Annotated in this window: 55 protein-coding genes, 1 tRNA gene and 2 pseudogenes (1 of these 58 running past the window's edge); 25 read left to right on the forward strand and 33 right to left on the reverse strand. The window is 54.1% G+C overall.

All coding sequences use genetic code 11. The features are described from left to right. Positions 1-84 precede the first annotated feature (84 nt). From Q0932_RS12645 to Q0932_RS12670, 6 genes and pseudogenes are all read right to left on the reverse strand, one after another. Positions 85-360, reverse strand: a pseudogene (locus Q0932_RS12645) (IS6 family transposase); the annotation flags it as partial. A gap of 9 nt (positions 361-369) precedes the next feature. After that, positions 370-699, reverse strand: a complete 330-nt coding sequence (locus tag Q0932_RS12650) for a hypothetical protein (RefSeq protein WP_299353452.1) — start codon at positions 697-699, stop codon at positions 370-372. A 145-nt stretch (positions 700-844) separates the two neighbouring features. Further along, positions 845-3,187, reverse strand: coding sequence for a mechanosensitive ion channel domain-containing protein (locus Q0932_RS12655; protein ID WP_299353455.1), 2,343 nt, complete (start codon positions 3,185-3,187; stop codon positions 845-847). 368 nt (positions 3,188-3,555) lie between these two features. Continuing rightward, entirely contained in the window at positions 3,556-3,852 is a 297-nt protein-coding gene (locus Q0932_RS12660; protein ID WP_299353458.1) for a hypothetical protein, read from the reverse strand. A 113-nt stretch (positions 3,853-3,965) separates the two neighbouring features. After that, the gene (locus tag Q0932_RS12665; protein ID WP_299353460.1) at positions 3,966-4,739 is read right to left on the reverse strand and encodes a hypothetical protein; all 774 of its coding nucleotides are present in this window, start codon (positions 4,737-4,739) and stop codon (positions 3,966-3,968) included. A 231-nt stretch (positions 4,740-4,970) separates the two neighbouring features. Then, complete coding sequence (locus Q0932_RS12670; protein WP_299353463.1) at positions 4,971-5,483, reverse strand: DUF805 domain-containing protein; 513 nt, start codon at positions 5,481-5,483, stop codon at positions 4,971-4,973. A gap of 204 nt (positions 5,484-5,687) precedes the next feature. On the opposite strand from Q0932_RS12670, the gene Q0932_RS12675 reads away from it, so the two are divergent. From Q0932_RS12675 to Q0932_RS12695, 5 genes are all read left to right on the forward strand, one after another. Then, a complete protein-coding gene (locus Q0932_RS12675; protein WP_299353464.1) occupies positions 5,688-6,455 on the forward strand; it encodes a DUF1835 domain-containing protein in 768 nt (255 codons plus the stop codon). Positions 6,456-6,846: 391 nt separating this feature from the next. Beyond that, entirely contained in the window at positions 6,847-7,626 is a 780-nt protein-coding gene (locus Q0932_RS12680; protein ID WP_299353467.1) for a hypothetical protein, read from the forward strand. A gap of 42 nt (positions 7,627-7,668) precedes the next feature. Then, a complete protein-coding gene (locus tag Q0932_RS12685; protein ID WP_299353469.1) occupies positions 7,669-8,190 on the forward strand; it encodes a hypothetical protein in 522 nt (173 codons plus the stop codon). Positions 8,191-8,195: 5 nt separating this feature from the next. Next, a complete protein-coding gene (locus tag Q0932_RS12690; RefSeq protein WP_299353472.1) occupies positions 8,196-8,519 on the forward strand; it encodes a hypothetical protein in 324 nt (107 codons plus the stop codon). A gap of 118 nt (positions 8,520-8,637) precedes the next feature. Beyond that, positions 8,638-9,249, forward strand: a complete 612-nt coding sequence (locus Q0932_RS12695) for a hypothetical protein (RefSeq protein ID WP_299353475.1) — start codon at positions 8,638-8,640, stop codon at positions 9,247-9,249. A 97-nt stretch (positions 9,250-9,346) separates the two neighbouring features. Here Q0932_RS12695 and Q0932_RS12700 read toward each other — a convergent pair whose 3' ends face one another. Continuing rightward, a complete protein-coding gene (locus Q0932_RS12700; RefSeq protein WP_299353477.1) occupies positions 9,347-10,093 on the reverse strand; it encodes a hypothetical protein in 747 nt (248 codons plus the stop codon). Between the two features lie 120 nt (positions 10,094-10,213). Between Q0932_RS12700 and Q0932_RS20575 the strand changes: the two are divergent. From Q0932_RS20575 to Q0932_RS12715, 4 genes and pseudogenes are all read left to right on the forward strand, one after another. Further along, positions 10,214-10,324, forward strand: a pseudogene (locus tag Q0932_RS20575) (DUF805 domain-containing protein); the annotation flags it as partial. Between the two features lie 19 nt (positions 10,325-10,343). Continuing rightward, positions 10,344-10,721 (forward strand): DUF805 domain-containing protein, encoded by a 378-nt coding sequence (locus tag Q0932_RS12705; protein WP_299353480.1) that lies wholly within the window; start codon positions 10,344-10,346, stop codon positions 10,719-10,721. 793 nt (positions 10,722-11,514) lie between these two features. Further along, on the forward strand, positions 11,515-11,862 hold the full coding sequence (locus Q0932_RS12710; protein WP_299353483.1) for a hypothetical protein: 348 nt from the start codon (positions 11,515-11,517) through the stop codon (positions 11,860-11,862). A gap of 306 nt (positions 11,863-12,168) precedes the next feature. Beyond that, a complete protein-coding gene (locus tag Q0932_RS12715; RefSeq protein WP_299353486.1) occupies positions 12,169-12,714 on the forward strand; it encodes a hypothetical protein in 546 nt (181 codons plus the stop codon). Between the two features lie 56 nt (positions 12,715-12,770). Here the strand turns inward: Q0932_RS12715 and Q0932_RS12720 are convergent, their stop codons facing one another. After that, entirely contained in the window at positions 12,771-13,526 is a 756-nt protein-coding gene (locus Q0932_RS12720) for an SdiA-regulated domain-containing protein (RefSeq protein WP_299353489.1), read from the reverse strand. A 511-nt stretch (positions 13,527-14,037) separates the two neighbouring features. Between Q0932_RS12720 and Q0932_RS12725 the strand changes: the two genes are divergently transcribed. From Q0932_RS12725 to Q0932_RS12735, 3 genes are all read left to right on the forward strand, one after another. After that, positions 14,038-14,718, forward strand: coding sequence for a hypothetical protein (locus Q0932_RS12725; RefSeq protein ID WP_299353492.1), 681 nt, complete (start codon positions 14,038-14,040; stop codon positions 14,716-14,718). Between the two features lie 266 nt (positions 14,719-14,984). Then, positions 14,985-16,160 (forward strand): hypothetical protein, encoded by a 1,176-nt coding sequence (locus tag Q0932_RS12730; RefSeq protein ID WP_299353495.1) that lies wholly within the window; start codon positions 14,985-14,987, stop codon positions 16,158-16,160. Beyond that, complete coding sequence (locus Q0932_RS12735; RefSeq protein WP_299353498.1) at positions 16,153-17,091, forward strand: metallophosphoesterase; 939 nt, start codon at positions 16,153-16,155, stop codon at positions 17,089-17,091. Before Q0932_RS12730 ends, Q0932_RS12735 begins: the two co-directional genes overlap by 8 nt. Before the next feature lie 5 nt (positions 17,092-17,096). On the opposite strand, the gene Q0932_RS12740 is transcribed toward Q0932_RS12735, so the two are convergent. From Q0932_RS12740 to Q0932_RS12755, 4 genes are all read right to left on the reverse strand, one after another. Then, complete coding sequence (locus Q0932_RS12740; RefSeq protein WP_299353500.1) at positions 17,097-17,837, reverse strand: hypothetical protein; 741 nt, start codon at positions 17,835-17,837, stop codon at positions 17,097-17,099. A gap of 601 nt (positions 17,838-18,438) precedes the next feature. After that, positions 18,439-19,914, reverse strand: coding sequence for a phage terminase large subunit (terL, locus tag Q0932_RS12745; RefSeq protein ID WP_299353503.1), 1,476 nt, complete (start codon positions 19,912-19,914; stop codon positions 18,439-18,441). After that, positions 19,901-20,356 carry a DUF5681 domain-containing protein gene (locus tag Q0932_RS12750; RefSeq protein ID WP_299353505.1) on the reverse strand — a complete coding sequence of 152 codons (456 nt, stop codon included), beginning with the start codon at positions 20,354-20,356 and terminating at the stop codon, positions 19,901-19,903. Before Q0932_RS12750 ends, terL begins: the two co-directional genes overlap by 14 nt. After that, positions 20,349-21,743: a DNA methyltransferase gene (locus Q0932_RS12755; protein WP_299353508.1), complete on the reverse strand. Its 1,395-nt coding sequence runs from the start codon at positions 21,741-21,743 to the stop codon at positions 20,349-20,351. Before Q0932_RS12755 ends, Q0932_RS12750 begins: the two co-directional genes overlap by 8 nt. A gap of 454 nt (positions 21,744-22,197) precedes the next feature. Here Q0932_RS12755 and Q0932_RS12760 point away from each other — a divergent pair, with 454 nt between their 5' ends. Together Q0932_RS12760 and Q0932_RS12765 are read left to right on the forward strand one after the other, a co-directional pair. Further along, positions 22,198-22,620, forward strand: a complete 423-nt coding sequence (locus Q0932_RS12760; RefSeq protein WP_299353510.1) for a DUF2924 domain-containing protein — start codon at positions 22,198-22,200, stop codon at positions 22,618-22,620. Then, entirely contained in the window at positions 22,617-24,305 is a 1,689-nt protein-coding gene (locus tag Q0932_RS12765) for a recombinase family protein (RefSeq protein WP_299353513.1), read from the forward strand. Before Q0932_RS12760 ends, Q0932_RS12765 begins: the two co-directional genes overlap by 4 nt. Positions 24,306-24,662: 357 nt before the next feature. On the opposite strand, the gene Q0932_RS12770 is transcribed toward Q0932_RS12765, so the two are convergent. Further along, positions 24,663-24,752, reverse strand: a tRNA-Ser gene (locus tag Q0932_RS12770). Positions 24,753-24,951: 199 nt separating this feature from the next. Here Q0932_RS12770 and Q0932_RS12775 point away from each other — a divergent pair. The 8 genes from Q0932_RS12775 (at position 24,952) to Q0932_RS12810 (ending at position 32,049) form a co-directional block, all read left to right on the forward strand. Then, entirely contained in the window at positions 24,952-25,818 is an 867-nt protein-coding gene (locus Q0932_RS12775; protein WP_299353516.1) for an SPOR domain-containing protein, read from the forward strand. Positions 25,819-25,872: 54 nt separating this feature from the next. After that, positions 25,873-27,024: a D-alanyl-D-alanine carboxypeptidase family protein gene (locus tag Q0932_RS12780; protein ID WP_299354094.1), complete on the forward strand. Its 1,152-nt coding sequence runs from the start codon at positions 25,873-25,875 to the stop codon at positions 27,022-27,024. Further along, entirely contained in the window at positions 27,021-27,647 is a 627-nt protein-coding gene (tmk, locus tag Q0932_RS12785; RefSeq protein ID WP_299353519.1) for a dTMP kinase, read from the forward strand. Before Q0932_RS12780 ends, tmk begins: the two co-directional genes overlap by 4 nt. Then, positions 27,644-28,774 (forward strand): DNA polymerase III subunit delta', encoded by a 1,131-nt coding sequence (locus Q0932_RS12790; protein ID WP_299353522.1) that lies wholly within the window; start codon positions 27,644-27,646, stop codon positions 28,772-28,774. Before tmk ends, Q0932_RS12790 begins: the two co-directional genes overlap by 4 nt. Next, complete coding sequence (locus tag Q0932_RS12795) at positions 28,771-29,577, forward strand: TatD family hydrolase (protein ID WP_299353525.1); 807 nt, start codon at positions 28,771-28,773, stop codon at positions 29,575-29,577. The genes Q0932_RS12790 and Q0932_RS12795 overlap by 4 nt, the downstream gene beginning before the upstream one ends. Then, positions 29,574-30,374, forward strand: a complete 801-nt coding sequence (locus tag Q0932_RS12800) for an MBL fold metallo-hydrolase (RefSeq protein ID WP_299353528.1) — start codon at positions 29,574-29,576, stop codon at positions 30,372-30,374. The genes Q0932_RS12795 and Q0932_RS12800 overlap by 4 nt, the downstream gene beginning before the upstream one ends. Before the next feature lie 21 nt (positions 30,375-30,395). Then, positions 30,396-31,325 (forward strand): AEC family transporter, encoded by a 930-nt coding sequence (locus Q0932_RS12805; protein WP_299353531.1) that lies wholly within the window; start codon positions 30,396-30,398, stop codon positions 31,323-31,325. A gap of 73 nt (positions 31,326-31,398) precedes the next feature. Then, complete coding sequence (locus tag Q0932_RS12810; RefSeq protein WP_299353534.1) at positions 31,399-32,049, forward strand: DsbA family oxidoreductase; 651 nt, start codon at positions 31,399-31,401, stop codon at positions 32,047-32,049. A gap of 23 nt (positions 32,050-32,072) precedes the next feature. Here Q0932_RS12810 and Q0932_RS12815 read toward each other — a convergent pair whose 3' ends face one another. Then, positions 32,073-33,137, reverse strand: a complete 1,065-nt coding sequence (locus Q0932_RS12815; protein ID WP_299353537.1) for a phosphatase PAP2 family protein — start codon at positions 33,135-33,137, stop codon at positions 32,073-32,075. A 271-nt stretch (positions 33,138-33,408) separates the two neighbouring features. Between Q0932_RS12815 and Q0932_RS12820 the strand changes: the two genes are divergently transcribed. Next, positions 33,409-34,542 carry a site-specific integrase gene (locus Q0932_RS12820; RefSeq protein WP_299353540.1) on the forward strand — a complete coding sequence of 378 codons (1,134 nt, stop codon included), beginning with the start codon at positions 33,409-33,411 and terminating at the stop codon, positions 34,540-34,542. A 155-nt stretch (positions 34,543-34,697) separates the two neighbouring features. Here the strand turns inward: Q0932_RS12820 and Q0932_RS12825 are convergent, their stop codons facing one another. Beyond that, positions 34,698-35,738, reverse strand: a complete 1,041-nt coding sequence (locus Q0932_RS12825) for an AraC family transcriptional regulator (protein WP_299353543.1) — start codon at positions 35,736-35,738, stop codon at positions 34,698-34,700. Positions 35,739-35,907: 169 nt separating this feature from the next. On the opposite strand from Q0932_RS12825, the gene Q0932_RS12830 reads away from it, so the two are divergent. After that, a complete protein-coding gene (locus Q0932_RS12830) occupies positions 35,908-37,314 on the forward strand; it encodes an amidohydrolase family protein (protein WP_299353546.1) in 1,407 nt (468 codons plus the stop codon). Positions 37,315-37,582: 268 nt separating this feature from the next. Here Q0932_RS12830 and Q0932_RS12835 read toward each other — a convergent pair whose 3' ends face one another. The 8 genes from Q0932_RS12835 to Q0932_RS12870 form a co-directional block, all read right to left on the reverse strand. Continuing rightward, positions 37,583-38,215, reverse strand: coding sequence for a tyrosine-type recombinase/integrase (locus Q0932_RS12835; RefSeq protein WP_299354097.1), 633 nt, complete (start codon positions 38,213-38,215; stop codon positions 37,583-37,585). A gap of 593 nt (positions 38,216-38,808) precedes the next feature. Next, positions 38,809-40,125 carry a TRAP transporter large permease gene (locus Q0932_RS12840; RefSeq protein ID WP_299353548.1) on the reverse strand — a complete coding sequence of 439 codons (1,317 nt, stop codon included), beginning with the start codon at positions 40,123-40,125 and terminating at the stop codon, positions 38,809-38,811. Next, a complete protein-coding gene (locus Q0932_RS12845; protein ID WP_299353551.1) occupies positions 40,125-40,670 on the reverse strand; it encodes a TRAP transporter small permease in 546 nt (181 codons plus the stop codon). The genes Q0932_RS12840 and Q0932_RS12845 overlap by 1 nt, the downstream gene beginning before the upstream one ends. Before the next feature lie 81 nt (positions 40,671-40,751). Continuing rightward, complete coding sequence (locus Q0932_RS12850; protein ID WP_299353554.1) at positions 40,752-41,765, reverse strand: TRAP transporter substrate-binding protein; 1,014 nt, start codon at positions 41,763-41,765, stop codon at positions 40,752-40,754. Between the two features lie 132 nt (positions 41,766-41,897). Then, on the reverse strand, positions 41,898-42,689 hold the full coding sequence (locus tag Q0932_RS12855; RefSeq protein WP_299353557.1) for a DNA-binding transcriptional regulator: 792 nt from the start codon (positions 42,687-42,689) through the stop codon (positions 41,898-41,900). Between the two features lie 47 nt (positions 42,690-42,736). After that, on the reverse strand, positions 42,737-43,717 hold the full coding sequence (locus Q0932_RS12860) for a fumarylacetoacetate hydrolase family protein (RefSeq protein WP_299353559.1): 981 nt from the start codon (positions 43,715-43,717) through the stop codon (positions 42,737-42,739). Next, positions 43,714-45,228: a bifunctional 3-(3-hydroxy-phenyl)propionate/3-hydroxycinnamic acid hydroxylase gene (locus Q0932_RS12865; RefSeq protein WP_299353562.1), complete on the reverse strand. Its 1,515-nt coding sequence runs from the start codon at positions 45,226-45,228 to the stop codon at positions 43,714-43,716. Before Q0932_RS12865 ends, Q0932_RS12860 begins: the two co-directional genes overlap by 4 nt. 14 nt (positions 45,229-45,242) lie before the next feature. Beyond that, positions 45,243-46,214 carry a VOC family protein gene (locus Q0932_RS12870; protein WP_299353565.1) on the reverse strand — a complete coding sequence of 324 codons (972 nt, stop codon included), beginning with the start codon at positions 46,212-46,214 and terminating at the stop codon, positions 45,243-45,245. A gap of 110 nt (positions 46,215-46,324) precedes the next feature. On the opposite strand from Q0932_RS12870, the gene Q0932_RS12875 reads away from it, so the two are divergent. After that, a complete protein-coding gene (locus Q0932_RS12875) occupies positions 46,325-46,522 on the forward strand; it encodes a hypothetical protein (RefSeq protein WP_299353568.1) in 198 nt (65 codons plus the stop codon). A 369-nt stretch (positions 46,523-46,891) separates the two neighbouring features. Here the strand turns inward: Q0932_RS12875 and Q0932_RS12880 are convergent, their stop codons facing one another. The 10 genes from Q0932_RS12880 to Q0932_RS12925 all read right to left on the reverse strand — a co-directional run. After that, positions 46,892-48,595, reverse strand: a complete 1,704-nt coding sequence (locus tag Q0932_RS12880) for an oleate hydratase (protein ID WP_299353571.1) — start codon at positions 48,593-48,595, stop codon at positions 46,892-46,894. A 417-nt stretch (positions 48,596-49,012) separates the two neighbouring features. Continuing rightward, on the reverse strand, positions 49,013-49,564 hold the full coding sequence (locus Q0932_RS12885; RefSeq protein ID WP_299353574.1) for a recombinase family protein: 552 nt from the start codon (positions 49,562-49,564) through the stop codon (positions 49,013-49,015). A gap of 333 nt (positions 49,565-49,897) precedes the next feature. Then, on the reverse strand, positions 49,898-50,203 hold the full coding sequence (locus Q0932_RS12890; RefSeq protein WP_299353577.1) for a glycine zipper domain-containing protein: 306 nt from the start codon (positions 50,201-50,203) through the stop codon (positions 49,898-49,900). A 536-nt stretch (positions 50,204-50,739) separates the two neighbouring features. Further along, entirely contained in the window at positions 50,740-51,021 is a 282-nt protein-coding gene (locus Q0932_RS12895; protein WP_299353580.1) for a hypothetical protein, read from the reverse strand. A 76-nt stretch (positions 51,022-51,097) separates the two neighbouring features. Then, complete coding sequence (locus Q0932_RS12900; RefSeq protein ID WP_299353583.1) at positions 51,098-52,213, reverse strand: alanine/ornithine racemase family PLP-dependent enzyme; 1,116 nt, start codon at positions 52,211-52,213, stop codon at positions 51,098-51,100. Continuing rightward, on the reverse strand, positions 52,210-53,409 hold the full coding sequence (locus Q0932_RS12905; protein WP_299353586.1) for a DUF1611 domain-containing protein: 1,200 nt from the start codon (positions 53,407-53,409) through the stop codon (positions 52,210-52,212). Before Q0932_RS12905 ends, Q0932_RS12900 begins: the two co-directional genes overlap by 4 nt. An 835-nt stretch (positions 53,410-54,244) precedes the next feature. Then, positions 54,245-54,598, reverse strand: coding sequence for a hypothetical protein (locus tag Q0932_RS12910; protein WP_299353589.1), 354 nt, complete (start codon positions 54,596-54,598; stop codon positions 54,245-54,247). Next, positions 54,595-54,900, reverse strand: a complete 306-nt coding sequence (locus tag Q0932_RS12915) for a hypothetical protein (RefSeq protein ID WP_299353592.1) — start codon at positions 54,898-54,900, stop codon at positions 54,595-54,597. Before Q0932_RS12915 ends, Q0932_RS12910 begins: the two co-directional genes overlap by 4 nt. 476 nt (positions 54,901-55,376) lie before the next feature. Next, on the reverse strand, positions 55,377-55,703 hold the full coding sequence (locus Q0932_RS12920) for a DUF5681 domain-containing protein (RefSeq protein WP_299353594.1): 327 nt from the start codon (positions 55,701-55,703) through the stop codon (positions 55,377-55,379). Between the two features lie 432 nt (positions 55,704-56,135). Next, a protein-coding gene (locus Q0932_RS12925) for a primase-helicase family protein (protein ID WP_299353597.1) crosses the window boundary here: on the reverse strand, positions 56,136-56,174 show its final stretch. 1,368 nt of this gene lie beyond the right edge of the window; only the last 39 of its 1,407 coding nucleotides appear in the window; its start codon lies off the right edge, out of view — the gene reads right to left on this strand; the stop codon is at positions 56,136-56,138.

A 56,174-nucleotide genomic window follows, 5' to 3' on the forward strand; every position in this document is an offset into this window, starting at 1 on the left:
GAAACCATCATACCAATGGAACCCAGGCCGATCATGCACTAACAATCAACTTGGACCCGTCAGATAGGGCTGCTCATGTCGTTCACCGTTGATTTTCACGAAAACTTCGTCGAGATGCCAACGCCAGTTCGAGTAGCATCGCATCCGGCTGACCCGTTTTCTGCGTATTTCAGCAGCAAACATAAGACCAAACCTACTCCACCAAAACCGTACAGTTTCATGGCTCACATCAATGCCCCGTTCGTGCAGAAGGTCCTCTACGTTTCGTAATAAGAGTGGAAATCGGACGTAAAGCATCACCGCCAAACGTATGACTTCCGGACTGGTTTTGAAGTACCTAAAAGGAGAGCATTTTGTCATCCGGCAACGCTAGATCTCCACCTTGCCCTTCACAACCGAGTTTCTTCTGACATCGCCTTCAAACCTCAGTTGCCCCCCACTCGCAGAATTTGCAATCCAGTCGGAATCAAAGACCAGTCCATCATGCGATCCAATTATTGGGTTGATTAAGGCGTTCGCAGGGTTAAGTACTCCGCCTAAAATGCTTCCTTCGATAAGAGTTCGGGCGCATCCCAAACTCAACCCAGGCTCGGACACCACATCGCAATAGCTTTGTGCTGTGGCGGGCACGGTACTGGTGAGGAAAAGACCCGTAAGTGCCGAAGAGCGCAGTAGTGCTGCTTTTATTTGACGTTTCATTCTGGCTTCCTTCGGACAATAACGGCTTACAAAGATTTTGCACTTGCCGCGGAAAAGAAAGCATTTTGCGCGCGCGCTCAAACTTGCATTACTAATGTTGCATTCACACATTCTACTATGGCTATAGGGGCTACAAGGTCCATTGTTATTCTTTAACCGACCGTTCTTGATCCGGTGTATCTTGTTTGACTGTAAGATCGCGCAAATTAACATCCCGTTGAGGAAAGGGAATCTCGATACCCGCTTTTGACAGGTCTACGTATATTCGAAACAAGAGGTCAGATTGCGTCGACAGCATGGTGTCGACATCGCGCAGGTAACACCGCAGCTCGAAATCCAGAGAACTATCCCCCAACCCGCGAAACAGCACACTGGGAGCCGGATATTGCACCAAACTGCCTTCATCGGCCGCTGCCGTTTCAAGAATTTCTTTGGTTTTCTCGAGATCGCTCCCGTAGGCAACACCAACGGGGATAATCAAGCGCCCCATGCGGGAAGACAGGGTCATATTCTTGACCGCCCCCCCAATCAAGTCCTGATTGGGCACAATGACGTCGTGTTTGTCGAAAGTTGAAATCTGTGTTGATCGAACTGCAATCTTTTTGACGATACCTGAATGGCCTGATACCTCGATCCAGTCCCCTTCGGCGATAGGGCGTTCAATGAGTAGGATGATGCCTGACACGAAGTTCGACACAATTGTTTGAAGTCCGAACCCAATGCCAACCGACAACGCCCCTGCCACCACGGCTAAGTTGGACAAATTCAGCCCGGCAACGGATACGGCAATCAGCGCAGATAAAGTCATCCCGACATAGCCAAGCCCCGTAATCAACGCATTCTGCGCACCGACATCCATCTTGGTACGGGGTAGGACAGTCTCGCGAAGGCCTCGTTGCATCCAGCGAGTGAGGACGACTCCAACAAAGAAAACGAAGACCAGTGAGAAAATGACGCCTAGCGACAAGCGAATTCCGCCAACATCTGCCCCCACAGTAAGTGTTCGCCAGACTTCTAAAACGTCCGAGGGCCGCGCGCCCCATGTGATTGCCAATACTGGCAGCAAAAGCGTGGCAATCAAAAGACCCACGAAGAATGGCAACAATGGCAGCGTCGTCTCGGTCTCGGCGCTGCCTTTACTGATCAGAGCGCGGATGCTGCCTGTTAAGATCGAATACAGGAAAAGTGCGATACCCAAACTTGCGGCGGTCATGACCATGGCGTCGGATATTTGCCTTGAAAGGTAGACATAGCCCAGCAGCACGAGCGGAACCGAGATAAGCGCCGCGGCGCGTAAAACGAAAACGATAATCTTGTTAAGGCTTGAAAAATCTTCAGTAGACGGCGACGCTGCCTGGTCGCCCGGCACAGCGACACCCAGCTTACCGGCATGCAAAAGGCCCGCTAAGCGCCATAACAAAACAGCGGCGACAACGATGATTGGCGCGGCAACAACCGAGATTGTTTCGGGGCTGCGAAATGAATCCGAACCCAAAGTTTCCGAGAACCGTTCGATCCCTTCGACAAAACCCAGCGCCTGACACAACCTTAAACCCGTTAGCGCCTTTTCATCATCCATCCGAAGCAATCTCCGGCTTGGTGCGAAAGGTGAAAATAACGTGTGCCCAAGCCAATTGGAAAACACGAGTAGGAATAGAATCTGCAATACAAATTGGCCGGCGTAGTCTGCTGCCGATGCCCTAACGCCAAGCACAGGCAAGATGCCTGCAATTGCGACAATTCCGAATAGTGGAACAATAAGGCGTGAAAGGCTCGACATTAAAGCCCAAAAGAATCGCAAAGCACCAGAACTGCCTTCGAATTTTTTGTCAAAGAAACGCCCAACCAATGAGCGCATATAAAAGATCAAAAACAGACCTAAAGTCCCAAGGAACCCGGCAAGAGATAGGCGTTCCAGACGGGCGTTCTTGAATTCCTTGCGGCTCATTGCTTCGGTCAACTCGTTGCCAGCGCCAGCACCGTAGCTCTCGATCTCGCCAATGCCTCTCACAATGGTGTTGGGCCAAAGGACGCTTGGGAAACGTTGAAAAAGTCTTTTCCGGTCTTTTTCGCGTATCAACTGATCCACCTCGTGGATGAGCAGTTCTACTTGACTCAGGCGGGCTTGCGCTTCGCGGATTGGTTGGGTTGCAAGCCTGAGTTTTTGTGCAAGCGCTTTTCTCTTTTGGGCCAACCCTTCAGTTTCCGCGCTTACATCATCTGCAACCGGCCCCAGTGCTGACAACTGCACCTCGATCACTCTGGCTTCGATGTTCCCGGAATCAACAATGTCAAACATTTGTTGCCGAAGGTCGTCCAAATCTTTCCGCAGCACGCTAAGAGCTTTAGCAGATGCTCGCCCAGTCTTCAGCGCTTCTTCGGCGCGTTGGGTCAGAGTCTCCTGTGCGCTAATGGCATCTGCGTCTTGCGCCAAAGCAACCGTTGTAGAGGACACAAAAAGAAGTATGGCAAATAGCAAGCGGCGCATGGTCGTCTCCTCAACGATCTCGGGGTGCTCAAACAATCTGGGGAAGAGACCATTCCTGTTCAGTCAAATGTCTACCTGTCTTGATTGAGGTGTCAATTCGCAGTAGCTGCAAACAGCTGTTCGTGCTGCACATTACTTTGGGCATACATGGCGTTCGGTTCCTGGTGGAACACAGATGGCAATGCAAGCGAAAATCACTCTTGTTTTCTTGGCCTGTCGCCCGTTGAATTTGGAAAATGTGTCTCTATTCCAATACAAGAGACATCAATTGGAACGCAGGACGTTCACTTGCCGGAACTCTTAATCAGCAACTTGCCGATCTAATGCGAAGGACGGGTTAGGCGCATTGCCCCAAACCGTCCAGCCTTTTAAGCAGAGCCTTCGTTTGTCAAAGACATAATGGCATCCGTAGCTCCATCACTATATGCGATGCACTGCCACGGCGCTGCATCCGGACCAACGCCAACTTTGACTAAAGTCCCCGCTTCAGAGAACTCGGAAGACAAAAGACGGACTTCACTGTTGCCGGTTGCCTGAGCAACCGCCGCTAAACAAGCTTTATCCGCAGGTGTAACCGATGACATCGCCGAGCCTGTATCTTCTACACATGCTGACAAAAAAGTGCCAACGATCACACAAGAAGCCAGTTTAAGTGCTGTGTTCATGTTTATTCCTTTTCTGGGTTTTACGAAGTTATTTTTGGTAGAACGTGTTTAATCGACGACGAAAACGATGGGGCCTGCAAAATTTAAGGCAGCATGCCGCCGAGACATCTAAGTCAATTGCATTGGTTGTATTGGTAGTCTCCGTATTCGAGCCAATTCTTGTTGCCATCTTTGAAAACGAGGAACTCGGACCGATCTTCTCCCAACAGCGCGACCACAAAACCCCGTGGCGGTTGTGCATTACCAAAGTAGCTATAGGCCGTCATCGCGCGCATGGTCTCGCCGTTGACTGTCACGATCGCGTCCCATTCGCCATCTGCCTTATCAAGAATCAGGTACTCGATCTGCCGCTTTACTTGGCCACCGCCGCAGTACACCACCCCCTCTGGGGCCTCCATGGTGTTGTTGCCTGTTCGGAGTGCAGAATCGCAAGAGGACCGCAGTGATCGAATCGCCTTGCCTGAACCCTTAAGGTCAAAAAGCCCATAGCTCACATCTTGATCCACCATGGATAGATTGAGGACGGCGTTGGCTGCAATCTGATCAAGTATGAACTGGTAGTCAGCTGAGTTTTGGAACACAACTTCGACAGGGTAGTTATCGACAATCCGCAGGGTGGCGTTCCCATGACCCGCTTGGAAAGATCCAACTTCTGTCGAGCCATTTTTCATAAACCTAATTGAAAGGCTTTGCTTTTTGACGATTTCTTCGCTGTCGGCATATCCAACAGGTGCAAAGCGCAATCGGTCACATTGCAATTCCAGCGTCATGTCGCCTGCCTGAACAAACGCATTCGGGGTCTGGCCACCGCTGTATCCCCATTCAGCAAATGCAGGTGCAGCGGAGATGCAAAACATTAGACATCCAGAAAGAAAAGTATTTTTCATTCTTAACTCCTAAAAAACTCCGACTAATGAGGTGATAACGGTTCTACAGTGTAGAGGTAAAAGTGATTGATCACCCGCTCCTACGACAGGGCAATCGCTTTTGGATTTTGATCTTGCCCAAACGTGAATATGTTAGGGGCGAACCGTGCGTTCTCGTTGGGCTCGTAGGCTGAAAATGGCGATTAAAGCGCCTATGGCGACCTGTCAGTTCCAAAACGATTTCCCCTGATCCTACGACGGTGCGCCATATTCATTCGTCCCTTCCTGTGAGGGGCGCGAAAGCCACCAGATCATCAAGACCGAAAGGACGAGTTGTATCGCGTACATGACCATCAAACCGGTTGCACCGAGAAAGGCTGCTGGTTCTTTCAAAGTCTCAGGGTCTTCAACGCCAGTTTCGAGCGCTGAAAAAACTGCAACCCCTGTCAGCAACATGAACATCATTGCGAAGCTGAAAGCCATTGGAAGCAAAAGGTACCATCCAGGACGACCTGTATCATGTAATCGGCGCCACCCTGCGGCAAGCATGGGAAGCAAAATTGCCAATTGGAAAACCGAGTTCAGCAAGTTCGATCCCTGTCCCGTTTCCGGATCAGTGCCAAAAAGGGCCTCACTGAGTACCGCCAACCCGACGCTGACAAGGACTACGAACAGAACAAACCACCAATACTCTGACCTCTGCGCGCGGCCCGAAAACACAACATACTTGGACAGGCAGGTCTTGACCGATTGCGTGAAACCCATTTTTAAACTCCTCGTGTTGCTCTCGCAGTTCTATTTTACACCCTGAAAGCTTTACGAAAAACAGCGGCGATGCAAGTTTCATGTGCAGATGGGAGGTTCAGACTGGGAAACCGAACGGAAAATGATTTACTTCAATCTGCGTGTCCCCAAGCCGGGATGTGTCCCCTCACACTTCAAGTCGAATTCTTAAGTCAAAGGTATCCAATGTCACAGCCCGCATATCTACATCTGGTTTTGGGAGAAAGTGCCGGAGGTTGTCTACGCGCGGCAGTTGCAACTTACGGCCTGACAGGGCACGTGCATGTGTTCGATGATGATCTGAGCCATGGTCCGTTGAACGACAAGCAAGTGCGGGCGGCGTATTTCGGAGCGCTTTTCCAAAACTATGGCCAGTTGCCTGACGATCCGCTTCCTTCACTAGCCGATTTCGACAACCTCTCAACCCAGTTGACGCAGGATGATAAACCAGAAGTTTGTGTTTGGGCGGGCGAGAATGCATCGGAACGGACGTTTCTGGAGATGGCATGTCATGGCCTGCGCGATTTCAAGGGCGCAGTGATGCGTGTCGGCGCGACAGGCCTGAAGTCACCTCCCTATATTGGGCCACAGACTCCGGCTTTATTGGCGCGCCTGTTTGATCGACGAGAAGAAGTAGACATGGCTACCCGAGCAGCACTTTCGTCGGCCTATCTGCATCAGCGAGACAGCGGAGCAACACTGCGCAAATGGGAAGCAGGCAAGATCATCGGGGTTTCCGATGACTACTATGACAGCCTGCTGTTGGCATGTTGTCCACCAGAATGGATTTGTGCCGCACACGTGATTGGTACAGCGATGGGTCGCAGCGATGAGCATAATTTGTTGAGCGATGTATTTCTGTCGGGCAGACTTCAGCACCTGATCGCGAAAGGCCTGATTGAGGCATCTGGTCCACAGACGAGTCTGCGAGACTATAGTGTGCGACTTACTTGACCCTTCCGCGCTTCACGGTACGCGCCTGATCATCGAAGGCGCCGTACGGCATCTGTGGTGGTGTCAGGCCAATTCGAACCAGTCTCTACAAGACCAACATCACTGTCCTTTATGCCGCGCAAAGACCGCGCCAAGCATTGTCAGATTAAAATCATTCGCTATACTTTTCGAGTGAATTTCGGGCTGGTTTCAATTTCTGATGTTTGGTGAAAGCCAATCAAATATGGAAATTTGCCCAATCCATAAAAGGATTGGAGCGGGAGAAGCGGCCTCACAAGTTTAATCTGACAGTGCCATCCGGAAGCATCGCAGCCCGAAAATTGTCTGGACACATGCCAAGAGTGTGAGGTTTTATTTGTACTTGGTTAGGACAAACGAAGGGGACCCAAAGATGCTCACCGCCGTACGACGTGTTCTGCCCGTGACATTCGCCTGCTTCGCAGCCGGCACTGCGGCTCAGGCAGAATGGAGCTTCAGCACGGGGATGTATCCCAACGCCTTCATCCAGACCGACAAGGCAACGCTTGAACTGCAGTGCGACAGAGTACGCTTCGCGCCCGCTGGCTACGAGGACTCTCAGGATATTGTCTCCAAGCAAGGTCTATCGTTTCGCTTCATGAAGAACGGCTCGACCGAGACCGGCGCATTCCAGGCGGGATCTGCGAACGCTGACATCTCGATCGTCGACAATTATCCTGTCGAAATCCAGTTCCTCGATCAAGGCGATTACAAATTCGTTCTGGACCAGATCGCACAAAACGCAGTTCTGAATCTTTCGATGGTCGGACAGGATATCACCTATGGGATTTTCTCTCTGAAAGGTTCGTCCGCGGCGATCAAGTCGCTGCGTGCGGCGTGCAGTTCCGGGGCGTCTTCGACTCAGACCATGGAAGCCCCCGAGGGCATCGTGTATTGCGGCGGCGGCGCCGTTCAACGTGTCATCGAATACGCCATTCTGGCACAGCCGGACGGCCAGTGGGATGCCATCGTGACCGTCAATGGTGAGACGACCCGCGCGATGACCGCCTACAGCTACTTTGGGAATTCCCAGCCACCGGCAGGCTTCCAGGTGGCACTCTTGGGTGAAGACCGGTCCGAATTTCTTGTCTTCAGCGATGCAGGACGGAACTGGCTCGAGTTCGGCGACTACACCTACGAACAGTGCAATTGAGCAGTAAGGTTGCGCAGGACAATCGAAAAGAGGGAGGCGGACATGAGCTACCGAGGCTGGAAGTTTTTCGAGCACGTCAATAACGGAAAATGGACCGGAACACTCTGTGTTGTTGCCGCGGCTTTCTGCGCAGCCTCGGCGAGCGCCCAGGATCTGTCCGATTTGCCCGGCCAATTGCTGGAAAAGGTCGAGGCCGCCCAACAGGCATGTTCGGATTTCGAGAACGGTCAGTTCGCCCTCGAATTCGGAGCTGTACAGCGCGTCGACCTTGATGGCGACATCTATAGGGACTGGGTTCTGAACGAAGCCGGGTTTGCCTGTTCTTCGGCAGTATCTCTCTATTGTGGTACTGGCGGTTGCATGTCTCACTTCCTCGTCGAGGATCGCATGTTCTCGCTTCTCAATCAGGGATGGGACATGGCGAACATCGGCCCGTTCCGTGTGCTTCTGGCGGACGTACACGGCTCGCAATGCGGTGGCATCAACCCCACGCCCTGTATCGTGGCCAACGCGTGGGATCCCGAGGAGAAAGTCTGGCGCAGCACTGTCGCACAGTGGGAGTAGAAAAGATGATCCGCCTCGAAAAGGTGATGTCCGTCATCGCTGGCTGCGCTGTTGCACTGGCCCTGACGGGATGCGTCGAAGCGTCCCCCGAAGTCGCGATCAGCGAACCAGACCCAGAACTGGTCTTTGTCCGCGGCTACCGCGGTACCGGGGACGAATGCCAACTGGTCGGCGAAACCGCATTCACGGTCGATTTCCTCGACGATGCGGCCGATCTCGTGGCCTGCCCGACAGGAAGCGCTGCGATGTCAAGCCTGATGTCCGAAACCGGGGCGCCGATCGTCACTCAAACCAACAGCTTCACGCTCTTCAGTATTGGAATCCGCTAAACTGGAGACAGAACAAAGACGTTGAGCAGTCCGCAAAGACGAAGATTGCAGAGTAAAGGGCAAAAAAGTGATGGCAGCGAAACGCGTTGGTTGTTTTCTTTGGGCCGAGAATTGAGTGATGAAGATCATGATTTGGATATTGCTCGGCCTGTTCGTGGGAGCTTGCTCCACTCTTTGGATAATGAAGCAACGCGCTCATTGGCTGGCTTCCCTCGAGTTTCAACTCAATCCGCCGCCCGTACCAGCATCAGTCCTTACCGCAATTCGGCAAGCTGAAAGCAGGTCGTATGCACAAAGATCATTTCTTCGTCGACTGATGGAGGAGGCGCAGGACGTCCTAGTTTTTGCTTCCCCCCAAACGGCGTACAAGATGAACTTTTCCGTTGGCCGATATCGGATCAAAGCGAGTAGTATCGAGGCAATCCTGCCTTGGGCCATTGCGCAGCGTTTCGTCGTTCTTCAGGACACAAGCCCAACCGCCTTTGCTCACGCACTCGCATATTTCGCGGAACAACCCGCACTGAATGACTGGCAAGCGGCAACGTACCTCGAATGGCTTAAACAAGATCACCCGTTGCTGGCTGACGATTCGTGGTCGGATATAGCGGTAAAACCGGCACTCGTCGCAAAGCTTTATTCCGGCTACATGGGTGCAGGCGGAACCTGGGATGATTGGCGCGAAGACCTTACCCCGGGACCGGTTGCCGTAGAACGTTTGCGTTTGAAATAAGACCCAGTTTTGAGCGAGACTTTTGCATGGCCACAATGAATTGCTAAGTTTGGTCGTTGAGATAACACTCAAGGCTACGCGAAACGAACTGCCTCGCTCAGTCCAAACGCCGCCAGCTTGGATCGAGAGCCTTTAGCCTTTGGACAGTTCCCGCACCGTGAGCCGCGCCATAAAGCACAACAACACTCCCTGAAGCAATTTCGATGGCCTCCGCCAGATGCTGGTTTCGCCAGTCGATCGTGACCCGCGTGATTTGCGTTACATCCGCAGTCGGCATGACAAATTCCCCGATCGGAGTGGTCAGGTTTTCCTCGCTGATCTCGAGAGGGCCAATCAAGGTTTCATATGCATCCGCAAGCTCCGCCACCGTGAGGTCGACGTTGACATCCTTGCCTCCAGGAAAGCCTAGGAATTGCGCGTTATCCTGCGCCACCAAGCCACCGGATGCATTCTCCGCGTAAAAGGTTGGTGAGGGAAGAAAGCCAAGCATAGCCCGCGCCCTGCGCTTGTCGTCAAGCGTAGCATCATCAAAGTCGATGAACTCATAGAACAGATCCATGCCATGCGCTTTGAGGTGTTTCACTTCGCCCGCCACGGCTTCATAGAACGCGGGCTCAGCTTGATGGATCATCGGAATGAAGTGGAGAGATCTTGATCCGTTTGCGAACGTGAATACCTTCGCGCTGGATGCCGATCCATCCACGTAAAACTGTTCCTCGGAGAGCACGTTTATGTCGCCTTCTGGCCCTTCTGGCAGGGTCCCGGGAGTGACGTGCTGAGACGCTCCTGCAAAAGATACCCAAACGGCCATAGCTATAGTTGCGACACCGGTTCTCAAAAACATCTCACATTTCTCCTTTGGCCGGTGGCGCCCGCCCGAGTATTGGCAGAAAGCCGGTACTCGGGCAAGATCACGAAGAGCCAATCCAAGACCGGCCACGTCTCCGGCGGCGGGAGGGAAAAAATGGGATTTGCAACTGCAGTTCGGACTTGTCTGTCTAAGTACGTGTCGTTTTCCGGCCGGGCATCGCGCCCGGAGTATTGGTGGTTCCTCCTATTTGTGGTGCTTAGTTCCATCGTACTCGGAATACTTGATGGAATTTTGTTCGGTGTGGACACAGAGACTGGCGAAACCCAAGGCGCTTTGGCAACTGGCTATGTTCATTCCGCTTCTTGCGGCAGGTTGGCGTCGACTACAGGACACCGCGCGACCCGGCTGGTACATTCTCTTACCAATGCTCGTGTCACTGGTTTCCGTCGGCGGACTGTTCCTGGGCATCTTCACCTTTGGGGTCATGGAACAGAATGTCGCCGATCCTGACAGCCTCCGAGGACCGGCCGCAGTGTTGGGTCTTACCGGTTTTGTCGTGATTGCAATCGTTCAGCTTGTGCTGACCCTTTTGATGCTATGGTGGCTGACACGGCCGTCCGATCCAAGCGCAAACGCTTCTGGTTCGCCTGCGGCAAGCTGATCCATCCAAGATTTTGGTGATAGACTAGCAGGCCCAATCTGAGCCTCAAAGTTTCCCAAGGTTGGGTGGATTGTGATTCCGTATCAATGGCTGCTCGGCCCGCACTGCCGTCGTACGCCCGACTTGTCACGCTGCACGGCGAACGAACGGCCGGTTTGGCGAAGCTGCGTTGCGGCGGGAACGCGCTCGGGGGAGCGTCGCGCTTGACCCACGCCATCACCGGCTACGTCCGCATACCGCGCATTGCACCAGTTCGAGTGAAGCGCAGCAATCGTCGCGATGGGCTCATAGCCGCCATTCGCCGCGTTTCGTTTCAAGGTCTGCTATGCGGACAAAGCGACCGTTTATCGTTTAGTGGTCAATGACAACTCAAAGCCCATTGCTGCCATTGAGTTGAACCTCCGGATGTCGCGGTACGGCCCGCCATGCAAGCACATTGTTGCAACTGCGAAACCATGCAATTGGTGAATTTGCACAACGCTGACGAAACAGGTGGTCAGGGAGTTGGCGCCAAGGCCACATTCGCGTGGTTCACGGTCGCACTGAAAAGCGTCATCGGCAAGAAGCGAACACACGTCGCATTTCAAGAAGTCTTTGCTCGTGAACCAAGCATGATCTCGCGGTTTGAGTTCTTACAAACATCAGAAAACTCATCTCCGTTGCCCCGAATTTTAATGAAAGGCAGTCCAGCTTTGTAACCGAGATCAAATCCACAAAGATCCACCAGAAAGGCTGTTCTGATACGGTTTTCGTACTAAGCTTATCGGAAGAAAAGGTCGCGAAAGGAAATCTGATGAAACTAAAGTGCCTGACAGCCGTTCTGAGCCTCGGCTTAATTGTCCCCAACTTTGCACTCACTGCTTCTCCTGACCCTGTAGAGTTGATGAACAACTGTGAACGCATAGCTTCCGGGCGCCTCGGCGTTCCCGCGGAAGACGTAAGGGTTGACCTGCAAACTGCACGAGTTGATGGTTCAATTCCTGTCAATGGTTTCGTTATGGGTTACGATGGCAGTGAGTTGACGTTTCAATGCAATTTTGACTCAAAAGGGAAACCAGGTGATTTTTGGAACTCAAAGGACATTGTCGGTTGCCCTGGCGATTTGTCTGAAGCGGACCGTTGGCTGTTTCCAGGATGCTGAGTACCAGCGACAAGCCAACTGTTGGACTCGCACACTCTTGAAGGAGTTTGGCTGATGCATTTTGACTTGGCACATGCTGCGATCATCGTGATCGCGCTCTTGCTTACAAACCTTGCACTTAATGCCAGTGGGGTTGTCGGAAAAGAAGACGAAAAGCGCTGGAACTGAAAACGTTTCCTTGCGTATTTCGTGGTGGTTTTTGTAATCAATCTTGTTTGGCCTATCTAACTCATCGTAACGTCAAAGTATCTGTCTGCCTCTAAAAAGGGGGGCGACATTTGGCAATCAATGAACGGAGAGACTTGAATGAAAAAGATCATCGCGACATTTGCCGTGTCTGCCATGTTGGCGGGACCTATGGCGTCCACCTCTGCCAACGCCCTAAGCGACGACGAAAAAAAGGCACTGGCTGCAGCCGCAATTCTTGGGATTGCTGCTCTTGCGCACAACAAAAACCACTACCACGAAGGCTATCAACCGAAAGATGCGGACTCAACGGCGCAGTTCGAGCGGGGCTATCGGGATGGTCTGCACAATGAACGATATGACTCACGGCACAGCGGCGAAAATTACGCGCAAGGTTATGATGCCGGGCAAAAAGAGAGACAAAACCGTTTGTCGCATAAAACCAGAGATGTGCACGGGACCAAAGTTCCCACTGCAGCCATTCGCAGTTGCAAAGATGAAGTTGCATCCAGTTTGAATGTGGGCAAGCACGACGTTCACTTAATCAAAGCCGGTCAGGAAGGATCTGACAATTTCTACATTGAAATGGCGGCAGGTCATAAACACTTGATTTGTGGATCGAGTGGTGCAGGTAAAGTCTTCAACTTGCGCAACGGGCGCCTCTAATGCGCTTACAATTGGGCGAGGGGTGCGTCCGTGCATCCCTTGTTCCGCGAGTTGATTTACTCGTTGATTAGGGCCAGCCTAATAAAACTTGATTTCTTCCCAGCGTCCGAAACCAGGAACAACTCACTACCGTCCTCATTAAGTGAAATCCCTTCAATACCTTTTAAGTCCGGCAGCTTTCTTGTGTGAGGCACAATTTCAATTCTTTGGGCTGTCTTTGACTGAAGGTCATACAAAAAAACACATTCGCCGCGGTCACTGGCCATCCATAGGGCATTGCGGTTGGAATCGTAAAATAGCCCGGAAATGTCCAATTTGTGATCCTTGAGACCTTTGACATGGAAGCCAAGATCCTTCTTCAAGACCGTATGGTCAACAATGCGGTCAAGATCAGATGAGATCTCCAGTAGCACCCTCGGCTGTCCTTCTTTTACGACAAAGACGCGTTGGCGAGCGCGGTCTACAGCAATCCCCTCCAGACCCTTGTTTTGCGCATTTGATGCAAAGTGCTTCGCCACGGCATCAAAACCTTTGAGCTTCGAAATCGGCAAACTATGCGGGCTCCCCGTTGCGTTTGAGTTCAACCAAACGAGCGAGTTGCTCTGTTCGTGGACCATCAAGACAATCCCGCTGTCCCATCCTCTGGCGACGCCTTCTATACCTCGTATGTCGTGAGAAATGGCGACCTGTGCACTTAGAGTCTCGGCTTGCAATGCGATCAAAGCAGCAGTGCCATCGCTGACAGTCCAGAAAAGTCCGGGTTCTTCTCTAGCATCCAGACCCGAGGGTTCCGCCAAGCCTGCCTTGGGCATGTAAAGTGTTTCCTGGGATAGGAACTTTAAGCGCGGCGCCTCATCTGCGGCGGCAAGTGTAGCACTAAGAAACGCAATACAGAGAGAAGCTAGATATCGCCGCAATTTGAACCTCGCCCAGACGTTAGTGGTAAAAGCCACTGGTTGAACTATTGTCTTTAAATGTAGAGAAAACCGCAAAGATGAAAGAAAGGCTACCTATCTTGTGAGATGCCTTGTCGCAAAACTCTTTTTGAGCATGTATCTACTTGCCGTGTTTTTGTTTTTAGTGGGCCACTTTGGATGGTTCGGTCAGGCGCGTGACCCTTTATCCGGAGTGTTTTTGGTACCACTCGGAGCACCTTGGGTTTTCATCTTTTCCAGGATGCCAATTGAAGCTCCGTTGCTGGTGGGCCTGCTGAGTCCGTTGTTGAACCTTGCTCTGATAATCTCCCTTTGCAAGTATCTCAGGAAGAGATGAGAGACTTGTCCTGACCAGATCCCAGAAAGAGCCCGAACTGGAGAATGCACCATGAAATCTAGAATCCAAAACTTGTTCCGTGCCGGCGTCGTAGTCCCCGCTGGTCTGTTGTTTCTTGGGTTTGCCCAACCTGTACTGGCGTCAGAGTTCACCGATCGAGATGCCGGGCTGAACAAAAAACAAATGTTGGCAAGAACAGGTGACGCATCCATCGAAGGTATGGCCTTCGTCAGGCCCGTGCTGAGTGGCGTACTCTATCGTGGCGGCTTTCATGGGGGCGACAAAAGCAGATCTGGCCTGAGCGGCACCCAACGGACAGAGCTTTGCGAAAAGGGTTTTTCCAAAGCGTTTTATGCGGATTTTGGGACCAAGACCAAATATGGGGACACCACCTGTTCCGAGGGCAAGTTGAGTTACGCCAAGGCGCGATCCTCCAGCCCGTCCACCGTGATGAAATCCATTCACGAGGTCATAGAAAACCCGCAGAAAGGACCTGTCATGGTACATTGCATGTGGGGCGTTCACGCCTCCGGAGCGCTCTCGGCCATGGCCTTGGTTCAGTTTTGTGGTTGGTCCGAAGATCGCGCCAAAACCTATTGGAACGAAGCTAGGAACAACGCGCCTTGCTCTGGGGGGTGTGACAGCTGGATCGACGGAAAGTTCAAGAACTTTGAATTTGACGCGGCTCTGAAAATCTCAGACGCCCAGAAAGCACAGATTTGTCCGAAATGACTTTTCCGAGTACAGCCCGATTTGCAATCGTGTTTGGTGTCAGCTGGATGCTCGCAGCCGTGAGCTGGGCCAGCGAAAAAGTTCTCGGGAACGCGACCGAGTTCAAAAGCCCGAATGGCCTTAATGAGCGGTGCATCGAAATTGAACGCATCCCCGGCGGCCATTTTCACAAGAAAGATGCCGAACAAGAGGCCGCCTACTGTGGGATTGATTTCTATGCTTCAACCGTCGCGCTTTGTCCAAAGACCTGGAGCACAAGCCCAGGTATGATGGTCTATGATGTCAGTTCGGGCGAATACGAGAACAACCGCGAAGGGTTTGAACGCAAGGCATGCCGTGAAGGCAAATCTGCCAGCCGACATGCCGAAGATGTGCTGGCGAAGTACAAAACTACGATGAATGCGAAAGGAACCAGCGGGACATTCGCTCCTTCTTCGCTGCTCTACTACCATTTCTCGCGTTACTTCGACATGACGGTCAAAGTACCCGTCGCGGTTTGGCGATCAATGGATGCGACCGAACATCATGAAGAGGTGGTAACAGCTGGCATGGTACTGTCCAGCGGGAAACACGGTGGCCGAATGAACCACGCTGGCTGGCAAATGTACGCTAACGCGGTGCAAAACCCAAAGGCCTATCATCCGACGGATGATCTCTTCACAGCAGACCGCAAGCAGGTATATGGCGTGTTGGTGTCCAGTCCCGGCCATAGATACGGATCGGAGATCAACGGCACGCGCAAGTCCGGATGGGGTAAGGGGCAAAATCTGGACTTTCAGGAAACACCTGCTTTTCTCGCCCTTCGTTCAGACAAGCCGTTGAAGCAGGCCATTGCTCATGGGCTGAAAACAGGACGCAAAGACAAGCGGATTAACAAAGACCTAGGACCTGATGTGTCAGAGCAGCAAATGGTTTTCTGGATGAAGGAGCTGACTGAAATTGTTCTGTTGGATTTTATTTTCAGCCAACAGGATCGTGTCGGCAACATCGATTTCATCCCGCATTATTACTGGGTCGAAGACGCCAAATTGAAACACAAGAAAGCCAACCATCACAAACCAGGTGATGATACCGTGCCGGAGAGCGCGATTCTGCTGCACCGCACTAATTTGAATGACAACGACGCGGGCGGAAGAGTGGCCTATGCCAACTACACCAAGTCCACGAAGATGCTTGAAAAATTGCGCCATATGAACGGCCAGACCTATCAGCGGCTGATGGCTCTTGATGCGGATTTCAAATCTGACGGGCCTGTAGCGCGATGGCTCGAAACCTCATTGGGTTTGGCAGAGGCCGAAATCAAACAGACCCGCAAGAACACGGCGCTCGCCGCGGATATTCTGCGTTCCAGTTGCGAGGCAGGAAACCTCTTGTTTGATCTCGACCCTGAGGCGTTTTTTGTAACTGGATCCAGCTCTGCTAAGGACATTGCATGTGATTAGACCTGTAACGCTCTGTATTGCACTGGTTGTCTACCTCGCTGGGTTTGGCGCGGTGATCGGCGAACCTCTGAAGGTTGTTGTCATATCCGACTTAAACGGCTCTTACGGGTCTGCGAGCTATGCCCCACGCATTTCCGTTGCCGTGCGCCGCATTGTCGAACTTAAACCCGACCTAGTGATTTCGACCGGCGATATGGTGGCTGGACAGGCCACACCAAACCTAAGCGAAAAACGAGTGCGAGCCATGTGGCGCGCGTTTCATGCTACGGTCAGCGACCCTTTGAAAGAGGCTGGCATCCCCTTTGTCGTGACGCCGGGAAATCATGACGCGTCGGCTTATGGTGGTTTTGAAAACGAACGGCGAATTTTCGAGGAAGAATGGAGCAATCGGCGCCCGGACCTTGCGTTTAGCAAGTCTGGTTCCTTCCCCTTCTTTTATGCATTTGATCTCAAAGGCGTGCGTTTCATTTCTCTGGATGCAACGACCCTCGGTGCCTTGCGCGGAAATCAAATGGATGCGCTCGCAAAACTGACAAAGGAGAAGAAAACGGTCGTCACGTTCTCACACCTCCCTCTCTGGCCGGTTGCCATCAATCGTGAACGCGAGATTATTGGGGATCCGATGCTGGAGGAACTCTACAAGAAGACGGGCGTTGACCTTCACCTTTCGGGTCACCACCACGCCTATTATCCAGCCCATAAGGATGGTGTCCTCTATGTTGCCCAAGCCTGCTTGGGCAGCGGCGCACGGCGTCTAATTGGCACATCAAAGCGCAGCGCGAACGCCCTTACCTTGGTTGAGATCGAAGATGGAAACATAAGTATCAGCGCCCTTGCAGCACCTGATTTCAGAAAAGAAGTTCCGCTCTCATCACTGCCTAAAAAAATCGTTTCGCCATGGGCAACGCTTACCCGGATTGACCTTCCTTAAAGCCGTCAACTCTCAACCCGGGCCTGCACCTCTTGCGGCAAGGCATTCAGGATTGCGCCTTCAAACTCTGTTTGTGGCAACTTGGCCGGGGCTTTGACCAGGATTCGAACACTCAATTTGGCCGGATTGCTAGTCCGATTGATGAGAGCAACGTGGTACTTGCTGAGAACTTCCTCGACCGCCTCAATCGCGGTCGAAAGTACCGCGTCATCGTTGCCCTTCAAAACGATTTCGTATCCTTTTGATTGCCCACTGAACCAGATTAACCCCCAGCCCACTATCGTCAAAAGCACCGCGCTGAAGGACAACCCCAAACCAACGGTCAGCCCCAGAAGCGTCACGAACATGACCTGTACCGTGTCTTCGTTTTTGTCCATTGAGTTGCGGAAACGCAGGAGTGCGCCCATGCCAAAGACCACAAAGCCTATAATGTATCCATGATGGACAACTAGAAAACCTACTGCCATGCCAATGAGACCGTAAAGCAGGATCAGAAAGGGTTTGGACAGATCTTCGACTGTCTGCCTGTCCCTCATGCGCTTGGGATGCCATGCCAAACTAGCGGCCAGTGCCAGTGCCAGCGCAATATCCAGCGTAAAAGCGAGTATTTCTACAGGTTCAGCCCAAAGCAACTCGCCCTCAAGTGAAAGGTTATCACTCGGCGTCGGCAGCACTTGTGCGCTCACACCCAACGAAGTTGTAAGTATCCCTACCAAGGCCCCAAATAGAGGAAATAAAAAAACCATGGTGCCTCCTGTTTGTCAGCTGATCTTGCGGTCATCTTTGCACCGGCGCAACCAAACAATGGCTCGGCAAATCATCAAGAACAAATGATCTGAAGAAAGATGCCTATGTCGCTCTATCAAATCCATTTGGTTTGTTGGAAGTGTTAGCGTCCCGGCTTTGGATAGTGGCTTACCCGGTCCGGCGAAGGTCTCGGGCAATTTTAAGGCAATTGCCTGATGGTGCAACGTCATTCCGATTCCCAATTTGAACGCGAACCGCAGCGCAGCCGATTTTGTGCAATCAAACCGGTTTTTGGTTGCCCTTAACACCATGGCTGACACAAAACCCAATTTTAACGAGACCAAAGTCTGCTCTCTGTGCTTTGCAGTGCTTAGAAATGGATGCAGCAATCCTCATTTTGGGCTCATAGTCGCCATTCGCTGCGGCCGGTGCCAAGGTCCGCAGTGGGCCGTTAGCAATCAAACCCGGCAACTAAGCTGTGTTCGACAACGGCGGTATCGCCCTCTCGATTTGAACCTTTCAAACCGCCGACGTCCTCATGGGCATTGCTTTAGGCAGAACCCCCTGGCGTCTTCCCGGGCTGCGTGACCGACAGCACCCTTAGCGCCTTTGACGCTCCCTACGCCGCTCGCGGCGTTGGACATTAATCGGGTGTTCACGCCCAAGGGCCCGATTGAAGCCGTTTCCTTTGGACCAGTTCAAGAACTGGCTAAAACTATCCACCTGGTCATCATTACGCCCGCGTGGAAAGGACTGGAGTTCACGCTTGAAGGCAGGCAGCCACGGAGCATCTGCCGGCAAATAAACTTTGCCTTCTTCCACCGGTGCACAAGCCGATTGAAAGCGTGTTTCCTTGTCTTTGTCGGGCCGGACGCGCTCATAGCGGCGTCGATCATCCCGGAACAACTCGTCCAACAGAGGTCTGCCGGTCGCGGCATCCTCAATCAAGACACGGTCTGGATCCCACTGACCCACCAACTGCAAGTTCTTTGACTTGAGATCGGGATAATCAAGCTGCCCACGCCAGACATCAAGGAGGTACCATGCGTTTTCTCTAAAACCCCAAGTCGTGCAAACCGAGAAGTCAGATCTCGGATCCGCTGATGTGCCCGTATCCCAACTTTGAACGACCAATTGATACCAGTTGCGGGCTTCTGCCCGATCATAGGCGTTGAACCATTCCCAACGAAGAGGGGATCCATCAGGCGCAATTGGGTTCTGCTGATACTGACAGTTGAAGATCGCCGAGCCCATTTCACGGCGCATTCGATCAAGGGTGGTTTGGTTGAGGCGCGAGGCAAAAAGAAGTTCACCAGGATTGCGACGGTGCACGCGAGTGGCGCTCAATGGGACCACTTCCGGAACTTCAGCAATCGCAGGCAGGTTCAGGTGGCGATAGGTGCCTTTGTCCAACAGGTACCCCGGTGGATCCATCTCATGCAGACGCTGAGCCACCATCACAACACGGCCCTCAGCAGGATTGTCAAAGCGCGACAGCAAAGTGCCTTCAATGAACTCCTGAGCCCGGGTGAGCTCCGCCTCTGAGTTGGCATCACCCGCCTTCAAAAGATCATCAATGATGATGTAGTCAGCCCCATGCCCCGTCACCGAACTGCCAATGGAAACAGCCTTGCGGCTGCCGCCTTTCGTGGTCCGGATCTCTTCAGAAGTGTTGCCCTTCTTTGCCAGCCGGGTCTGTGGAAACATCGCTTGATACCAGCGCGTAGCCATTACACGGCGACAATCTTCGGAATGCTTGCGCGCCAGATCAAGACCATAGCTCGCCACAATGATCTTGGCCGACGGATAATGCCCCAGCAAAAAGGCCACATACGCGACAGCCACCGTTACTGATTTCAGGCACCGGGGCGGGATGTTGATCACCAGGCGTTTGTTCCCACCCACACGCACGACATCAAGCTCATAGCACATTGCGCGCACGTGCCAGGCGGGCTCAAACTTGTCATTTGCCCCATGATGGAGAGTGTCAAACACCTTCCACACGAACGGAAAGAAGTTCTCCCTGCAAATCTCACGAGACGCCTGCAGGATCATTTTTGGATCAAGACTCTCCATCAGCCATCTCCCAATGCCTGAGGTGCTCACCTTCATCTTCGCAAGCGGGCTCTTCAGTTGCCGGCTCATCTGCAAAAAAGTCCCGCAGAATGTCATAGTCGACAGGCTTAGGCTCTTCCGTTGCCATCTCGGTTTCGGCGCCGTCAGTCTCAGCACTAAAAAGCTCCAGATCGAGCTTGAGAATGGCCATCTGTGCTTGCTTGTCTCCCTTGAGCCCATTGGCCATAAGCTGCTTGGCCATCGCCTCCGCTTTGGATATGCGAACTTCACGATTGCCTTCGCGCACTGTAATCTTGCTATTCAGTTCACGTTTCAGGCTGGCGCGGACGCCTTTTGCCCCTTTCGGACGCCCCTTGGCATTGCCAGACTGGCCCTTCTTAAACTGGCCGCTCTTGGGTGGTTTGGCGTAGCCCACCTCATAATCCTTTTTCTGATCAGACATTGGCCAACTCCTTATCGAGTGTCTGTGTTGTTTGCGCTGCACGCTCATCAAAGCCCTCGCCCGTCTGAGCATGAACGGCTTTCTCACCGGTCATTGCCTGCCAGCGGCGGATAGCAACATCAACGTAAAGCGGATCCAACTCGATCAGACAGGCCTTGCGGCCGGTCTTTTCCGCGGCGAGCAAAGTGGCTCCTGATCCACCAAATGCATCCAGCACCACATCGCCGCGGTGGCTCACATCCATGATGGCATCCACCACCAGCTGCGTTGGCTTCACCGTGGGGTGATCGGCCAAATCCGCATCGCGCCCTTTGCCAAAGCTGTTCACGCCTGCGTAGTCCCAGACATTGGTGCGATTGCGCCCATGTTTCCCCAGTTCCACATTATTGACGTGCACGGCACCAGGATTCTTAAAGATGCAAATCATTTCATGTTTGGAACGATAAAGGCTGCCCATACCGCCATTGTTTTTGTTCCAGACGCAGAGGTTGATCAGGTCCAACCCACTAGCTTTACCTTCGCTGATCAACTCTTCAACGTGACGCCAATCCATGCAGATCATCACAACGGCACCCTTAACGAGGCGCTTCACCAAATGGGTAATGCTCTCCCGCAAGAATGCGCGGAACTCGCCATTGGTCATTTCGCCTGATGCCATGGCAAACTCACGGTGTTCGCTGGCATTGCCGGAACGCACATGGCCCTGCACAGGAACATTGTAAGGTGGATCCGTGAAGACCATCTTGGCTTCGGCACCATCCAAAGCCCGCTGGAAACTGCTGCTCTCAAGAGAATTGCCGCAAAGAATGCGGTGATTGCCAAGCGTCCAAATATCTCCAAAGCGGGTCACCGCTGGCTTTGTCTGATCCGGCTCTTCTACAGTTTCACAGGTTTGGGGCGCGTCTTCACCCACTCCGCCAATGATGATGTCGATCTCCGGCATTTCAAAACCGGTGACGCCAAGATCCAGATCAAGCACGCCGTTCAGGCTAAGGTCCATTAACTCGGTCAACTCTATCTGCAGGGCTGGCTCATTCCAGTCCGACAACTCCGCCAGCTTGTTGTCGGCGATGCGCAAGGCACGCACTTCTGCATCAGACAGATGATCCACCACCACAGTCGGGACAAAACTGAGGCCAAGGGCCTTAGCGGCCTCATAGCGACCGTGCCCCGCAATAATCACATCGCGCCCATCCACAAGGATCGGGGTGACAAACCCAAACTGCGCGACAGACGCTTTCAGCTTGGCAATCTTCTTTGCGCCATGAACACGGGAATTGTTCGCATAAGGTTTGAGGGTGGATATCGGAGACTGAATAACTTTATCAGCCATCCAGATGGTTTGCGAAGCATTGTTCGCGTTGTTTTTCTTAGGCAGGGTGCGCATTTGGCGTCTCCATTCGATCGAACCGCAACAGCGGCAGGTTTCAAAATGGATCGCTGGATACTTAGGAGAGAGCATACGATAGCAACTCCCCGGATTCAGCAATCCGGTTCGTTACCCCTTCGAATGCTCTCTGCGGGAATATACCTTCCCTGTGAGTGCTGCCTAGGGAACCTTTTTCGTTCCCCCTATTAAGCAGGGTATGCAAACAGAATAGCCATCAACAAGACCGCACGCAACCCCAAATGAACAAGAAAGAAAAAGGTAACCATTTGATTTGTTGACAAATAAATCGATACACGACACCGATCGCCGCCCTGCAAACTGACGCAAATTCGCCACTGCAGAAAGAACTGGACTACCTGCCCAGACCACGCAGTACTGCTCTCACGCCCGAAAAGATCGGGCTCTCCTCAGTACCGGCACGCCACTGCCCTGCCAAACTGAGGAGACACAAATGACCCTGCATACCCTCGAAGAGATTTCGCATCTGGACCGCGACGGCCTGTCTGCCGCATGGCGCGATTTGCATGGCAGTGCGCCGCCACCCCGCTCAAGCCAGGTGTTCATGCGCCGCGTCCTGAGCTTTGAAGCGCAGGCCCAACAACAGGGAGGTTTACCAAAAGCTCTGTTGAAGGAGCTGGGCAAAGCGGCCAGCAAGCCGGTCGGGAAGACAACTACAGCATCACGCCTCAAACCCGGCGGGCGGTTGCTCAGGGAATGGAACGGTGTCACCCAGGTGGTGGATGTCACCGAAGACGGGTTTCTCTGGAACGGCGAGACTTACCGCTCCCTCTCAATCATCGCCCGCACCATCACGGGCAGCCACTGGTCCGGCCCCCGTTTCTTCGGCCTCAACAAACCGGGAGCCGGTAAATGAGCCAGACCCGGAAAATCCGCTGCGCCATCTATACCCGCAAATCCTCCGAAGAAGGTCTCGATCAGGACTTCAACTCATTGGACGCCCAGCATGAGGCCTGCGCAGCGTATGTTGCCAGCCAGAAGCATGAGGGCTGGAAGCTGCTGCCCACCCGCTATGACGACGGTGGCAAATCCGGTGGCACGTTGGACCGCCCGGCCTTGCAGCAGCTGTTGGCAGATATAGACGCCGGTCTCATTGACATGGTGGTGGTCTACAAGATTGATCGGCTGACACGCTCGCTGGCCGACTTCGTCAAACTGGTCGACCGCCTCGAAGAGGTAGACTGTTCCTTTGTTTCCGTCACCCAGGCCTTCAACACCTCTTCTTCCATGGGGCGTCTCACCCTGAACGTGCTTCTTTCCTTTGCCCAGTTCGAACGCGAAGTGACCGCCGAGCGTATCCGCGACAAGATCGCGGCGTCCAAAAAGAAAGGTCTCTGGATGGGGGGCGTGTCGCCGCTGGGGTATGATGCCCATCCCGATCCGAACACGCGGGAACTGGTGATCAATGATATAGAGGCCGAGACCGTCCGACGTATCTTTGATCTTTATGACGAGTTGCACTGCTTGAATGCTGTCATGAGGCGGAGCGACGCCGAGGGGCTGGCCTCCAAGCGCCATGTGTTTTCTACAGGGCGCGTCCAAGGTGGGCGCCCGTTCAGTCGCGGGCAGATCTATCACATCCTGCGCAACCCAACCTATCTCGGGCGCATTCGCCACAAAGACAAGAGCTTCCCCGGGCGGCAAGCAGCCATCATCAGCCAAGGCCAATGGGACCGGGTGCAGGACAAGCTTGAGGCCACCGCAATGCGCCGTCGCGGTGGAGTCGGCCCCAAGACCGTCACTTCCGCAACACCAACTGCACCGCTTCTCGGAAAGTTGCGCGATGAGTCCGGTGATATCCTGACTCCCTCCCACACGCAGAAGGGCAAACAGCGTCATCACTACTATGTCTCGAACCGTCTGATCTCCGGCAGGCCCGATCCCGCCGGCTGGCGACTTCCCGCAAAGGCTTTGGAGAACGCCGTGACGAAAGCCGTCACAGATCACTTGCGCACCGCTGCCCAGCGCCATCAGGTGCTGACCGCTTCGGATGCGCTCACCTCATCGACGGCGGTCGAAGCGGTTCGGGTTCTCATGGGGGAGATAGAGGCTGGTGGGATAAAGACCATTTCCAGCCTTCTCGTTTCCGGCACCATCACCGATGGACGGTTGCAACTGCACCTCGCAACCGGCCCACTCGCCAAGCACCTGAACCTAACCGAGGCAGATTTGCATGAGGCTCTCTGCTACATTGATGTCCCCTTCACCATCCGACGACGGGGTGTCGAGATGAAGATTGTGGCCGGGGAAATGGCACCCGCCCGCGATGCCACTCTGATCCGGGCCTTGCGCAACGCCCATAATTGGGTGGCGCAGATGAAGACCGGAGCCTCCGTCAAACAGATCGCCAGCACGACAACCATCTCGGAAAGCTACATCACCCGCATTATCCCGATGGCGTTTTTATCACCCCGAATCCAGCAAGCCATCCTCTTGGGGTCGCAACCTGCGGAACTGACACTGGAAACCATCGCGCGCAGCAAACTGCCAATAGACTGGTCTGCCCAAGAGCAGATCTTCGGATTTACCAAAACTACGTAATCCCTGTTCGAAACTTAAGCTTCCCTGATCAGCGCTGAAAATTCCCTGTTCCGCGATTCAAATTCCCTGTTCCGGTGTTTAGGGAATTTGCGCCCTAAACACCTGTAAACGCTCGCATAAACTCCTCCAAATTTGAAGGAATCGAGCGGATTTCGTCCAAATTCCCTGTAAAATGGCTCATAACAGGGAAACACACACCAAACCTCACCGGCGAAATTGGGTCTCTGAGACTCTCAAGAATAATCCCGGAAATGCAGCGCCACGGTGCGTCTCAGTTCAAACCGCATCCTTGCAACCGACGGAAATCACGCCACTAATCACAACCAATTCTGCAGGGAAAACTGAGACCGGGGTCGGTGGCGGAGGAGGTGGGATTCGAACCCACGGAAGGCGTTAACCTTCGTCGGTTTTCAAGACCGGTGCATTCAACCACTCTGCCACTCCTCCGACCTGCACTGATTAATCCGCTACGTTTGATTCTGAAACCCCCAGAAAAGGGGATTTTTCGCCGATATGGGAACACGTGCTTTTCTTGCGTCCCCCTTGCCGCTAGACTGCGCTCAACTCATGCCCGCTGAATTCGGGCAGAAGGCCGAAAAAACGGCAAGTAGAGCGGCAATGACCGCTGACAGGCAAAGGGCGGATCATGACGTTAACTTTCAAACAACACCGGAATGGCACCGGCAGATTTGCTGTGATTGCTTTCGCCGCGTTTGCAGTGACGGCTTGCGAAGAAGGCGTCGACCTTTCGATGCTTAAGCCGAAGACGGATACTGAGACCGCCGACGCAAGCACACAGACCACCAAGTTGGTTGAGCGTGACGTTGAAGCTCCGGACGTCTTTTCGGTGACCGAAGCCGGCCTCTGGGATGGGCGACCATCCTTGGGTGGGGTATGGGCCGCACATCCCGATGTCAAAGACCCTGAACGCGTGATCATTCGCAACCAGAGCAACGGCAAGTTTGTGATTGGTGCGCTGTTCCGCCGTGAACGGGACATGCCCGGTCCGCGCGTTCAGATTTCCGCAGATGCCGCAGATGCCTTGGGTATGTTGGCCGGACAGCCTGTCGAGCTGAACGTAACGGCGCTGCGTCGCGAAGAAGTCGCAGATGAGCCAGAGGCGATGGAAACAAGCGCCACGGCAGCCGCAGAAGTCGAAGAAGAGGTGTTGGACCCCATCGCCGCGGCAAGCGCTGCAGTCGCCAGTGCCGAGGAAGAGGTCAGACCGCCAGCGCAAGAGGTGACGGCAGAAACCGCACCCAAGCCGGTGTCATCCAATCTAGACAAGCCTTACATCCAAATTGGGATCTTCTCGGTCGAGGCCAATGCCAAGAATGCCGCCGACCAGATGCGCAACAATGGAATGGTGCCGCTTATCAAAAAGCTGGAAAGCAAAGGCAAAACGTTCTGGCGCGTGATCGTCGGGCCGGCTGCCTCTAAGTCCGAGCGCACCCAGATCATGAAACAAATCAACGCCACCGGATTCACCGACGCCTATGCGGTTTCCGGCTAGAGCCAACTGACGGAGACTCTGATGGTCAGAGCATTGAACCGCCTTATCGTCGCAATGTTTGCGCTCTGTCTGACCGTTGCACAAGTTGCAGCGTTTGAGACAAACGCCAGAGCAGCTTTTGTCATGGACCAGGGTACGGGCACGATACTGCTGTCAAAAAACGCCGATGACCCGCTGCCACCGGCTTCAATGTCCAAGCTGATGACACTCTACATGGCGTTTGAGGCCGTGCGGGATGGCCGCCTTTCGATGGAAGAGAAACTACCTGTCTCGCAACATGCGATGAGCTATGGCGGCTCAACCATGTTTCTTGACACCACGGACAAGGTCAAAGTCACCGATCTGCTGCGTGGGATTATCGTTTTGTCCGGCAATGATGCCTGCGCGGTGATCGCCGAGTCCCTGTCTCCGGATGGCACCGAAGCCGGATTTGCCCGGTTGATGACCCGCAAAGCACGACAGATGGGTATGAACAGTTCGACTTTTGCCAATTCCAACGGCTGGCCTGCGCCGGGTCACCGCATGTCGATGCGTGACCTTGCGATCCTCGCCAACGCGCTGATCACCGAGTTTCCCGAGTTTTATCCGATGTTTGCGGAGACCGAGTTTGAATTTGACGGTCGTGCACCCGGCAACACGCGCAACCGAAACCCCTTGCTGGGGTTGGGCATTGGCGCAGATGGGCTAAAGACAGGGCACACCAGCGAGGCTGGTTATGGCCTGGTTGGTTCAGCGCGTCAGGGAAACCGACGCGTGATCTTTGTAATCTCGGGGCTGGATAGTGCACGTGAGCGCGCTGAGGTTTCCCAACAGATCGTCAACTGGTCATTCCGGCAATTCACGGAAACCCAAGTGTTGGAAAAAGGTCAACGTCTGGGGGAGGCAGACGTCTGGATGGGAAAGGATCTGCGCGTTCCGCTGGTCGCAGCAAGCGACCTTTCGATCCTTCTGCCAGTTCTGAGTGGAGATGATGTGCCTGCGGAAATCGTTTATCACGGTCCGGTCGAGGCACCGATCGCAGAAGGCCAGGAATTGGCCAAACTGATCCTGCGCCCCGAAGGTTTGCCAGAACTCCGCGTGCCGCTGGTGGCCGAGAAATCAGTGAGCACAGGCGGTTTTGGTGTTCGACTTAAGACCGCTGCAGCCGTCCTGATGAAGCAATTTGGCATTGGATCAGAGCAAGCAGAAACCGAGGATGCTTCGTGAACGGAATAGGCAGCTTCATCACGTTCGAAGGCATCGATGGGTCCGGCAAGTCAACACAGATCAAGCGTCTGGCCGAAACCCTGAAACAGTCCGGGCGGGACGTTGTTTTAACGCGCGAACCTGGCGGGTCCCCGGGTGCAGAAGACATTCGAAAACTCGTGCTCGAAGGCGACCCGGATCGTTGGTCTGCCGAAACCGAAATCCTGTTGTTCACCGCGGCACGCCGAGACCATCTTGAGCGTACTATCCTACCTGCACTTGCGGCTGGAAAAATCGTGCTTTGCGACCGTTTTGCGGATAGTACCCGGATGTATCAGGGCCTGTCGCGGGGTGATTTGCGTCATATCGTGGATCAGCTCCACAGCTTGATGATTGGGCGTGAACCCGATCTGACCATTCTGATCGATATGGACCCAGCCACGGGGCTTGCCCGCGCCAAGTCGCGTCAAACGGCCGAGGAACGGTTTGAGGATTTTGGTCAAGGCCTGCAAGAACAGATGCGCAAAGGCTTTCTGAATCTGGCACAGCAGTTTCCAGACCGGTTCCGTGTCATTGATGGCGAACAAGACGCGGATGCCGTTGCCAGCGATATCGCGAACGCCGTCCTGTCGGGGCTGGCATGAGCGGCACCGGCGATCTTCCCGAGGCAGACCGGATCGAAGGCGCACCGCATCCCCGCGAAACACTGCAGATTTTTGGTAAATCACAGGCAGAAGCAGACTTTCTTGAAGCCTTCAATTCTAACCGTTTGCACCATGCCTGGCTGATGACCGGGCCGCGCGGTGTCGGCAAAGCCACATTGGCATGGCGCATAGCGCGGTTTTTGCTGGCCACGCCGGTTTCCCAAGGTGGTGGCCTTTTTGATGATGCCCCACCCGTCTATGATACCTTGGACATTGCCGCAGATCATCCGGTCACACGTCGCATCCTGGCCAAATCAGAGCCGGGATTGTTTTCCATTACCCGCAGCGTGAATGAAAAGACCGGCAAACTGCGTGATATGATCGTGGTCGACGACATTCGCAAATTGACCCATTTTCTCACGCTCTCAGCCACCGAAGGCGGACGCCGCGTGGTGATCGTGGATGCAGCGGACGATATGAATGCCAACGCGGCCAATGCGCTGTTGAAAATGCTCGAAGAGCCGCCTGCCCTGACCACGATGCTGTTGATTTCTCATCAACCATCTCGGTTGTTGCCCACCATCCGGTCAAGATGCCGCGAACTACGGCTCGGCCCGCTGGGCCCTGACGACATGCGCGCCGCGTTGGATCAGGCCGATATGGGGCCTGAAGACTCTCCTGCGCTTGCCGCGTTGGCCGACGGCTCGGTAGGCGAGGCCATTCGTCTGACCCAATTGGGCGGACTTGCGATGTATCAGGAGATTATCGCGATTTTTGCGGGGTTGCCGCGTCCTGATCGAACACGTGCTCTCAAATTGGCCGAGGCAGCTGCCACACGCGGGGCCGAAGCGCGATTTGAAATGCTGCTGACAATGTTCGATACATTTCTTGCCCGACTGGCCCGCACGGGCGCCACTGGCAGCGCCCCGGTGCCAGAAGCCGCAGACGGGGAAACCCAGTTGTTGTTGCGACTGTCAGAAACACCGCACAAGGCCCGCGCATGGGCCAATGTCGCACAAGAAATTTCGGGGCGGACGCGTCACGGTCAGGCGGTCAACCTTGACCCTGCCGCGCTAGTTCTAGATACGGTTTTTAAAATCACTGAAACCGCATCTTCCAGGCCATGACCGAAACTCCACAGATTACTGACAGCCATTGCCATCTCGATTTTCCCGATTTTGACGGGCAATTGGATGACATCGTTCAACGCGCGAAAGAGGCCGGTGTCACACGCATGGTGACGATCTGCACCCGCCTGCGCAATGAGCCGCAAGTGCGCGCCATTGCCGAGGCGCACGCTCCTGTATTCTACGCCGCAGGTACCCACCCGATGAGCGCGGCCGACGAACCGATCGCCTCGTTGGAGGACCTGATAACCCTGGCTCAACACCCAAAATTTGTCGGCATTGGTGAGACCGGCCTCGACTATCACTACACTGCTGAAAGCAAAGACATTCAGCAGCAATCCTTGCGCATCCACATCGCGGCAGCGCGTGAAACCGGCCTGCCGCTGATAATCCATTCCCGTGACGCAGACGAGGACATGGCCCAAATCCTCTCCGAAGAACATGCCAAGGGGGCCTATTCTTGCGTCATGCATTGCTACAGCTCTGGCCCCGACCTGGCCAAAACTGCCGTCGACTTGGGCTTTTACCTGTCCATGTCTGGCATCGCCGCTTTCCCACGCAGTCAGGACGTGCGTGATATCTTTGCGGCCGCACCTGTGGATCGCATTCTCGTGGAAACCGATGCGCCTTACCTTGCACCGCCTCCATATCGCGGCAAACGCAATGAACCCGCCTATACCGCCCACACTGCCCGTGTAGGGGCCGAGGTCTTTGGCATGAATTATCCGACATTTGCCGCACAGACCCAATCCAATTTCGACCGCCTCTTCACCAAGGCCGCTCAGTACGCGGTGCCTGCATGAGCGCGCGGCTCACCTTTACCATTCTCGGTTGCGGCTCGTCTGGCGGCGTTCCGCGCCTCGGTGGTCATTGGGGTGATTGCGACCCCGCAAACCCCAAGAACCGCCGCCAACGGTGCTCGATGCTGATCGAACGTCAGACCGAGGCCGGCAAAACCACTGTGCTGATCGACACCTCGCCTGACATGAGGGCGCAGCTTCTGGACGCCGAAGTCGGACGCCTTGACGCTGTGGTCTACACCCATTCGCATGCGGACCACGTGCATGGCATCGACGATCTTCGCATGGTTGTCTTTAACATGCGGCAACGCTTGCCCGTCTGGGCCGATGGCGACACTCAAAATGCGCTCTATTCCCGTTTTGGGTATGCCTTCATGCAACCCGAAGGCTCGCCCTACCCGCCCATTTTGGACATGTATACGATTGATGGCGATGTTGAGATCACTGGCGAAGGCGGCACAATCACTCTGACACCAATCACGGTTGGTCACGGCAGCATCGACGCGCTGGGATTTCGGGTGAACGATCTGTGCTACATGCCCGACGTGGCCGAGATCTATGACGACGCGTGGCTGCAGCTTCAGGGGCTGGACTATTGGGTGTTAGACACCCTGCGCCGCTCACCGCACCCGACGCATTCGCATCTGGAAAACTCGCTGAAATGGATTGAACAGGCTGCCCCCAAGCGCGCGGTGCTGACCAACATGCATATCGATCTGGATCATGCGACGCTCGAGGCTGAAACCCCTGACCACATCAGCGTGGCCTATGACGGGATGAAGATCGTTTATGACGACTGATCCAGATATCCAAGGCACCTCATGCAGGCGCTGATCGACGTTATCCTGCCGGTCTTTTTCGTGATTGGCTTTGGCTATCTCGCCGCCTGGCGCGGGTTTCTGAGCGAACTTCATATTGATGGCATCATGAAGTATGCCACCAATTTTGCGGTCCCGGTTTTGTTGTTCCGTGCGATTTCGCAACTGGATCTGAGTGCCGAGTTTGACGGAGCACTTCTCAGCAGCTTTTATGCCGGGGCCATCGTGTCGTTTGCCGCTGGTATGCTTGGCGCGCGATACTTCTTTCGCCGCGATTGGGAAGACGCGGTGGCCATCGGCTTTGTTTGCCTCTTTTCCAATTCACTGCTGCTGGGCCTCGCGATCACCGAACGTGCCTATGGCGCACAAGCCCTGGCTGGGAACTATGCCATTGTCGCGATCCATGCCCCATTCTGCTATGGGGTCGGCATCACGGTGATGGAGATTGTCCGCGCCCGAGGCAGATCCCCCCTCAAGGTGGTACCAACGGTCTTGCGGGCCATGTTCTCAAACGCGCTGATCCTTGGTATTTCTTTGGGTTTCATCGTCAATCTAGGCCAGGTGCCTGTTCCCGTGACCTTCAGTGTCTCGGTCGACATGATCACCCGCTCTGCTCTGCCCGTGGCTCTGTTTGCAATGGGCGGCATCCTGTTTCGCTATCGCCCCGAAGGCGACATGCGCACCATCTTGTATTGCTGCGCTGTTTCCCTTGTTCTTCACCCCACCATTGTCTGGACGCTGGGCAGCGCACAAGGGCTGGATCGAGACAGTTTCCGCTCAGCCGTTCTGACCGCCTCAATGGCACCGGGGGTCAATGCCTATTTGTTTGCCTCGATGTATGGCCGCGCCCAGCGCGTTGCCGCCTCGACCGTGTTGATCGCGACCGCGGCTTCAATCCTCACGATCTGGCTCTGGCTCTTTGCTCTGCCTTGACCTCGCGGTCCCGTGACTTGCCGAATTGCACCTCTGCCCCCATCTTGGGCTTGCGCAAGAACAGGAGGCCCCAATGCCCGATCCCATCCGAGTTGATGTTATCTCAGACGTTGTCTGCCCGTGGTGCATTGTCGGCTTTCGCCAGTTGCAACAGGCAGCTGAAGCCACCGACATTGAGATTGAAACCTATTGGCATCCGTTTGAGTTGAATTCTGACATGCCGCCGGAAGGTGAAAACCTGCGCGAGCACATCATGCGCAAATACGGCAGCACGCCAGAACAGTCCCAAAAGGCGCGCGATCAGCTGGCCGCCATTGGCACACCACTGGGTATCGATTTTCAATTCCGCGACGAGAGCAAAATCGTCAACACGTTTCAAGCGCATCAGCTTTTGCACTGGGCCCAGGAAGCTGGCAAATCGCAAGATCTGAAACTGGCCCTGTTCGATGCCTATTTCACCAACGGGTTGGATGTGTCTACGTCTGAGGTTCTGGCAGATACCGCTGCCTCAGTCGGCATGGATCAGTCCGAGGCGCTGCAAGTTCTTAGTGACCAGCGCTATGCCGAAGCGGTTCGGGAAAAACAAAGCTTTTGGACGTCACGCGGCGTGTCCAGCGTACCAACGATGGTGTTTGACGCGCGCCACGCGACCGCGGGCGCGCAAGGGGCAGAGACTTTTGCCAAGGTTCTTACGCATCTGTCGCAATCAGCCGGAGCGGCATGAAACGTTCTTAAGAGACTCAGTTGCTATGAGCGCCCAGATTTGCTGTCCAGTGCGACCAATCGCTTGGATAGCATCCAGACCAAGACAGCGATGAGCGCGCCGAAGTAGCCATCAATCGCGTAGTGCCAAGCCAGCATCACAGAGCCGATCAAAATGATCGACAGAAACGCCAGCATCGCGCGCCCCGCCCAGCGCCCAAAACTAAAGGCGTAGAGAGTCATCAGGACGGTTGAGGCAACATGCATGCTTGGCATCGCGGAAATCCCATTGATGGTCCCTTCGGCGACATAACCTTTCCAAAGCATTTCGTGCACATCAAGCGCCCAGATCGTGCCGCTTTGGTTGAAGGATTTCAGAGCGTCTGTCAGGGCGACAAAGTCCGTTCCCAGCCCCATACGCTCGAAATAGACCGGCCCCGCTGAAGAGAACACCGTGGCCAGTACGTTACCGCCGAGGAACCAGACCAAAACGGTCGACACGAGGAACGTCGAAGCGGCTTGGCGATTAATTTTCGTGAAACATGCAAAGATCAGCAAGAAGTACATCATGAAGAACCACCAGTGATAGGCGACGTTGATCACGGTCGCCACCAAAGGCGTGCCCATCAATCCCAACACGAGCTTGTATGGATCCACTCCAAAGTGCAGGGCCCGATCCCATTCGGCAAAAGTCACGTCCCAAGAAAACGGCACCAACTGCGGAATTGCACTCTTTAGAAACGTGAATGACCCGATGAAAAAGACAAAGCACATCAGCGCCAGCGACCCTGTGGCCATCCGCTCCCAATCGAGAAAAATCGACTTAGCATCGGCTATCATGCGCTGGATCGGGCGTTCTGGGCGAACGATCAGGGCCAAATAGGCAAAATGCAAAATGAGCAGCAGAGTGAGAGTAACTGGAACCAATTGAAAGCACACCGACATCAAGGCATGAAAAGTATGCAGTTCGAATGGAATACCCAACACGCGGCTGACCAAAAAGGCTGCAAAAGTTTGCAATGCAACGCATGCAATCAGCAGCCGGTTCTTTTGAACAAAGCGCGGCACACCATTGGAAGAGGTCTGCGCAAAGTCTGCTTGCATCGTCATGAATTCATCTCCGGTACTCGAGTTGGAGATGATTATCCAAAAAAATGGGGCAAGGATGCGGCGCTATTGGGAAAGTATTGCGCTCAAACGCACCTCGGAGAACATCTCTCGAAGCTCAAAGAACCTAATGTTTTCGGAGAGTTGGTGCGGCCGAGAAGCACCCGACTACAGAAACACCGAACAACGTCAGTAGGCATTTACCTTGTAAATAAGAACTTTTCGCTTATGACGATAGGCAACGGGCGTTACTATTTTAGATTTGGTGGTAGACATGGCGGTAGACAAATTGAGTGCGACGCGGGTCAAGAAATTGGGCCCCGGCAAGCACAGTGACGGTAAGGGGCTATACTTTTGGGTGCGCGGCGCGACCAAGACTTGGTCTCTGCGGTACACGGATGCGGACGGTCGTCGGCGTGAGAAGTCGCTCGGCGTGTATCCCGAGGTGGATTTGGATAAGGCGCGCGCGCTTCGTGATGCCGACATTGGTGAGGCGAGGGGCAAGAAGTCGCACACGGTGCGTGTGTGGTTTGGCCGCTGGCTTAAGGCCAACAGGCACGACTTGAAGGACAGCGGGCGAGCTGGGCGTTGGCTGTCGCCTGTCAAGGTGCATGTGCTGCCCGCCTTGGGTCACCGCGACCTACGCGATCTGACTTTTGACGAGATACTCGCCGTCTTCGATCCGATCTGGCGCACAAAAACATCAGCCAGCAAGAAGGCGCTGGACCGTCTGGGTATGGTGCTACGCTATGCCGAGACCGAATTACCCGTCATCGATGTGCGGCTGGTGCCGCGTGTGCGTGAGCGCCTCGGGAACCAGCGCCACACCGTGACCAACATCCCCGCCATGCCATGGGCCGAGGTTCCGACCCTGTACGCGACTTTGGGCGAGACACCTACAGAACTGGCGTTGCGACTGTTGATCCTGACGGCCTCGCGATCAGCCCCGGTGCGCTTCGGGCGAGAGGAGCAGTTCGAGGATGGCGTGTGGAGTATACCGGCCGAGAATATGAAGAATAGTAAGCCGTTCAGGATACCGCTGTCAGACGAGAGCCAGCGCGTGATCGACCTAGCGCGTCCTCTGGCGCGGGATGGGTTCCTGTTCTGCGCCTATCGCGGCAAGCCCATAAGCGACGCGGCGATGGCTAAGTACCTCGCGCGCGAGGGATACGAGGCGCGGCCCCACGGCTTCCGGTCTTCGTTTCGCGATTGGTGTGAGGAAACCGACGAACCATGGCACCTGTCCGAGACATCTCTCGCCCACAGCATCGGCAGCAAGACCGAGCGGTCCTATGCGCGCTCCGACTTGCTCGATCAACGCCGCCCGCTCATGCAGCGGTGGGCGGATCACGTCACCAACGCTGAGAGCGTGCTATTGTTGGAGGCTGGAGAGCCTGCACCAAAATGACTCACGATCCATACTGGACACGACCGAGGGATAGGCTGCCCACTGGGTCAAAGAGGGCGGACAGCGGACGTTCGTTGCGTTTTGCTCTAAGGTCTGCAACGCGGACGAAGCTGCCGTCGGGCCTGCCGGGATGGGTGTCTGGTTCGGCGAACAACTCAGTTTTTTTCGCCGTCCTCTACTTCTTGCAATTTTCTAAAAGCGGTTGGCGTCATGCCGTTTGCGCGGCGGAAGGCTCGGGCGAAATTTGCGGCATCCGTAAACCCGAGAACTGTCGCGATATCGGAAATCGATCTACTGGTCGTGACTAGAACCTCTCTTGCGTATTGCTGCCTCACGAAGCTTATCTCGTTGGTAATATTGGTCCCGTTCTCAGCCAGTCGTCGTTTCAGCTTGTGCTGGCTCATCGATGCGAGAGCCGCACATTTTGAAGCGCTCAGGTCAATCTGTTCGATGTGTGCCCGGAGCATTTGCCTGAAGGATTGAACAAACCCGTCGGCAGCCGAGCTGGATATCTCCTCCGTGGCTAAACTGGACGACGCAGGATTCAGTTTTAGGGACAACCAAGACGACGGAAAGTGGATGCAGAACCCCATTCTGTTCCCCCTCATAGGATGCATCAGGTCGAATTCCGATGGCAAAACCTTGGGGTCGCTTACAGTAACTGTTACTTTCGATGGGTCCAACCGATTGCGCAAAGCCCGCCGGAGAACGGCCAGGCCGAGCGCCACCATGAATGCATCGTTCTGAGCGGGCAGGATTTGGGGTGCAAAAGAGCGCGTTTCTCCAAAAACTGCCGTTTGGCCGACTATATTGAGATGTTCTGTGACAGAACTGGCAATCTCGTTGGACCGCGCAATAAAGATCGACAGGAAGTCTCCCACCGTTGACGCGCGCGCCTCAGCGTCCTCAAGTATCGCCCAACCCTGAACATCGAGTTTGCTTCCAACGCGGGCCCCAAAAAAGGGATCTTCGGCAGACTTGGCGGCGTTCTCGACAAACTGGTGGATGACCATGACGTGAACTGAGAGGTCGGCCTCAAAGATTGCACCCTCAGTTAACCCGACGCTCTCAAACACTGGTTCCGGGTCAATACCGCGTTCGTGGAGTTCCGTGGCGAAGGGGCGCAAAACACTCAGCTTTACGAGTGGTAAGGTGTGATTCATCGATTCAGCATTCGCTTTTATGTTCAGTTTCATCCTAGCGTCTCAGAACAACCAAGAGGGAATAAACTGCTCTAAATAGTCCTTATGGGGCAAAAAACTGCCGTCACCGCACCCCGAAGACAGGCAATGGTTCCGTCAATTCTTATACTGTCTCTCAGTTCAAACGCTCCGGGCACAGGGGCTAATCCAAAGGGAGATCGATATGAAGAGCATACTACAATCTGTAGCGGGTGTTTTGCTCGCGACAGCAACGGCTACGTCGGCGCTCGCTCAGGAAGAGGCTTCACCGGCACTGGTTCTATTCACGAACTGTGCGGTGTTTGATGGCCTCACGGAAACGTTGATTGAAGGGCAAAATGTTCTGATTGAGGGTAATCTGATTTCGGCTATCGGCGATACGTCACTTGAGGCAGAAGGGGCAAACCAGATTGACTGCGATGGACGCACTTTGATGCCTGGGCTAATCGATGCGCACTCGCATCTTTACCTGAACATCAATGGCGGTCTTGGTGCCCAAGAAGCTGCAACATGGGACGAAATCGGCGCGCGCGCGGCACATATGGCCAATGAATACCTGTATAGCGGGTTTACCAGCGTACGCGAAATGGGCGGAGGCGGATCGGGTTTAAAGAAGACAGTCGATGCCGGTCTGATCGAAGGTCCACGCATTTACCCAGCCGGTGCCTTTCTCTCACAAACATCGGGCCACGGCGACTTTCGGTCCGCATCCATGCGCAACCCAAACTTGCCTCCCTATGCCAATGACAGCAACGCGCAACGTCTCGGCATCACGTATGTGGCAGACGGTGTAGACGGTGTCATGGCGGCTGTCCGTCAGAACCTGTCTCAAGGGGCCAGCCAGATCAAGATGATGGCGGGAGGTGGCGTCGCGTCGGTTCTCGATCCGCTACACACACTGCAGTTCCAACCCGAAGAACTCGAAGCGGCGGTACGCGTAGCAGCCGATTGGAATACCTATGTCGGCGTTCACGTCTTCTCTGACGAGGGGATTTCGCGTGCTATTGAAGCGGGTGTAAAAAGTATTGAACATGGCTTTTTCGCCAGCCGGGAAACGCTTCAATTGATGAAGGACAATGATATCTTCCTTGTTTCTCAGATGACCGGTATATCCCCATATCTCGAACAGAACCCCGGCCTTCAAACCAAGACGAACCAGGCGAAACTTGCTCTGGCAACTGACTTGTCCAAGGACTTTGTCGAAAACGTTAAGGAAATCCGACCAAAAATGGCGTTCCAATCTGACATCATTTTTGCGCCCGCTGAAGGGTTCCGGTCACAAATGGATCACGAAAAGTGGTTCCACGCTGAACTCTTCGGCAATCATGCAATGCTTGTTGCGGCAACCTCTTCGGCAGGCGAACTTCTGGCATACTCGGGGAAAGCCAATCCTTACCTCGAAGGCCCTCTGGGTCTGATTGCGGAAGGCGCTTATGCCGACGTTCTTATTGTCGATGGAAACCCACTTGAAGACATCAGTGTCATCGGTGGCAACGAGAAATGGTACGACGCCGAACCGCGTCCTCGTGACATCCCGACGATGCGACTGATCATGAAAAATGGCGTGATCTACAAAAATACTCTGAACTGACTAATAAGCGTGGCGGCTTCAAGACGGTCGCCACGCGTTTCCGGCATCTCATACCTGAAGCAGCAGTCTAGATCGCATTTTGTACAACAAACACTCCAAATAACAGCGTGCCGGACTCATTCCCTGAAGCGTGATGAAACCGATAACTAAAAGCAGCCATTAATGAGTGGTGCAGAAAGTGTCACTTTGGGCTCTTTGCTGTCATCAGAAGATGATTGCTGCATGGCTGCTTACGGAAGGCGAACGGCTTGTACCGCTCGCCTAAAGTTCAAATGTCGATCTTCTCAGCAATGCTTAGGGCATCTTCGACTTCGACGCCCAAGTACCTAACAGTGCTATCGATCTTTGTGTGGCCAAGAAGCAGTTGTACTGCTCGTAAGTTCCCAGTCTTACGGTAAATTTCAGCGGCCTTCGTCCTGTGCATCGAGTGCGTGCCGTAGCCACTTGGTTCTAAGCCAATTGCTGCGACCCAATCCCTGACAAGTCGGCCGTATTGGCGTGTTGAAATGTGGGGATGGTCGTGGAACCGACTTGGAAACATGAAGCTGCCTCTCAACATTTCTGGACTTTTGACCCAGTTGGCAACGGAATCACGCGTGTTTTCAGTCAGTTCAAACTGAACTGGCCGCTTTGTTTTGCTTTGCACCACCGAAACACGTTCGCGCACTTGATCAGCGTTTACGAGGTCGCTCACCTTGAGACATACCAAATCGCGTCCACGCAACTTGCTATCGATCGCGACATTAAAGAGCGCCAGATCTCGCAAATTGTTTGCCAGTTCGAGACGCGCTCGGATGGCCCAGACCTGTTTGGGTCGCAACGGGCGCTTTTGCCCGATGATGCGACCTTTGTTCCAAGCTCGTTGTTTGGGGGTGATTGCTGGAAGCTGTACTCTAGGCATATTTTGCCCTCCATACCGCCCTCCAAACCCAAGCGTCGGCATCGCGCTGACGATGGATAATAGCATAATTTCTATAACTGCTTTGGACTTGTCATGTAGGTGTACCATGCCGCGTATGCATCAGACAGCTCCGAGCCCGGAGTAGACATAGTCAACGCCGACGCTCGCAGGTGCTGCAACTCCCGCTTACCGAGACCATCAGCCACACTGCAGAAAGAAAAGCTGCCGTTCGTTACGCCCTCAGAAATTGTCCCGCCACCGGTGTTTGACTGGGCGACTATGCAATCTTTGGCTGCAATTCCGGCAATCCGGCACTGAAAATGTCAGTCGCGCGGAACGCACCAAGGTTCTCGTACTTCTCTCTTTCAGCAGAGATCGCTGCCGAATGCATTGCAGTGAAGGCGAGAAATGCAGGACCTTTGTCGGAGCTGAGGAATAGCCCGTGCTGTAACCTCAATTGAATTTCGCAAAACAGATGTTGGAAGGCTAACCAATCTCTAACTAGGTTCGTTGAGCGCCGAACGCCGCGAGCCGTACGTTTTAACACGCCATATCAGAGAGTTGGTTAGCGTCCTTTTGGGAGGCACCACTCGCTAGTGCATAGAGTTTGGCAGGAACAGCACCAGTGTTGGTACAAGTACCAACACGGCCAAGCGGATGATGTCGACGACCCAGAATGGCGTGACGCCTTTGAAGATCGTTGCTGTCGACACGTTCCCAACAACGCCTTTGAGGACAAAGACATTCAATCCGACCGGTGGTGTAATCAGGCTGATTTCGGTGACGACGACAACAATGATGCCGAACCAGACCGGATCAAAGCCTAGGCTCGTGACCAGTGGAAAAAAGATCGGCACAGTCAGCAATAGCATCGAAAGGCTTTCGAAAACACATCCGAGGATGACATAGACGCCAAGGATCATCAGCATTACCGTCATTGGCCCCAGACCCGCAGAGGAAACCGTGGCGCGCAGCGCTTCCGGCAGGCCGGCAAGGTTCACAAAGTTTGAAAACACCCAGGCGCCGATCAGAACAGTAAACAGAGCGGCGGTCGTCTGGGCGGTTTCGATCAAGACCTGCATCGTTGCAGCAAAGCTGAGTCTGCGCCGCGAAAAAGCGATCAGAAAGGCTCCTGCCGCGCCCATACCTGCCGCCTCGGTCGGGGAAAATGTCAAATTCAGTGGCCAGAAGTCCAAAACTCCGTACAACCCGCCGATTACAATGAAGAACAACAGAAGTACCGCCCACACGCCTTTCAAAGCCTTGGCACGATCAACCCAGCTCGCGCGATCCCCGGCGGGGCCGGCCTCTGGGTTGCGCAGGATCGTGTAGCGCACTGCCGCAAGGTAAAGAACGACCCCGAGCAATCCCGGGATGATACCGGCGATGAACAATTTTCCGATGCTGGTTTCGGTCAGCAAACCATAGATAACAAGAATGACAGAGGGCGGTATAAGAATCCCCAACGTGCCCCCGGCGGCGATGGATGCCGTCGACAGGCTGTCAGCATAATTGTATTTGCGCATTTGAGGCATCGCGACTTTTGACATCGTGGCAGCAGTCGCCAGGGACGAGCCGCAGATGGCCGAAAATCCGGCACAAGCAACGATTGTCGCCATTGCCAGCCCACCTCGAAAGTGACCCATAAAGGCGTAAGATACCTGATACAATTCGCGCGACAGTCCGCCCTTATTCACGAAAAGCCCCATCAGGATGAACAGTGGGACAACCGACAGCCCGTAGTCCTGTGCGGTGTCTATGATCAACCGACCGACCATAGAAATCGAGGCACGAAACCCGCGCAGTTCAGCATAGCCGACAAACCCCACAAACCCCATTGCTATCGCAATCGGCATCCGCAGGAACACAAGGAAAAGGACCGCAGCCAGGCCAAGGATGGAAAACAGCATCAGAAGTTTGCCTTTGTTGGGGAAATTACTCGCGCGACGGCACGGGCAATGAAGGTGATTGCAGTGACAAGGGTGAAAACGGAGATGAACCAACCGACATAGTGTTGTGGTAGGTTGAGGTATTCGCTGACATCGCCGTATTCGCGCGCACGTTCGGCAAGTTCCCAGACCCGCTTTGCGGGCCACAACAGAAAGATTCCGCACGCAAGATCAATTACAAAGTCGCGCAGGGCCGCAAGGCGACGGGAAAATAGCGGGTCCATAAGATCAACCACGATGTTCGCGCCTTTCCAACTGACGATAGGCAGAGACGAAAACACGATGATGGCCATGAACAGTCGCGTTAATTCGGTTGCCGATTCAATCGGGTTGCCAAACAGGCTGCGCAAAACGACATCTGCAAATGTCATCGACATCAACAGGAACAAGATACCGGCCGCAAACCATGTCGGGGCAACGGCGATATAGCGCCAGGGACTTGTTTGTCGCAGCGACATGTCCCAGTTTTGCGCTGGATTTGAGGTTTGGTCATCTTGTTCAGTCATGATGGTGGGTCCACTGTATGAAACAAGGCCCAATGAAGGGCCTTGTTGTTGGTGTTTTGAAACGCTGAACGTGCGGTCAGGTCACTCGGCGGACATCTGCTCGACGATAAAGGCATGCGCGGCAACTGCATCGACGCCCTTTGCACTGACCTCGGAGAGGACCTTTTCAATCAGCGGTCCTGTAAGTGCCTGCCACTTGGCCGCATCGTCAGCCGAGGCCTGTGTCAGTGCATTGTCGGAATTCGCGTGCAGCGATTCGATGCCAGCCGCATCGATCTGGTCCCAGGCTTTGCCCGCAGCGCGTGACAAGTTTTCGCCAAATACCTTATCCAGTGCAGCGCGATCGGCATCAGACAGCCTGTCGAATGTGTCCTGGTTCATGATGATGGCGAAAGATCCACGATAGAACCCGCCCGGAACTTCGTAAGAGTTTTTGGCAACTTCGAACAGTTTGAAGCTCTTCTTCGCCTCCATCGGCATCATCACACCGTCTGCGGCATTCGATTCCAATGTTTCATAGACTTTTGGAGCGGGCACACGGATGCCCGTTGCCCCCAGTGCAGCCCCGACATCGCCAGACACGCCGCCACCTAGTCGCAACTTCATTCCAGAAATGTCTTCAAGCGCGGTGATCTGCACGTTCGAATGCAGTACGCCCGGGCCATGGGTCATCATCGCCAGAACCTTGACGCCCTTGTGCTCATTCAAATCGGCAAAGAATGTGTCATACGCCCGCCAGCTTGCGACCGACGCGGCCTCGGCGTTACCCTCGTAGCCCGGAAGTTCGATCATTTTCGTCGACACGAAGCGGCCAGGCGAATAGCCGTGGAAGATCCAGGTGATATCGGCCGCACCGTCAAGCACCAGGTCGAATTGCGCCGGAGGGCTGCCCAGACCATATTTGACTTCGGCACTGACCCGCCCGTCGGTGGCCTCTTCGATCATTTTGGTTAGCTCAGGCCAGATCATGGCGTTGACGCCATGCGTTGGCGGGGCCCAAGACGAAATCGTCAGTGTGGTGTCAGCGGCCTGCGCTGCCATGGATGCAATCGACATCGCGCCGGCGGCAAGACCTGTGATCAAAGTATGTTTCATGATGTGTGTTTCCTCCCATTTCTTGGCGAAATTCTAGCGCTTCAGAGCACAAAAAAAATATGCTCTTGCGTCCAGCTGTCCGCGTGGCGGACACTTAGCGTTTTGAAGCGCGCCATATGCCCACAGACGCCGTTAAGGCCGACCCGAAATTTCAAGGGTTTCATATTCGGTGGCGATGTTCGCCGCAGCAAACTGCAAAGCGTCGGCATAACGCTTGATCGCCTGATCCATGTTCATGGCCTTGGTGACCCAGATAATCGACAAGCAGCCGACCGCGCGATCATCAGTTAGGATAGGCACGGCCAGGCTGGATGTTTTGGGCCTGAATGTGTGTGGGCCACGGGTGGCGTATCCCTGTTCGGCATAGATCGTCAGGTTTTCCTCCAGCCATCTTTTTCTGAGGAACGGCATGTCTTCGGGAAGGTTTTCGGCGCGCAATAACTCGATAATCATCTCCAGCTCGCGCGAACCACAGACCGAAAGATAGGCCCGCCCCGCTGACGAGCGCAGAATGGGCAGGGAAAAGCCGACCATCCCTGGGTCCACCGACAACGGGCTGCGGCCATGGGTCGATTCCTGGATCACCATATGGGCGTCTTCATAGGTGGAAAGATCGGCTGGCCAGGCGTGGGTTTCGGTGAATTCCGCCATAACTGGTGCCGCCACCTGACAAAGGCGCGAGCGCACCGACACATTGTCTCCCAATGCCGCGGCCAAAGGCGACACACGCACCCGGGCATCGCTGGCGGAACAGAGGACATAGCCCTCTTCTTCCAGCGTGTGCAGCAAGCGATAAACCGTTGGGCGAGGCAAACCCAGCTCTGACGCGATTTCACCCGGACGGGTTGCGCCGGCCCGGTTGAGATATCGCAGGATATTCAATCCACGCGCAAGCGCGCGGACAGTTTCAGAGTTTGCCGCCATTTATCCATCACGATCAGGGGGGCGTTCTGTCCGCCCATGATGCAGTTTCACCCGGCCACAACCGACTGGTCAATAGCGCCGAACACGCTGGTGCCGTCGTGGTCCAGCATCTCGAACCGGATTGTGTCGCCGGGTTGCATGAACCGGGTTGTCGGCTCGCCATCGCGAATTGTTTCAATCATACGCTTTTCAGCCAGACAGGATGAACCCACCTCTTGGTGGTTTTCATTGCTGACAGTGCCCGACCCGATGATCGTGCCAGCCGATAGGTCGCGGGTACGCGCGGCGTGGGCGATCAGCTCGGGAAACTCAAAGTTCAGATCCGCGCCCGCGTCGACGCATCCGAATTCGTCACCGTTGTAAGTCGTGACTAGTGACAGGTTGATGCGCCCACCAGTCCAGGCCTCTCCCAGCTCGTCGGGGGTTACGCACACGGGCGAGAAGGAACTTGCGGGTTTCGACTGGAAGAAGCCAAATCCTTTAACCAGTTCTGGGCGCATGACATGGCGCAGGCTTACATCGTTGCACAGCATGATCAGTTTGATATGCGATCTGGCCTGCTTGGCCGTGCATCCCATCGGCACGTCATCTGTGACCACGGCAATTTCGCCCTCGAAATCCAGACCCCAATCGGTATCGACGCAGGGGATTGGGTCGACCGGTCCAAGAAACCCGTCGCCACCACCTTGATAGAGCAACGGGTCGGATTCCGAATTTGCAGGCATGTCAACGCCGCGCGCCTTGCGTACAAGCCGCATATGGCTGAGATAGGCGCTACCGTCCGCCCACTGGAACGCTCGCGGCAACGGTGAGGCCAGTGCCGCCGGATCATACGACATGGAATCGACGACGCCGTCCTCGAGTTGTTTTTCAAGGTTGCGCAGGGCAGGCTCGGCGGTCTGCCAGTCTTCGATCGCTTCGCGCAGTGTGGGTGCCACGGATGTGGCCAAAGTCAAACGGGAAAGATCACGGGACACAACGACCAGCGTGCCGTCGCGCCCGCCAGTTTTCAGGGAAGCAAGTTTCATTTTACGGGCTCTCTTTCTATGATGGTTTTGTAAGGGGTTGGCAGGCTCATAGCTGCAATTGCTTTGATGTCTGTCTGAGTCATGGCGCTAGCGGCGATGTATCGGTCAGGGCGCAGCAGAACGGCATTTGCCCCAATTTCGTCCAACGCATCTGCAAAGGCAGGATGCGCTTCTCCATCAAGAACGCGCATGGCTGGCACGACATCACGGGGCAGTTTGTGACGCACCACAAGCACTGGTGCATACCCGATGGCATCATCAAGCCGCTGACCGTCACTGAGTGTCGGCTGGCTGAACAGGTGCCCGGTGTGCGGCGTGTTGCCAACCACGAGGCTGGCCAAATCACTGCGACCAAGTGGGGGCGAGGTGAACTCCATGCGAGCCTTTCCGTCGCAATCAGCTTCTGTTCGTGCCAGCGCGGTGTCGCGATCCATCGTATTGATCAAACCACCTAAGCGCACCGCCGTTTCGATGAACGTGCGCACGTGGGGCGCGCGCTCGGCTTGATAGCTGTCCAGCAAGTCAATTCCGGTTTCGCCATTGACGCAAAGCGCCAGTTTCCACGCCAGATTGGCGGCGTCACGGATCCCCGCGCACATGCCTTGACCCATAAAAGGCGGTGTCAGATGTGCGGCATCTCCGGCGATCATCAATCGACCTTTGCGCCAGTTCTGCGCGATTGCAGATCGAAACGTGTAGACCGCGCTCCGTTCCAGATCCGCATCCTCGGGGCCAATCCAGGGCGCAAGAAAATCCCATATGCGCGCGGTTTGCAAAACCTCGTCGTCGGTTTCGTCATCTAGAACCGTGATTTCCCACCGCCGCCGGTTTTCCGGGCTTCGGCAATAGGTCATTGGACGATCAGGGTTGCTGAACTGAACCGTGTGATCACCCAGATCGGGGCGGTCCCTCTTAAGCAATAGGTCCACGACCAACCAACGTTCGTCAAACCCCAGATCGTCCATGCCAGAACCGATGGCTTCACGCAGCAAAGATCGAGCACCGTCACAGCCGACAACGAAATTGGCCTTAACCATTGTGCTGTGCTCGTCGCCAGCTTTGCGACAGTACAAAGTAACCTCTTCGCCCTGATCCTCGACGCTAACAACCTCAGTTTCTGTCAGAATCATCGCAGTGTCGCGGCTGGTCAGTTTGTCACGCAACAGCTTCTCAAGGTCAGGTTGGTGAAGGCGATAACTTGAATGCCACCCCTGCGGTCCAATCCCTTGCGGACGGGGCCAGTCCATCAGCAGATTTCTTTGTTGATCGACAAAGCGCATACCCGGATTGACCCGCACTTTTTCATTCAGCTGCTCGGCTACGCCTGCGGCCTGAAAAACCCGCATGGTTTCACCGTCAAAGTGCACAGCCCGGGGGAGATGATAAATCGCCGCCTCGCGCTCGATGACAGCCACACTCACACCGCATTCGGCGAGCAGATTGGCCAGCGTCGCACCAGTTGGCCCATAGCCGACAATGGCGACATCAAAATGTTTGGTAATCTGTGCCATCAGGTTCCCCTCTCTCAGCCACGCCCACGGGTTTCATATAGCCATGGGCAATCGACTACGGGCGGCGCGCGCAACCCGTCCTCAGCGGCCTTGAGCCGCATGTCGACAAAAGGTTCCCGCCCTGACTCGGACAAGTAAAGACGGTCGTGACCCCAGAAACTGGGGCCGCACTTTGTTTCATGTGGCTCCCAGGTCGCGGGGTCGATCACGCGCCCACCCCATCCGTTTTCGACAAAGAAACCCGAGGGGCTGTTGGCGTAGAAGCTGGTCATGTAGTCATTGGTATGGCGCCCCAGCGTATAGGCAATGCCATCCTCTTCCTGGCAGGCTAGGTCATAACCCTGACCAACGTCATCAAGGTTGTGATATTCGACCATGAAGTGGTGAAACCCCGAATTGCCCGAGCCAACTATGGCAAAGCTGTGATGCCGCCCGTTGACGTGGAAAAAGTAGAGCGGCACTGGTTTCAGACCATAGTCACTGACGGCAAATCCCAGCACATCGCGATAGAACGTTAATAGAGCCGTCGCATCGGGCACGTGCAACACCGCATGCCCCATTCCAAGCGGGCCGGTTTTAAAGCCGTCGATCGGCCGCCCCGGCGTAAAGGGGTCTTCGGCTTTTTGTGGGTTCCACACCAGTTCGATCCGGTTTCCCGCAGGATCGTGAAATACGATCAGGTCTTCGACAAACCTGCGGTCTGCCAATTCACGGCTTCCCTGCCCAACCTTATGTCCCGCATTGTCCAGCCGGGCGGCGTAATCTTGCAGGTCTGATTTCTGCGAAAGTTCCCAGCCGATGAAGGCAAGCGTTTCGCCGGGTTCATCGGATATCACCAGGCGCTGCACCAAATCATCCATCCGGAAAGAAAGTTGGCGCCCGCCGTGATCAGCGAGTTGCATGGCAAGTACTTTACTTGCGAATTGCTTCCAGTCATCCGTCCGGTCGGATCGCACACCAAGATAGCCCAAAGATTGAATTGGCATTTCATTTCCTTCCACAGCTGCGCAACCAAACTAGAAAGAGACGGTACCGGAGAGAACTTCTGTCCGGCTCAGTGTCCGCCAGGCGGACAAGGTGTGCTCGTGGAGCGCCTTTGAAAACAGCGTTGTTTTTTGCGCAGATTGCATCTTTGCACGCAGCCTTGATCCGAAAAAATGGATCATTTCCGGTTTCTGACACCACGCTGGATTGGGGCGTGGACATGCTGCCGCCGAAACGGACCAATTTGCCCACGCGTCCGCTGTTCTCTGGCAATGGATGCTGCACGATGCATGAACGGCTGCTCTTGTGAAACTGCACCACAGCGTTTGACAGAGTTCATAAGGTCGTGAATGGGCCTATGGCGACAGAAGGCACGGTTTTGCGAATGACCGTTTTGTCCGCAATCTGTGAATTCGACCTTTGATCCTTGCTGCGCTCTGCACGAATGGCTGGTTTTCCCACTGCGCGGCAGCACCTAATCTTACGCTGATGCAGCATTTTCCACGCTGCGAGCGCACGCAGCAGGAAAGCCGAATTTACAGAATGGGCTCAAACCTGCCGTTAGCTGCGTCCTGCACTAAGGTCTGCTATGCGGGACAAACCAGTCTTTCGCTGCAAGTGCGCTTCCCTCTTGCGGCCAGTCTAGTGGAAGTTCTTTGGGATGAGACGGTACAACGCCTTATCTGAGGATAGCTTTGGCCGTCGCCAAGTTTGTCCATGGATCGTGCTGGCCAAAGTACATCGCAGGAGGTTCTATCGAGGCGTTCACCAGCCCTTTGATCGCCAAGATCGCCCCGAGGACGCTGTACTCGGTGGTGAACACGATCCCGTCGGGGATCTCCACAAACTGCCCAAGCAATGCGAAGTTCTGAGACCCTTCGGGAATGACAGGTGGTCGGTCCCCTTCTGCACGAGGCAAAAACTGAGAAATGCCATAGGGCAAGCGACAGGGCACGCAGTACGAGGTGTCAAGGAGTTCTTCTTTTTCGTTCCCGTCCAGGTCGCCCCAGAGATGACCAAGGATCTCCTCCAGAATCTCGCGCCCTGTACACTCATACATTGGCTTTTTCACGAATTGCCCTTCGTTGTCCTCGCCGAGGGCTGAAACCCAGATCACGCAGGTGTCAGCGGCCTGTCCAGGATAAAAGGGTTGCCGATAGGTGTGCAGATGCAAGATCCAAGGTGAGTGCGTAAGGGGTAATGGGCTTTGCCGTCCCATCAACCGCTCTACGAGCCACTGGAACTTTCGCTCAAAAAGGCTGCCGCGAAAGGTCACAGTGCAATGCATCATCCTGGAGAGCGATACATCCCGCAGGAAGCGTTCAGGGCGGCCCAAGTCAGATTGCTTGGCCACCAATTTCTGCCAGAGCAAGTACGCTCCGCCTGGCTTCTCCGGGGGCGACATCGAGACGGGTTGGTCGTGGGACCCATAGGCGTGGTTGGATACGATTGAACCAATCGTCAAGAATGCCCTATCGTGCGGCTGAACCTCGATCGGGTCCATGACCTCACCGTCCGAGCTCTCCAAATGCAAGCGCTCAATCCAGCGCTGTGTGCCGTCAACTTTGAAGTCCGCGTCCGTAACGCGGCAGTTATAGTGGATTTGAACGCCTTTCACGGTCAACAAACGCAACGCCGGCAAGATGAAGGAGTGGTAATTAGTGTAGCGGGTACGCTCTAGCGAGGTCATCTTCTCCATATCGGACATCCGATGGAAGAACAGACGCATATAGCGCCGCATCTCGACCGCCGAGTGCCATGGCTGAAATGCGAAAAGGGCGCGCCACATGTACCAGTAGTTGCTGCGGAAAAATGCGTCACTGAAATAGTCGGTGATTTTGGCATCATCGGGAATCGACGACTCGGGTGTCGCCATCAAGCGCGCCATCTGAACTGTCTCAATTGGGCCGAGGCCGAGGTCGTGGCCACTGTCCTTTTCGCCATCTGCATGCAGCAGGCGGACGACGGTATCGACCTGGCATTCTTCATGGTTGCGCTCATGATCGTCGAGGCAAGAACCATGTTCGTCATAGGGGATCAACGACCAGAGCTCTTTGGTGCAGCAGTAGACCTTGTCTTCGTACATCCGGCTGCCGCGCATGAAATAGACAGGCTTGCCGTCGACCATTTTCATTGAGGCATCCATCGAGCCGCCCACCAGATCTCTCTCCGGGTTTTGTTCGAAAATATGGATGTTCGCTGGATCAAAACCGGCTTTCTGTACCAGATAGACTGCGGCCGATATAGATCCGAGGCCCAGACCATTAAGATATACCTTGGCATTCTTGCTGCTATCTTGCGTTTGGCTCATTCTACTCTCCTCGAAAGTAAAACATAGTAAAGCCGTCAAAGCTGTTGGCAAGGTCGGGTTTTGTTCAGCCAACCGTTAACCCCCAGTTTATCTGATTGTTGTCGCGCTGAAGGCTTATTTGTCTCCACATTCCATACCGTTGGCTCTAGAGCGATCTTGCCGCACGAGCGAAGGGCGCGAATTTGATCTGACCGTTCGGGGCTCGGAGCGGCCATTCGCTGCACGGCAGCGCCATCTGGACTAGGCTACGACCGTTTCGGGCTCATTCCTGCCGTTGGCTGCAAGCTGTTCGAAGGCCCGTTATGGACCGTTAGTGACTGGTTCTGCGCCTAATAGCTGAAGCTATGATTTGATTTCCCCCGTTTCCAAGGAAAAATAGTTGAAAAAATTTTGGCGTGGATTAGCCCAGCTCCACCTGCTCCCCCAATTCTTAGAGGGCGGGGCCTCGGAGCACACATTTTTTCCGCCTGGAAACAGTCCGGTCCTGATCTAACCAGCGGTTGGTTCACTCAATATTCGGTAAATGGACATCCGGCTCACTCCCATCTGCTCAGCGATAGCACTTGGGCCAAGACCTTCGGTGCGCAGAGCTACGACTTTCTCCCGATCAATTCGACGCTTACCACCCTTGTAGACACCCTTCTGCCGGGCTTTGGCTATACCATCGGCTTGCCGCTTACGAATGAGGGCAAGTTCAAACTCTGCGAACGCCCCCATCATGTGAAGTTGAAGCTTTGCGAAAGGGTCGTCTCCATCGGGGCGAAAGGCCAAGCCTTCGGAAAGGAACTTGACCCCTGCCCCTTTGTCGGTGATCTGAGTGACGATGTCCTGCAAATCTCGAAAGTCACGAGCGAGGCGATCGATTGACCAAACCAAAACCTCATCGCCAGCTCTGACGTACGTGAGCATTTCACGCAGTGCCGGACGCGTCCGATCCGACCCGCTCTCTTTTTCTTCAAAGAGTTGGTCAACATTTCCCAAGTCCTGTCGATCTAGTTTTTGATCGTAAGACGATACTCTGCGATAGCCGACAAGTGCCAAACCAAAACTCCAATGTAACACTTAGGTCTAGAGTTAATATGACTATCGTAACATCTAACTTCAAGAGGCCCTGATGATACTCATATTGTGTAACAGAGAGCAGTCACGGCAGGGTGTACTCTGATGTGACGGATCAGATCGTCTGTTTTTGCGCGATGCGCATGGCAAACTCCGACCAGTAGAACCATTTACGTCGAAGGTCAGGAGCGGCGCTCCTTACAAGCAACAAACCCGACAAGCGCAAAGCTCATCGGGTTTGAAGCAGAGCACCAGAGAAATCTGGTGTCGGTTGGAAGGGATTAACCAATCCGGTTGTAGCAGGTTTGCCCAGGCTTAGCGGTGCTTGCGGTGACCTTTGGCATGGCCGTTTTTGTGGCCATTGTTGTTGTGATAATTGTGGTGGTCCTCAAAGTCGTTTCTTTGAACGGCGCCAACTACGGCACCAACAGCTGCCCCCGTGGCCGCGCCTTGGGCGGCGTCGCCACCAGTCGCTTCGGCGGCGACGGCACCAACAACTGCACCCTTGGCGGCTTGCTTGGCGACGTGGTTACCGGCATTGGCGGGCACAGCCACGAGGCTCAATGCTGTGAGGGTTGCGACGAATGTTGCGAGAACTTTGTTTGTGCGTGTGTGTGTCATGGTTCCAACCTTTTCTGACGTGGCGTCCCGTAGTGGCCGCCTTCTGTCATTGAATTTAGGGGAACCTGCAGCGGCGTGATTTTGGGGTTGAGACGAAAATGTTTGAGATTGAGACACGGTGAAGGCAAATGCAATGACTTTGACTTCTCTGACAACAATATCGGATTTCCCATGTGAAGAATGCCTGTGCGCCTTCATCTTTAATGGTGGCGGTTTCCGGCCCAAAGCAGCCGTTGGTAATTCACGCAGCGTAGGTCTGCTTTGAGCCCAGACTAACAAATGCCGCAATCAGCACGAACGGGAAATAGGGGCGGATTGCTGACATTCTTTGCAAGAAGGTAGTGGGGCAACCGTCGGGGTAAAAGCTAGTTTTCGTTGCACTAGTGCCACTGGCCGATTTTCTGCTCCAAATTACCAGAGTTGTGAAAGAAACCATGCCGAGCGGTTCAGTCTACAGGAAACAAAAAAATGTCTGACTGACGCAATGTCGCGTTCGAGTTGCAGATTGCGGGTTGACGCGAGGCCAATTCGAAACTTTAGAAGTCATCAAACTCTGGGACAATGCCGAGCCTTACAAGGAAGCTTGGCATTCCAACTTCGCCACTGTTCTGATCCTCGCGAACAATATAGGCATCGGCCCCCACGCAATCTTCGGACTGAACTTCTCTTTCCGCTCTGTTTTGTGCGTCTGAAGCCGAGGTGTATTCAAATTGCTTATTGATTTTCAGGCTCGTTTGCCCATCACGCTCGGGCTTGTGTTCTACATATGTCTGGCAAATGTAGTGAACTTTTTCTGAGTTATGGTCTGATTTGGTCATAGCTGGATCCTTGGGCAGAGTAGTGGCGCGAGTTTTGTCAAAAAGAAAAAATGTGCCCCTCAAAGGAAGGGCAGCCTTACACCAACGTTAAAGATGAGCGGCTGTGCTTCGTGGAAATCGACTTCAACAGTGGCGCGTCTCCAAGCAACCTTATGGCGATGTTGGGCGCGGCCATTGCCCGCATCAGTGCACCGTAGTTCATGTAAAATTTCACCTCGTTTCCAACATGCAAGTAAGATTTTGGGTTCGTTATTATGGTATGGTCGCTTGTCGCGCCGACAAACCGGATACGCACAGGCATTGTCAATCCGCTGAGATCCGTATCCTGAACCCCAAGAGCAAGGATGGAACGCGCGTTCGGAGAGTTTTGTGCAACGAGATGTCTAGCACCAAAACAAGGACTTCTGTCTGCCACAGAAGCTGGGTTTGTTTTGGTTTCGATAACCTCAGCGATAAGAACAAACGCATCTGTATAAAGGCCGGAAATTTGCTTGCCTGATACTGGGTTTACGCCCAAAAGAATGGCCTCACCCAACCGCAGTTCATTGATGCGTCCTATGTGACTTTGGCCCATCGCCCAAGGCAAGTTAGCAGAGTTCCCACCCGAAACAATTTCCAGAGGCGCTTCGCGTCTACGGTCAATTGACATCGCAAGCTTAGACAATTTGGCCATTTGTGTTGCATCGGGTACAGGACCGCCAAGACAAGCAAAATTGGCTCCGATCCCCTTGAGTGAAACACCCGGCATCCCGTCAACTTCTTTCGCAATCACGCCAAGATGATCTGGAGAAATCCCTTCGCGCATATCGCCCATTTCGACCATCAGAATGACCCCGTGGGTTTTTTGTGTTCGGACGGCTGCTGCAGAAAGGCCAGCTATGACGGACAATTCGGTATTGCAGCTGACTTCACAAATCGAGACGACCTGTTCCACTTGGCTTAGCATCGGCGTGCGGATCAACGTGATCGGTGCCTTGATGCCCGATTTACGCAGCTTACCAACATTGCTGATCCGCGCATCTGCGAGGCCCAAAACCCCCCCATCAATCATCGCCTGAGCGATGGCAGCATTCCCGCAAACGGCTTTTGTTACACCCAAAACAGCAATACCGAGAGGCTCTAGACGCTTTACAAGGCTTTGCGTGTTGTGGCGTATCTTGGCCAGATCAACTTCGATGCGGGGTGCATTCATTCTGCAGCCACCTCTGGCTTTTGATGCAGTTCTGGAAATGCAGATAGAACGAACTGGACCAAATGCTCAGTTGGACACACAAGAGCATCGGTGACAGGCAATTCAAGTCTTTGACTGTATGCCGTGATAGCTGTTGTGATCGCAGCCTCTGACATGCCCTCGTGATTGATCGTTAGGCCGATCACCTTGGTATCGGCAAAGGATTCTATTAGGGCAATCTCAGTTGCAGGGTCAGGCATGGGCATATCGGGAAAGTCGCACCGATGTACGCGCTCTGGAGCGTGTTGAAGGATGACCGCGTCGGGTTGGCTGCCGCGCAAAATGAATGCCGACGTGCAAAAAGCCGGATGGCTAAGGGCCCCTTGGCCTTCAATCAAGATAACATCCGGTTGTTCACCGTCAGATGCTGCGACGATGGCGCCCTCCAACTCACCACAACAAAACTGAGGCGGAACCGCGTCCATTGCCACACCATATATTGCGCCCTGCATCAGCCCTGTCTGACCGGTGCCAACAAGAACGGTTTTGATGTTCAGAGCATTCAAAGCATGTGCAAGAACGGTTGCAGTTGTCCGTTTACCTATTGCGCAATCGGTGCCAAGAACGGCAATTCGAACCGCATGGACATCCGCAACACTACCGTCAAAAAGGCGCATGTCTTTGCTGAGTTTTGGTTTGCGAATGTCGCGGATGGTGACGCCCTTAGACTTGGCAAACATTGCAATTTCAGTGTCATCACTCAGATATTCATGTAACCCGCTGACAATGTTCATGCCAAGGGCAATGGCATCCAAAACGACATCCCGGTCCGTCTGGGACAACTTGCCAGTGGACGGCGCCATTCCGTAGATCATCGTATTGGGAATCGCTGGCTCATGAATGACCGCAGCTTCGAGGGTCGGAAATATGGGCACATTGTTGATGATACCGTCCAAAATCTGGCCGCTATCTGACCCGCCATATTCGCTATCGACCACCGAAACGATGCGGTAGGCCTGCGAATGCCGGACAAGTCCATTTGCCGTTTTGCCGTCAATCTTTGAAAAATTCCCTTCGCAATACACAATCGCAGTGGGTGCTTTAGAGATGTGTAGCTTAGGTGTGATAGCCGCTGAAGCGACCAGATTGCAGAAAGGTGTTTGTTTACCCTTGGCATTCCCCAAAGTGGTGGGCGCTGCTTCAATTTCATGTTCCATAGTTAATCCTTTGCATAGCTAACGCACCGAGCTTGTCCACCGGGCAAACAAGCAGGCAGGCTTTTGGAGTCGTGAGAGCAAAACCGAAGTTTTGCAGGCCTAGTTTTTCAAGACGCACAGACCTTTGGATTTCTGGAAATTCCTGTGACATTCCCATCCACTACCCGATCGGTCGAGGTGAGCATTTTCGGGCAATTCAATGGCTTCACATCCGCCATTTGAAACTGAAAAGCCACGCTCACACTTCCATCCAGGTCCATAACTTGCGGCGCTAAGGTATGCGTTTTGTGGAATAACCACTGCCTCGCATTTTCCGTCATTGCGAAGGAAACCACGTTCGCAAACCCATCGTTTTCCCGAGCCGGATGCGTTCAGGTATGCGTTGTCTGGCACAATGATTTTTTGGCACTCATCATCAATTCTCTGATACTCTCGCAGACAATGCCATCGTTCACCCGATGGAGCCAAATAACCACCTTCAGGCACCACAACCTTCACGCAGGAAGACTCTCGAGTTCTCCGGAAGCCATGAATGCAACTCCATCCTTCTCCATAAGATCGATAGGTTAAGTATGCGTTGTCTGGCACAACAATGGCCACGCATGTGTTTTCGTGGGGTCGAAAAGCAAAGTCACATTCCCACCCACTTCCGTAGGACTTGGCGTGCGCGTTGTCTGGCAAGACGCCAGTAGATGATTGCGCAAGTACTGGGCTGATCACAAGAAACGACAGGCAAACTGTTAATGCCCAAACCGAAATCCAGGACGCTGTGCCAAAGTGCTTTGGTATTGTAAGGCGCGCTGAAAGTGCAGCACGCCTCAGATGAAGAATGGCTCTAGGACGCATCCAAATCCAGCCCCTCAATACAGGCAACCGCAAGATCAGAGTTTGGCTTCTCAGCTCCGGGAGGTGTTGCCCAACCAGCTTCCATGACCGCCTTGCGACGGGTATATCCAGTGGCCTCTCGAATTGTTGCCAGTTTCCCGATCCGATCAGGATCGGTAGCAGCCATATCCAGACACATAGGCACCATAGCTTTGGTAACTTCTTCGTTGGCAAAGGTTTTTGCCATTTTTGTGGCGGTACCGCCGGTTGTCCACCCGCCCCAAGAAAAGCCGAGGAAAGTCGCGGCAATAGCGCCGACAACTACGCCGTATACGGCGGGTTTAGTCCATTCAGGTAAGTTCATTTTTGATCCTTTGACGGAGAAAGCGCCGCCTCACTGTTTTTTTGATTGATTGAACTCAGTTGGTCCTGCATCAGAGCGGTCTCAAGATCGCGATGATCTACTTTGAGAAGCTCAGGGTCGCCATTCCGTCCAAGAACTAAGAGGTGCGTTGCAATCCTTCGGGATGCCGTAAAACTACTCCCCTCCAGAACATCATCTTCAGCAAAAACTTCGTAATTGCCTGCAGGTAGTTCATCTTTGTGCCCGCCAATCACAAACGGGTAAATAAACGTCACAAAGGACGCGGTCGTGCTCGATGACATCGGCAGCCTTCCAATACGCTTGGCCCCCAAAAAGGGCTAAGACGCTGAATTTTCATGATGGAGGGAAGCAACTTGGTCTCGGCAGGCAAAACACCTGAACAGATGAAAACGACTATCCCTTGTAAGGGACACATAGAGGATTGCTTCTGTTTTTACAATCGAAAGTAATTTCGGCAGTTGCGTTCAGGCTGTAAGCTGCTCGTTTTCGCTGAAGTGCCGGTGTTTAAGAATTGACCATTTTTCACACTGCAGAAGGCGTGAAAGAAAGTTTTCACCTACAGAATTTCAAAGGCTGCGCTACGGCACCGGTAAACGAAATGAATGTCGGTTTTGAGCCGGAAGCAGTAATTGCCCCACTTTAACTGAACGGCAGCAAAGTCCGCATAGCTGACCTTGGTGCACCACGCAGCGAAGGACGGCTTTCCGCCCTTAGTGACGCGTGCGCGGAGCCGCGGACGAACACGCCACCCACCTCGTTATTGTTTAGGAATAAGTGCAGCGAACTGGCGCACTTGCCTTGAAGTCCTACCCCCAACATCGCTCCTTGGCTTAGCCACCACAATTTGCTGATTGAGCGACACAGCCCCTGCCCGCCCGAAAGCGCGTTCGTGGGCGATCGCCAGCAATTTGATTTGCACGACGGGCTTGAGCCATCCGTCTGCCCCCCAGGCCGCATCATCATTGAGCAGGTCGCTCATTCTTCGCACGGCGATTTCACCGTTGGCCTGAATGGCATCTCGAACCTCTTTGGGCATGGCTGGCCGTCCATGTGGATTGCCCGACTGGCCTTTCTTGAACCGCATATTTCACCCCCTGTTTCGCCCCTGTTAGCAGCGCGTCAGCCCTCTACATGCGCGAGGGCATGGTCTGTGCGTCTAATCCACGCCCCCGACCTCAATTCAGTCGACCTTCATATCATTGCGGACGAACACTCAGCATGACCTCAACTTAGCTGACTTCACTCTAGTCAAAAAGAATTTTATTAAATATGTCATATACTTAACGTATCGCTTCTCAGCGTGGCGGAGCATTTCTGGGGGCACTGGGGCGTGGGGCGATAACTTTTCATCCAGCCAGCTAAATGCACATACGTGCGTAGCGTAGTGAGTAGATATTTTTTTGTATTAGGTATTGAGAGCTATCGCCCCACGACCCTAGCCCTAGTGAAAAACCCCGCAAAATAGGAACATTCTGCGGGGCGGGTGATCCCGGGGCAATACCGCATTTTGGGGCGATCAAACCGCTTTGACGCCAAACGGGCGCGTTTTCTGGCG

Source organism: uncultured Shimia sp., from assembly GCF_947498095.1.
Lineage (GTDB): Bacteria > Pseudomonadota > Alphaproteobacteria > Rhodobacterales > Rhodobacteraceae > Shimia.

What these genes read in the sequence shown, in the direction of transcription:
- Q0932_RS12650 (WP_299353452.1), bottom strand. Translation starts at nt 699, where the DNA reads ATGAAACGTCAAATAAAAGCAGCACTACTGCGCTCTTCGGCACTTACG.
- Q0932_RS12655 (WP_299353455.1), bottom strand. Translation starts at nt 3,187, where the DNA reads ATGCGCCGCTTGCTATTTGCCATACTTCTTTTTGTGTCCTCTACAACG.
- Q0932_RS12660 (WP_299353458.1), bottom strand. Translation starts at nt 3,852, where the DNA reads ATGAACACAGCACTTAAACTGGCTTCTTGTGTGATCGTTGGCACTTTT.
- Q0932_RS12665 (WP_299353460.1), bottom strand. Translation starts at nt 4,739, where the DNA reads ATGAAAAATACTTTTCTTTCTGGATGTCTAATGTTTTGCATCTCCGCT.
- Q0932_RS12670 (WP_299353463.1), bottom strand. Translation starts at nt 5,483, where the DNA reads ATGGGTTTCACGCAATCGGTCAAGACCTGCCTGTCCAAGTATGTTGTG.
- Q0932_RS12675 (WP_299353464.1), top strand. Translation starts at nt 5,688, where the DNA reads ATGTCACAGCCCGCATATCTACATCTGGTTTTGGGAGAAAGTGCCGGA.
- Q0932_RS12680 (WP_299353467.1), top strand. Translation starts at nt 6,847, where the DNA reads ATGCTCACCGCCGTACGACGTGTTCTGCCCGTGACATTCGCCTGCTTC.
- Q0932_RS12685 (WP_299353469.1), top strand. Translation starts at nt 7,669, where the DNA reads ATGAGCTACCGAGGCTGGAAGTTTTTCGAGCACGTCAATAACGGAAAA.
- Q0932_RS12690 (WP_299353472.1), top strand. Translation starts at nt 8,196, where the DNA reads ATGATCCGCCTCGAAAAGGTGATGTCCGTCATCGCTGGCTGCGCTGTT.
- Q0932_RS12695 (WP_299353475.1), top strand. Translation starts at nt 8,638, where the DNA reads ATGAAGATCATGATTTGGATATTGCTCGGCCTGTTCGTGGGAGCTTGC.
- Q0932_RS12700 (WP_299353477.1), bottom strand. Translation starts at nt 10,093, where the DNA reads ATGTTTTTGAGAACCGGTGTCGCAACTATAGCTATGGCCGTTTGGGTA.
- Q0932_RS12705 (WP_299353480.1), top strand. Translation starts at nt 10,344, where the DNA reads ATGGAATTTTGTTCGGTGTGGACACAGAGACTGGCGAAACCCAAGGCG.
- Q0932_RS12710 (WP_299353483.1), top strand. Translation starts at nt 11,515, where the DNA reads ATGAAACTAAAGTGCCTGACAGCCGTTCTGAGCCTCGGCTTAATTGTC.
- Q0932_RS12715 (WP_299353486.1), top strand. Translation starts at nt 12,169, where the DNA reads ATGAAAAAGATCATCGCGACATTTGCCGTGTCTGCCATGTTGGCGGGA.
- Q0932_RS12720 (WP_299353489.1), bottom strand. Translation starts at nt 13,526, where the DNA reads ATGCCCAAGGCAGGCTTGGCGGAACCCTCGGGTCTGGATGCTAGAGAA.
- Q0932_RS12725 (WP_299353492.1), top strand. Translation starts at nt 14,038, where the DNA reads ATGAAATCTAGAATCCAAAACTTGTTCCGTGCCGGCGTCGTAGTCCCC.
- Q0932_RS12730 (WP_299353495.1), top strand. Translation starts at nt 14,985, where the DNA reads ATGATGGTCTATGATGTCAGTTCGGGCGAATACGAGAACAACCGCGAA.
- Q0932_RS12740 (WP_299353500.1), bottom strand. Translation starts at nt 17,837, where the DNA reads ATGGTTTTTTTATTTCCTCTATTTGGGGCCTTGGTAGGGATACTTACA.
- terL (WP_299353503.1), bottom strand. Translation starts at nt 19,914, where the DNA reads ATGGAGAGTCTTGATCCAAAAATGATCCTGCAGGCGTCTCGTGAGATT.
- Q0932_RS12750 (WP_299353505.1), bottom strand. Translation starts at nt 20,356, where the DNA reads ATGTCTGATCAGAAAAAGGATTATGAGGTGGGCTACGCCAAACCACCC.
- Q0932_RS12755 (WP_299353508.1), bottom strand. Translation starts at nt 21,743, where the DNA reads ATGCGCACCCTGCCTAAGAAAAACAACGCGAACAATGCTTCGCAAACC.
- Q0932_RS12760 (WP_299353510.1), top strand. Translation starts at nt 22,198, where the DNA reads ATGACCCTGCATACCCTCGAAGAGATTTCGCATCTGGACCGCGACGGC.
- Q0932_RS12765 (WP_299353513.1), top strand. Translation starts at nt 22,617, where the DNA reads ATGAGCCAGACCCGGAAAATCCGCTGCGCCATCTATACCCGCAAATCC.
- Q0932_RS12775 (WP_299353516.1), top strand. Translation starts at nt 24,952, where the DNA reads ATGACGTTAACTTTCAAACAACACCGGAATGGCACCGGCAGATTTGCT.
- Q0932_RS12780 (WP_299354094.1), top strand. Translation starts at nt 25,873, where the DNA reads ATGTTTGCGCTCTGTCTGACCGTTGCACAAGTTGCAGCGTTTGAGACA.
- Q0932_RS12790 (WP_299353522.1), top strand. Translation starts at nt 27,644, where the DNA reads ATGAGCGGCACCGGCGATCTTCCCGAGGCAGACCGGATCGAAGGCGCA.
- Q0932_RS12795 (WP_299353525.1), top strand. Translation starts at nt 28,771, where the DNA reads ATGACCGAAACTCCACAGATTACTGACAGCCATTGCCATCTCGATTTT.
- Q0932_RS12800 (WP_299353528.1), top strand. Translation starts at nt 29,574, where the DNA reads ATGAGCGCGCGGCTCACCTTTACCATTCTCGGTTGCGGCTCGTCTGGC.
- Q0932_RS12805 (WP_299353531.1), top strand. Translation starts at nt 30,396, where the DNA reads ATGCAGGCGCTGATCGACGTTATCCTGCCGGTCTTTTTCGTGATTGGC.
- Q0932_RS12810 (WP_299353534.1), top strand. Translation starts at nt 31,399, where the DNA reads ATGCCCGATCCCATCCGAGTTGATGTTATCTCAGACGTTGTCTGCCCG.
- Q0932_RS12815 (WP_299353537.1), bottom strand. Translation starts at nt 33,137, where the DNA reads ATGACGATGCAAGCAGACTTTGCGCAGACCTCTTCCAATGGTGTGCCG.
- Q0932_RS12820 (WP_299353540.1), top strand. Translation starts at nt 33,409, where the DNA reads ATGGCGGTAGACAAATTGAGTGCGACGCGGGTCAAGAAATTGGGCCCC.
- Q0932_RS12825 (WP_299353543.1), bottom strand. Translation starts at nt 35,738, where the DNA reads ATGAAACTGAACATAAAAGCGAATGCTGAATCGATGAATCACACCTTA.
- Q0932_RS12830 (WP_299353546.1), top strand. Translation starts at nt 35,908, where the DNA reads ATGAAGAGCATACTACAATCTGTAGCGGGTGTTTTGCTCGCGACAGCA.
- Q0932_RS12835 (WP_299354097.1), bottom strand. Translation starts at nt 38,215, where the DNA reads ATGCCTAGAGTACAGCTTCCAGCAATCACCCCCAAACAACGAGCTTGG.
- Q0932_RS12840 (WP_299353548.1), bottom strand. Translation starts at nt 40,125, where the DNA reads ATGCTGTTTTCCATCCTTGGCCTGGCTGCGGTCCTTTTCCTTGTGTTC.
- Q0932_RS12845 (WP_299353551.1), bottom strand. Translation starts at nt 40,670, where the DNA reads ATGACTGAACAAGATGACCAAACCTCAAATCCAGCGCAAAACTGGGAC.
- Q0932_RS12850 (WP_299353554.1), bottom strand. Translation starts at nt 41,765, where the DNA reads ATGAAACATACTTTGATCACAGGTCTTGCCGCCGGCGCGATGTCGATT.
- Q0932_RS12855 (WP_299353557.1), bottom strand. Translation starts at nt 42,689, where the DNA reads ATGGCGGCAAACTCTGAAACTGTCCGCGCGCTTGCGCGTGGATTGAAT.
- Q0932_RS12860 (WP_299353559.1), bottom strand. Translation starts at nt 43,717, where the DNA reads ATGAAACTTGCTTCCCTGAAAACTGGCGGGCGCGACGGCACGCTGGTC.
- Q0932_RS12865 (WP_299353562.1), bottom strand. Translation starts at nt 45,228, where the DNA reads ATGGCACAGATTACCAAACATTTTGATGTCGCCATTGTCGGCTATGGG.
- Q0932_RS12870 (WP_299353565.1), bottom strand. Translation starts at nt 46,214, where the DNA reads ATGCCAATTCAATCTTTGGGCTATCTTGGTGTGCGATCCGACCGGACG.
- Q0932_RS12890 (WP_299353577.1), bottom strand. Translation starts at nt 50,203, where the DNA reads ATGACACACACACGCACAAACAAAGTTCTCGCAACATTCGTCGCAACC.
- Q0932_RS12895 (WP_299353580.1), bottom strand. Translation starts at nt 51,021, where the DNA reads ATGACCAAATCAGACCATAACTCAGAAAAAGTTCACTACATTTGCCAG.
- Q0932_RS12900 (WP_299353583.1), bottom strand. Translation starts at nt 52,213, where the DNA reads ATGAATGCACCCCGCATCGAAGTTGATCTGGCCAAGATACGCCACAAC.
- Q0932_RS12905 (WP_299353586.1), bottom strand. Translation starts at nt 53,409, where the DNA reads ATGGAACATGAAATTGAAGCAGCGCCCACCACTTTGGGGAATGCCAAG.
- Q0932_RS12910 (WP_299353589.1), bottom strand. Translation starts at nt 54,598, where the DNA reads ATGAACTTACCTGAATGGACTAAACCCGCCGTATACGGCGTAGTTGTC.
- Q0932_RS12915 (WP_299353592.1), bottom strand. Translation starts at nt 54,900, where the DNA reads ATGTCATCGAGCACGACCGCGTCCTTTGTGACGTTTATTTACCCGTTT.
- Q0932_RS12920 (WP_299353594.1), bottom strand. Translation starts at nt 55,703, where the DNA reads ATGCGGTTCAAGAAAGGCCAGTCGGGCAATCCACATGGACGGCCAGCC.